Annotated in this window: 53 protein-coding genes (1 of these 53 only partly in view); 31 read left to right on the forward strand and 22 right to left on the reverse strand. The window is 71.7% G+C overall.

Features of this window, described 5'->3' with window-relative positions; translation table 11 throughout:
• From HJG45_RS13050 to HJG45_RS13065, 4 genes are all read right to left on the reverse strand, one after another.
• Window positions 1-779, reverse strand: partial view of a DUF3365 domain-containing protein gene (locus tag HJG45_RS13050; RefSeq protein WP_171612562.1) — the 5' portion only. 163 nt of this gene lie to the left of the window's left edge; only the first 779 of its 942 coding nucleotides appear in the window; its start codon is at window positions 777-779; its stop codon lies off the left edge, out of view.
• 107 nt (window positions 780-886) lie between these two features.
• The gene (locus HJG45_RS13055) at window positions 887-2,791 is read right to left on the reverse strand and encodes an alpha/beta hydrolase (protein WP_171612563.1); all 1,905 of its coding nucleotides are present in this window, start codon (window positions 2,789-2,791) and stop codon (window positions 887-889) included.
• A 198-nt stretch (window positions 2,792-2,989) separates the two neighbouring features.
• Window positions 2,990-3,352 (reverse strand): HPF/RaiA family ribosome-associated protein, encoded by a 363-nt coding sequence (locus HJG45_RS13060; RefSeq protein ID WP_171612564.1) that lies wholly within the window; start codon window positions 3,350-3,352, stop codon window positions 2,990-2,992.
• Between the two features lie 201 nt (window positions 3,353-3,553).
• Complete coding sequence (locus HJG45_RS13065) at window positions 3,554-5,125, reverse strand: alpha-amylase family glycosyl hydrolase (protein ID WP_171612565.1); 1,572 nt, start codon at window positions 5,123-5,125, stop codon at window positions 3,554-3,556.
• Window positions 5,126-5,408: 283 nt separating this feature from the next.
• Between HJG45_RS13065 and HJG45_RS13070 the strand changes: the two genes are divergently transcribed.
• Window positions 5,409-5,927: a DUF4142 domain-containing protein gene (locus HJG45_RS13070; protein WP_171612566.1), complete on the forward strand. Its 519-nt coding sequence runs from the start codon at window positions 5,409-5,411 to the stop codon at window positions 5,925-5,927.
• A gap of 110 nt (window positions 5,928-6,037) precedes the next feature.
• Here the strand turns inward: HJG45_RS13070 and gmk are convergent, their stop codons facing one another.
• Together gmk and HJG45_RS13080 are read right to left on the reverse strand one after the other, a co-directional pair.
• Window positions 6,038-6,694 (reverse strand): guanylate kinase, encoded by a 657-nt coding sequence (gene gmk / locus HJG45_RS13075; RefSeq protein ID WP_171612567.1) that lies wholly within the window; start codon window positions 6,692-6,694, stop codon window positions 6,038-6,040.
• Between the two features lie 48 nt (window positions 6,695-6,742).
• The gene (locus tag HJG45_RS13080) at window positions 6,743-7,624 is read right to left on the reverse strand and encodes a YicC/YloC family endoribonuclease (protein WP_171612568.1); all 882 of its coding nucleotides are present in this window, start codon (window positions 7,622-7,624) and stop codon (window positions 6,743-6,745) included.
• A 57-nt stretch (window positions 7,625-7,681) separates the two neighbouring features.
• On the opposite strand from HJG45_RS13080, the gene HJG45_RS13085 reads away from it, so the two are divergent.
• The 3 genes from HJG45_RS13085 (at window position 7,682) to HJG45_RS29215 (ending at window position 9,203) form a co-directional block, all read left to right on the forward strand.
• On the forward strand, window positions 7,682-8,509 hold the full coding sequence (locus HJG45_RS13085) for an SDR family oxidoreductase (protein ID WP_171612569.1): 828 nt from the start codon (window positions 7,682-7,684) through the stop codon (window positions 8,507-8,509).
• A gap of 181 nt (window positions 8,510-8,690) precedes the next feature.
• Complete coding sequence (locus HJG45_RS13090; RefSeq protein WP_171612570.1) at window positions 8,691-9,053, forward strand: hypothetical protein; 363 nt, start codon at window positions 8,691-8,693, stop codon at window positions 9,051-9,053.
• Window positions 9,054-9,080: 27 nt separating this feature from the next.
• Window positions 9,081-9,203, forward strand: coding sequence for a hypothetical protein (locus HJG45_RS29215; protein ID WP_302479753.1), 123 nt, complete (start codon window positions 9,081-9,083; stop codon window positions 9,201-9,203).
• A gap of 245 nt (window positions 9,204-9,448) precedes the next feature.
• Here HJG45_RS29215 and HJG45_RS13095 read toward each other — a convergent pair whose 3' ends face one another.
• Window positions 9,449-10,231: a TerC family protein gene (locus HJG45_RS13095; RefSeq protein WP_171612571.1), complete on the reverse strand. Its 783-nt coding sequence runs from the start codon at window positions 10,229-10,231 to the stop codon at window positions 9,449-9,451.
• 283 nt (window positions 10,232-10,514) lie between these two features.
• Between HJG45_RS13095 and HJG45_RS13100 the strand changes: the two genes are divergently transcribed.
• The 5 genes from HJG45_RS13100 (at window position 10,515) to HJG45_RS13120 (ending at window position 17,068) form a co-directional block, all read left to right on the forward strand.
• A complete protein-coding gene (locus tag HJG45_RS13100; protein WP_171612572.1) occupies window positions 10,515-13,088 on the forward strand; it encodes an ABC transporter permease in 2,574 nt (857 codons plus the stop codon).
• Between the two features lie 182 nt (window positions 13,089-13,270).
• Window positions 13,271-14,065 carry a Bax inhibitor-1/YccA family protein gene (locus HJG45_RS13105; protein ID WP_171612573.1) on the forward strand — a complete coding sequence of 265 codons (795 nt, stop codon included), beginning with the start codon at window positions 13,271-13,273 and terminating at the stop codon, window positions 14,063-14,065.
• A 134-nt stretch (window positions 14,066-14,199) separates the two neighbouring features.
• A complete protein-coding gene (locus HJG45_RS13110) occupies window positions 14,200-15,225 on the forward strand; it encodes a cation diffusion facilitator family transporter (RefSeq protein ID WP_254452498.1) in 1,026 nt (341 codons plus the stop codon).
• A 95-nt stretch (window positions 15,226-15,320) separates the two neighbouring features.
• Complete coding sequence (locus HJG45_RS13115; RefSeq protein WP_171612574.1) at window positions 15,321-16,490, forward strand: zinc-dependent alcohol dehydrogenase; 1,170 nt, start codon at window positions 15,321-15,323, stop codon at window positions 16,488-16,490.
• A complete protein-coding gene (locus tag HJG45_RS13120) occupies window positions 16,487-17,068 on the forward strand; it encodes a cyclase dehydrase (protein ID WP_171612575.1) in 582 nt (193 codons plus the stop codon). Before HJG45_RS13115 ends, HJG45_RS13120 begins: the two co-directional genes overlap by 4 nt.
• 13 nt (window positions 17,069-17,081) lie before the next feature.
• On the opposite strand, the gene HJG45_RS13125 is transcribed toward HJG45_RS13120, so the two are convergent.
• The 5 genes from HJG45_RS13125 to HJG45_RS13145 all read right to left on the reverse strand — a co-directional run bounded on the left by HJG45_RS13125 (window position 17,082) and on the right by HJG45_RS13145 (window position 22,540).
• On the reverse strand, window positions 17,082-17,498 hold the full coding sequence (locus HJG45_RS13125; RefSeq protein WP_171612576.1) for a tellurite resistance TerB family protein: 417 nt from the start codon (window positions 17,496-17,498) through the stop codon (window positions 17,082-17,084).
• Window positions 17,499-17,599: 101 nt separating this feature from the next.
• Window positions 17,600-20,476, reverse strand: a complete 2,877-nt coding sequence (locus HJG45_RS13130; RefSeq protein ID WP_171612577.1) for an ATP-dependent DNA helicase — start codon at window positions 20,474-20,476, stop codon at window positions 17,600-17,602.
• A gap of 87 nt (window positions 20,477-20,563) precedes the next feature.
• Complete coding sequence (locus HJG45_RS13135; protein WP_171612578.1) at window positions 20,564-21,148, reverse strand: hypothetical protein; 585 nt, start codon at window positions 21,146-21,148, stop codon at window positions 20,564-20,566.
• Complete coding sequence (locus HJG45_RS13140) at window positions 21,145-21,663, reverse strand: hypothetical protein (protein ID WP_171612579.1); 519 nt, start codon at window positions 21,661-21,663, stop codon at window positions 21,145-21,147. Before HJG45_RS13140 ends, HJG45_RS13135 begins: the two co-directional genes overlap by 4 nt.
• Window positions 21,664-21,724: 61 nt before the next feature.
• The gene (locus HJG45_RS13145; protein ID WP_171612580.1) at window positions 21,725-22,540 is read right to left on the reverse strand and encodes a DsbA family protein; all 816 of its coding nucleotides are present in this window, start codon (window positions 22,538-22,540) and stop codon (window positions 21,725-21,727) included.
• 278 nt (window positions 22,541-22,818) lie between these two features.
• Between HJG45_RS13145 and HJG45_RS13150 the strand changes: the two genes are divergently transcribed.
• A complete protein-coding gene (locus HJG45_RS13150) occupies window positions 22,819-23,817 on the forward strand; it encodes a hypothetical protein (RefSeq protein WP_171612581.1) in 999 nt (332 codons plus the stop codon).
• Between the two features lie 19 nt (window positions 23,818-23,836).
• Here the strand turns inward: HJG45_RS13150 and HJG45_RS13155 are convergent, their stop codons facing one another.
• Entirely contained in the window at window positions 23,837-25,336 is a 1,500-nt protein-coding gene (locus HJG45_RS13155; protein ID WP_171612582.1) for an NAD(P)/FAD-dependent oxidoreductase, read from the reverse strand.
• 147 nt (window positions 25,337-25,483) lie between these two features.
• Between HJG45_RS13155 and HJG45_RS13160 the strand changes: the two genes are divergently transcribed.
• Window positions 25,484-26,233 carry a YbaY family lipoprotein gene (locus HJG45_RS13160; RefSeq protein ID WP_171612583.1) on the forward strand — a complete coding sequence of 250 codons (750 nt, stop codon included), beginning with the start codon at window positions 25,484-25,486 and terminating at the stop codon, window positions 26,231-26,233.
• A gap of 32 nt (window positions 26,234-26,265) precedes the next feature.
• Here HJG45_RS13160 and HJG45_RS13165 read toward each other — a convergent pair whose 3' ends face one another.
• Together HJG45_RS13165 and HJG45_RS13170 are read right to left on the reverse strand one after the other, a co-directional pair.
• Window positions 26,266-27,294 carry a D-cysteine desulfhydrase gene (locus tag HJG45_RS13165; protein ID WP_171612584.1) on the reverse strand — a complete coding sequence of 343 codons (1,029 nt, stop codon included), beginning with the start codon at window positions 27,292-27,294 and terminating at the stop codon, window positions 26,266-26,268.
• Window positions 27,295-27,467: 173 nt separating this feature from the next.
• Window positions 27,468-28,466, reverse strand: coding sequence for an aspartate-semialdehyde dehydrogenase (locus HJG45_RS13170; protein WP_171612585.1), 999 nt, complete (start codon window positions 28,464-28,466; stop codon window positions 27,468-27,470).
• A 194-nt stretch (window positions 28,467-28,660) separates the two neighbouring features.
• Here HJG45_RS13170 and HJG45_RS13175 point away from each other — a divergent pair, with 194 nt between their 5' ends.
• Both HJG45_RS13175 and HJG45_RS13180 read left to right on the forward strand, forming a co-directional pair.
• Window positions 28,661-30,256 (forward strand): lysine--tRNA ligase, encoded by a 1,596-nt coding sequence (locus HJG45_RS13175; protein ID WP_171612586.1) that lies wholly within the window; start codon window positions 28,661-28,663, stop codon window positions 30,254-30,256.
• Between the two features lie 46 nt (window positions 30,257-30,302).
• Window positions 30,303-32,282, forward strand: a complete 1,980-nt coding sequence (locus HJG45_RS13180; protein ID WP_171612587.1) for a lysylphosphatidylglycerol synthase domain-containing protein — start codon at window positions 30,303-30,305, stop codon at window positions 32,280-32,282.
• Between the two features lie 135 nt (window positions 32,283-32,417).
• Here HJG45_RS13180 and HJG45_RS13185 read toward each other — a convergent pair whose 3' ends face one another.
• Window positions 32,418-33,062: a helix-turn-helix transcriptional regulator gene (locus tag HJG45_RS13185; protein ID WP_171612588.1), complete on the reverse strand. Its 645-nt coding sequence runs from the start codon at window positions 33,060-33,062 to the stop codon at window positions 32,418-32,420.
• A 174-nt stretch (window positions 33,063-33,236) separates the two neighbouring features.
• Here HJG45_RS13185 and HJG45_RS13190 point away from each other — a divergent pair, with 174 nt between their 5' ends.
• The 3 genes from HJG45_RS13190 to HJG45_RS13200 are packed head-to-tail and all read left to right on the forward strand — an operon-like array spanning window position 33,237 to window position 34,511.
• Window positions 33,237-33,695, forward strand: coding sequence for a hypothetical protein (locus HJG45_RS13190; protein ID WP_171612589.1), 459 nt, complete (start codon window positions 33,237-33,239; stop codon window positions 33,693-33,695).
• 8 nt (window positions 33,696-33,703) lie between these two features.
• On the forward strand, window positions 33,704-34,210 hold the full coding sequence (locus tag HJG45_RS13195; protein ID WP_174890464.1) for a hypothetical protein: 507 nt from the start codon (window positions 33,704-33,706) through the stop codon (window positions 34,208-34,210).
• Window positions 34,203-34,511, forward strand: coding sequence for a hypothetical protein (locus HJG45_RS13200; RefSeq protein WP_171612590.1), 309 nt, complete (start codon window positions 34,203-34,205; stop codon window positions 34,509-34,511). Before HJG45_RS13195 ends, HJG45_RS13200 begins: the two co-directional genes overlap by 8 nt.
• Here HJG45_RS13200 and HJG45_RS13205 read toward each other — a convergent pair.
• Window positions 34,474-35,097: a hypothetical protein gene (locus HJG45_RS13205; protein WP_171612591.1), complete on the reverse strand. Its 624-nt coding sequence runs from the start codon at window positions 35,095-35,097 to the stop codon at window positions 34,474-34,476. The genes HJG45_RS13200 and HJG45_RS13205 overlap by 38 nt on opposite strands.
• A gap of 285 nt (window positions 35,098-35,382) precedes the next feature.
• The gene (locus HJG45_RS13210) at window positions 35,383-35,811 is read right to left on the reverse strand and encodes a hypothetical protein (RefSeq protein WP_171612592.1); all 429 of its coding nucleotides are present in this window, start codon (window positions 35,809-35,811) and stop codon (window positions 35,383-35,385) included.
• A 157-nt stretch (window positions 35,812-35,968) separates the two neighbouring features.
• Here HJG45_RS13210 and HJG45_RS29450 point away from each other — a divergent pair, with 157 nt between their 5' ends.
• The gene (locus HJG45_RS29450; RefSeq protein ID WP_368040593.1) at window positions 35,969-36,607 is read left to right on the forward strand and encodes an MT-A70 family methyltransferase; all 639 of its coding nucleotides are present in this window, start codon (window positions 35,969-35,971) and stop codon (window positions 36,605-36,607) included.
• A 323-nt stretch (window positions 36,608-36,930) separates the two neighbouring features.
• On the opposite strand, the gene HJG45_RS13220 is transcribed toward HJG45_RS29450, so the two are convergent.
• A complete protein-coding gene (locus HJG45_RS13220; protein WP_171612594.1) occupies window positions 36,931-37,893 on the reverse strand; it encodes an IS1595 family transposase in 963 nt (320 codons plus the stop codon).
• A 237-nt stretch (window positions 37,894-38,130) separates the two neighbouring features.
• On the opposite strand from HJG45_RS13220, the gene HJG45_RS13225 reads away from it, so the two are divergent.
• The 10 genes from HJG45_RS13225 (at window position 38,131) to terL (ending at window position 48,820) form a co-directional block, all read left to right on the forward strand.
• Entirely contained in the window at window positions 38,131-38,352 is a 222-nt protein-coding gene (locus HJG45_RS13225; RefSeq protein ID WP_171612595.1) for a hypothetical protein, read from the forward strand.
• Window positions 38,353-38,357: 5 nt separating this feature from the next.
• Window positions 38,358-39,785 (forward strand): portal protein, encoded by a 1,428-nt coding sequence (locus HJG45_RS13230; protein WP_254452499.1) that lies wholly within the window; start codon window positions 38,358-38,360, stop codon window positions 39,783-39,785.
• Window positions 39,786-39,790: 5 nt separating this feature from the next.
• Entirely contained in the window at window positions 39,791-40,540 is a 750-nt protein-coding gene (locus HJG45_RS13235) for a capsid assembly protein (protein ID WP_171612597.1), read from the forward strand.
• Between the two features lie 258 nt (window positions 40,541-40,798).
• Window positions 40,799-41,632, forward strand: a complete 834-nt coding sequence (locus HJG45_RS13240; protein ID WP_171612598.1) for a phage capsid protein — start codon at window positions 40,799-40,801, stop codon at window positions 41,630-41,632.
• A gap of 71 nt (window positions 41,633-41,703) precedes the next feature.
• Complete coding sequence (locus HJG45_RS13245; protein ID WP_171612599.1) at window positions 41,704-42,273, forward strand: hypothetical protein; 570 nt, start codon at window positions 41,704-41,706, stop codon at window positions 42,271-42,273.
• Window positions 42,274-42,276: 3 nt separating this feature from the next.
• On the forward strand, window positions 42,277-44,157 hold the full coding sequence (locus HJG45_RS13250; protein ID WP_171612600.1) for a hypothetical protein: 1,881 nt from the start codon (window positions 42,277-42,279) through the stop codon (window positions 44,155-44,157).
• Window positions 44,157-44,597: a hypothetical protein gene (locus HJG45_RS13255; protein WP_171612601.1), complete on the forward strand. Its 441-nt coding sequence runs from the start codon at window positions 44,157-44,159 to the stop codon at window positions 44,595-44,597. Before HJG45_RS13250 ends, HJG45_RS13255 begins: the two co-directional genes overlap by 1 nt.
• A gap of 155 nt (window positions 44,598-44,752) precedes the next feature.
• Complete coding sequence (locus HJG45_RS13260; protein ID WP_171612602.1) at window positions 44,753-47,077, forward strand: hydrolase; 2,325 nt, start codon at window positions 44,753-44,755, stop codon at window positions 47,075-47,077.
• Between the two features lie 5 nt (window positions 47,078-47,082).
• Complete coding sequence (locus tag HJG45_RS13265; protein ID WP_171612603.1) at window positions 47,083-47,403, forward strand: hypothetical protein; 321 nt, start codon at window positions 47,083-47,085, stop codon at window positions 47,401-47,403.
• On the forward strand, window positions 47,378-48,820 hold the full coding sequence (gene terL, locus HJG45_RS13270) for a phage terminase large subunit (RefSeq protein ID WP_171612604.1): 1,443 nt from the start codon (window positions 47,378-47,380) through the stop codon (window positions 48,818-48,820). The genes HJG45_RS13265 and terL overlap by 26 nt, the downstream gene beginning before the upstream one ends.
• Window positions 48,821-48,833: 13 nt before the next feature.
• On the opposite strand, the gene HJG45_RS13275 is transcribed toward terL, so the two are convergent.
• Entirely contained in the window at window positions 48,834-49,058 is a 225-nt protein-coding gene (locus tag HJG45_RS13275) for a hypothetical protein (protein ID WP_254452538.1), read from the reverse strand.
• Window positions 49,059-49,128: 70 nt separating this feature from the next.
• On the opposite strand from HJG45_RS13275, the gene HJG45_RS28775 reads away from it, so the two are divergent.
• From HJG45_RS28775 to HJG45_RS13285, 3 genes are all read left to right on the forward strand, one after another.
• Window positions 49,129-49,461, forward strand: coding sequence for a hypothetical protein (locus HJG45_RS28775; RefSeq protein WP_254452539.1), 333 nt, complete (start codon window positions 49,129-49,131; stop codon window positions 49,459-49,461).
• On the forward strand, window positions 49,458-49,931 hold the full coding sequence (locus HJG45_RS28780; protein WP_368040580.1) for a cell wall hydrolase: 474 nt from the start codon (window positions 49,458-49,460) through the stop codon (window positions 49,929-49,931). The genes HJG45_RS28775 and HJG45_RS28780 overlap by 4 nt, the downstream gene beginning before the upstream one ends.
• Window positions 49,932-50,116: 185 nt before the next feature.
• Window positions 50,117-50,470, forward strand: coding sequence for a DUF952 domain-containing protein (locus HJG45_RS13285; protein WP_171612606.1), 354 nt, complete (start codon window positions 50,117-50,119; stop codon window positions 50,468-50,470).
• 52 nt (window positions 50,471-50,522) lie between these two features.
• Here the strand turns inward: HJG45_RS13285 and HJG45_RS13290 are convergent, their stop codons facing one another.
• On the reverse strand, window positions 50,523-52,787 hold the full coding sequence (locus HJG45_RS13290; protein ID WP_171612607.1) for a bifunctional diguanylate cyclase/phosphodiesterase: 2,265 nt from the start codon (window positions 52,785-52,787) through the stop codon (window positions 50,523-50,525).
• A gap of 110 nt (window positions 52,788-52,897) precedes the next feature.
• On the reverse strand, window positions 52,898-53,791 hold the full coding sequence (locus HJG45_RS13295; RefSeq protein WP_368040581.1) for a DMT family transporter: 894 nt from the start codon (window positions 53,789-53,791) through the stop codon (window positions 52,898-52,900).
• Between the two features lie 140 nt (window positions 53,792-53,931).
• On the opposite strand from HJG45_RS13295, the gene HJG45_RS13300 reads away from it, so the two are divergent.
• Window positions 53,932-54,987 carry a quinone-dependent dihydroorotate dehydrogenase gene (locus HJG45_RS13300; protein WP_171612608.1) on the forward strand — a complete coding sequence of 352 codons (1,056 nt, stop codon included), beginning with the start codon at window positions 53,932-53,934 and terminating at the stop codon, window positions 54,985-54,987.
• Window positions 54,988-55,069: the final 82 nt, after the last annotated feature.

Consider the following 55,069-nt stretch of genomic DNA (forward strand, 5'->3'; position numbering starts at 1 on the left):
GCGCGCGGCAAGGGCTGCCTCAGGTCGCCGCCATGGCTCGCCGCCGCCGCGGCGCGGGCCAGCGCCTGCAGCGGCCGCACCACCATGCCGTCCAGCGACAGGGCGAGCGCCAGATAGGCGGCGGCGAAAACCAGGGCTAGGCCGAGGCCGAGGATGCCGACCAGTTCCAGCGAGCCCTTCATCGCCTCGGTCACCGGCACGGTCAGCACCTGCGCGCCCACCACCTCGTCGAGCTGCCAGCCGAAGCCGGCGGTCGGCCCGTAGCGTGCGACCATGGCCGGCGGCGCGCGCTCGGGCGTGCTGTGGCAGGCGAGACAGCCTTCCTTGGTGATGCGGATCGGGCGGGCGAGGTAGAAGAGCCGGTCGGCCTCGGCGGCGCGCACGCCGCTCAGCTCCTCGAGCCCGCGATCGGCGCGGAAGCGCTGGATCAGCTCCACCTCGAAGGGCGTGGCGCGATCGGCCGGCGCGGTCGGGTTCAGCGCCGGCTCGCGGTAGGTATAGGCGTGGTAGCTGCGGGCGACGGTGCGGAAGACCGTCTGCGCCGCGAAGGAGGGCACGGTCTCCTCGTGGAACTCGCCGGCCGGCAGGCGGGAGAGCTTGGGAAAGATGTTCTCGGCGGTGTAGCCGCGGATCGCCAGGGCCGAGGTCAGCAGGATCCGCGCCTCGGCGGCCGCCTGACGCAGGGCGCGGTCCTGCAGGAGGAGGTAGAAGCCGCCGACGCCGGCGACCAGGGAGACGAGGAAGACCGAGAGAAGAATGCGGCGGACCGTCCGCCTCACGCCGGGGACCTGCAAGGCGGCCGAGCTCCGAAAGTCCAGTCGGCCGCATTCTCGGCGATCGGCCAGTCCTTGCGCAAGCCCAAGGACCAGCCCGCGAGACCCGCCGCCTACTTCTCCAGCACGTAGGTGCCGGGCGCATCGGCCAGCGGCGGATGCGCCGCATTGCCGAGCGATGGCGGCTTCACCTTGCGCCCCGAGCGCTGCGCCAGCCAGGCCGCCCAGTCGCCCCACCAGCTGCCGTCATGCCTGGTGGCGCCGCGGCGCCAGTTCTCGGCGGTCTTCGCCTCCTCCTCCGAGGTCCAGTAGCTGCCCTTGCCGCCGGGCGGGTTGATGATGCCGGCGATATGGCCGGAGGAGCCGAGGATGTAGCGCACCTTGCCGCCGAACAGCCGGGTCGCCTGCCAGGCGGCGTCCCAGGGCACGATGTGGTCCTTCTCGGCGCCGACGGCGTAGATGTCCTGCCTGATGGCGCCGAGGTCGAGCGGCCTGCCCTTCAGCACCACGCGGCCCGGCGTGATCAGGTTGTTGTCGACATAGGTGTTGCGCAGGTACCAGGCATGCGCGGCGCGGCACATGCGGGTGCCGTCGCTGTTCCAGTAGAGCAGGTCGAAGGCCGGCGGCTTCTCGCCGAGCAGGTAGTTGTTCACCACGTTCGCCCAGATCAGGTCGTTCGAGCGCAGCAGGTTGAACATGTTCGACATCTCGCGGCTGTCGAGATAGCCGCGCTGCATCATCTGCGCCTCGATGGAATCGATCGCCCCCTCGCCGAGGAACACCGCCGTGTCGCCGACGCGGGAGAAATCCTGCAGCGAGACCATGAAGGTCGCCGAGGTGAAGCGCTTGTCGCCCTCGGCCGCGAGCCAGGCCAGCACCATCGCCAGCAGCGTGCCGCCAATGCAGTAGCCCATGACGTTCAGCGTGTCGCTGCCGGTGATGTCGCGCACCACGTCGCTGGTCTCGAGCACGCCGAGATCCATGTAGTCCTCGATGCTGGTCTCCTCCATCGAGGCGTCCGGGTTCTTCCAGGACACGACGAAGACGGTGAAGCCCTGCTTCACCAGGAAGCCGATGAGGCTGTTCTTCGGCTGCATGTCCATGATGTAGAACTTGTTGATCCAGGGCGGCAGGATCAGCAGCGGGCGGGCATGCACCGTCTCGGTCTGCGGCGCGTACTGGATCAGCTCGACCAGCTTGTTCCGGTGCACCACCTTGCCCGGCGTCATCGCCAGGTTGCGCCCCGGCGCGAAGGCCTTGGCATCGACCATGGACAGGCGGCCGGCCTGCACGTCCTCGAGCAGGTTGCGCGCGCCGCTGGCGAGGCTGGCGCCGCCTGTCTCCATCGCCCGCTTCAGCGCCACGGGGTTGCTCGCCAGCAGCAGGGTCGGGCTCATCGCATCGACGAATTGCCGCAGGTGGAATTCCAGCCGCTGCCGCTCCGCCGGATCGAGGCCGGCGCTCGCCTTGCCCCGCTGCAGCAGCCATTCCGAGGCCTGCAGATAGGCCTCCTTCAGCGTGCGGAAGATCGGGTTGGCCTGCCATTCCGGCGCGGCGAAGCGCTTGTCGGCACCGGCGCGGCCCTCGGCCGGCTTGCCATCCTGCGCGACGTCGCCGAGCCAGCGCTGCCCGGCCTCGGTCCAGGCATCGAGCGCGGCGCGCCAGACATTGGCGCCGAGCGCGGTGGCCGAGGTGAAGGTCGAGGCCGGGTCGGAGAGCGACTGCATCCAGACGAGGCGCAGCGCCCGCGCCACCTCGCCCCAATCGACCGGGATCACCTCCCGCAATGGGTTGGCGTTCCACATGGAATCGACCGAGCGCAGCAGCGGGTCGCGGTCGACCAGCGCCTTGGCCTGGCGCAGCCCCTCGGCGAGGGTGGCGTCGCTCAACGCCCCCGCGGCCGCGGCCTGCGGCATGGCGGCGGTCCAGGAGGCGAGCGAGGCCAGCATCGCCTCCGCCCCCGGGATCGTCCCGAACCCCGCCGCGCTCTTGCTCCCGCCGGTTTCCTGGTCGGCCATGGCTTCGTCCTCCCTGCCCCGCATCCGCCCTGTCGCGTCACCGCGTCTCGTTATTGGCCGCTTCGTCGCGCCGCCCTGGCGCGGGCCGCCACGGCATGGTGCCCGGACGCCATCGGGCCGGAAACCCATATCCGTGTCCCCCGACGCGCCCAGCGGCAGCGCCGCGTCCCAGCGCCCTGCCGCGGCTTCGTCGGGCGTTCAGAGCACCCCGTCCCGGGTCGGGTTCACCGGCTTGTCCTCGCGCAGCTCCCGCTTGCGGCGGCGGAGCTGCTTCGCCACCCGCTCCAGCGCCAGGGCGAAGGCGGCCGGTGCCGCCTCGTGCTCGGCCTCGCCCTCGAAATGCAGGCCCTTGCCGCTCTGCATTCGGATGGCGCAGCCGAAGCCGCCCTTGCCGGTGCGGGAGAAGGTACAGGCGATGCCCTCCGCATGGCCGAAATACTTGCGGGACAGCTCATCGAGCGCCTCCGTCGCATGGTCGCGCAGCGCCTCGCCGACAGCGACCTGATGACCGGAGACGATGATGCGGGACGCGGTGTCATCGGCGTCCTGGCGAGGTTCCATGCGGCATCTCTCCCCGGTGGCCCGGCCGTGCGGCCCGTGGGACCGCGATGCCGGCGCCACCATCCTTCCTGTGCGGTGGTCAGCGGATCCCGGCCTCCGCGCGCAAGGCCCGCGGAACCAGGCCCGGGACCTCGACGGTCCCTGGCCTCGAACGCGCCCCCGCCAGTGCCGTTGCAGCCGGAACGGGCCGGCGCCGCGGGATCAGCCCGCCTCGATGGCGAGGACAAGCCCCTCATGCGGCCGCAGCCGGCCCGCGACGGGCGGCGCGCCATGGGTCGAGAGCAGCGGCGTGCCGCACCGGTCCAGCCCCTGCTCCGCGCCGCCGAGGTTGAGCAGGACCAGCAGGCGCCGGCCGGTCGCCGCATCCAGCCGCTCGTAGCGCAGCACCTCGCCCTCGGCCGCGACCGCGGCGATGGTGCCGAGGGCGAGGGCCGGCTCCCGCCGCCGCAGCGCCAGCAGGGCGCGGTAGAGCGCGAGCATCGAGCCGGGATCGCCCGCTTGCGCCGCGACGCTGGCGGCGCGGTGGTCCTGGCCGAGCGGCAGCCAGGGCGTGCCGGTGGTGAAGCCGCCCTCCGGCCCGGCCTCCCAGGGCATCGGCGTGCGCACCGGGTCGCGGCCGAGGCCGAGGCCGGGCACGCGCTTCTCCCAGGGGTCCTGCACCCGGTCGGGCGGGATCGGCACGTCGGTGAGGCCGAGTTCCTCGCCCTGGTAGATCGTTGGCGTGCCGCGCAGGGTCAGCAGCAGCATGGCGGCGGTGCGCGCCTGCGCCGCGCCGATGCGGCTGGCGACGCGGCTGCGGTCGTGGTTGCCGAGCACCCAGTTCGGCCAGGCGCCCTCCGGCAGCGCCGCCTCGTAGCGGCGGATCAGCGCCGCGATCGGCTCCGCCTGCCAGGGCGTCGAGAGCAGGTGGAAGTTGAAGGGCAGGTGGAAGCCGCCCAGCGCCTCGCCGTAATAGGCCATGAGCCGGTCGATCGGCAGATAGGCCTCGCCGATCAGCAGCCGCTGGCCGGGATAGGCATTGCTGACGCGGCGCATGGCGGCGATCGCCGATTGCACCTCGGGCTGGTCCATGGTGCGGGTGCGCAGCAGCCGGCGCGCCGGCGACTGGCCCGGCACCCAATCCGGATTGGGCGGGTTGTCGCGCAGGCAGGCATCCTCGACCAGGTGGTGGATGGCATCCACCCGGAAGCCGTCCACGCCGCGGTCGAGCCAGAAGCGCAGCACCGCCAGCATGGCGTCCTGCACCTCCGGGTTGCGCCAATTGAGGTCGGGCTGCTGCGGCAGGTAGGCGTGGTAGAAATACTGGCCGGTGACGGGATCGAAGGTCCAGGCGGGACCGCCGAACTCGCTGAGCCAGTTGGTCGGCGGCCCGCCATCCGGGGCGGGATCGCGCCAGACATACCAGTCGCGCTTCGGCCCGCTGCGCGAGGCGCGGCTGGCCTGGAACCAGGGATGCGTGTCGGCGGTGTGGTTCGGCACATAGTCGAGGATCACCCGCAGCTCGCGCGCATGCGCCGCGGCGATCAGCGCATCGAAATCCGCGAGGCGGCCGAAGACCGGGTCGACATCGCAGTGATCGGCGACGTCATAGCCGAAATCCGCCATCGGCGAAGGGTAGAAGGGCGAGATCCAGACCGCGTCGACGCCGAGCGCGACGAGGTGGTCGAGACGCGCAACGATGCCCGGCAGGTCGCCCACCCCGTCGCCGTCGCTGTCCTGGAAGGAGCGCGGATAAACCTGGTAGATCACCGCGCCCTGCCACCATGGCGGCATGCCGTTCAGGCCTGGCCCGAGGGCGATGCGGCGCGGCGCGCGGGGCCTCGTGCGGCCCTTGATGACAAGAAGAACCTCGTCACGGATCAACCTCCGGCAGCAGGCAGGCGCAACCTTCCAGCTTTGCGCGGGTTCCCACAATGGTTTTCCACCAACCCCCGCCGCGCCGCCGAACCGGGGCCCTGCCCGGCCGTTCTGGCCGCCAGCGGCGGCGTGACACGCGAGCCCCGTCCCGGAACGCCGCGTCCCGGAACGCCGCCCTCCCTGGAGAAGGACCTGCCTCATGATGGATCGACGCGTCATCCTGCTCGGCTCCGCCGGCCTCGCCGCCCTCTCGCTCACGCCGCACCTCGCCGCGGCGCAGGTCGCCACCGTGCCGCGCGTCTCGCCGAGCGAGTATCTGAGCCGCACGCTGATGGGCGGCACGCTCTCGAAACAGACCAGCGAGCTCGCGCTGCAACGCGCGCAGCACCGGCAGGTGAAGCAGTTCGCCGGCTTCGAGGTCGCCGAGCAGACCGTGCTGGCGCAGGTGCTGACGAATTCCGACAATCCGCCGCCGGTGAAGCTCGACGCCGATCATGAGGCGGTGCTGAAGACGTTGCAGGCGCAGCAGGGCGCCGCCTTCGACCGCGCCTACGTGCTCGGCCAGATCCAGCAGCACCAGGCGCTGCTCCTGGTGCAGCAGGGCTATCTGGAGAACACCAACCGCAGCGAGGACACGCAGCACATCGCCGCCCTCGCCCGCGTCTCCATCCAGCAGCATCTCGTCATGCTGCAGGACCTGACGCAGATGCTCGGCTGATAGCAACGGCCGTTGATGGCCCCCATCAACGGCCGCCATTCAGCGCCCCCTTGGCGCCGGGCGCAAACCTCCGGTTCGCCTGGGCCTTCGCCGCACGCGCGGCGGCGCGCTCATCCCCGCAGCAGGCCGCCGACGAAGTCGGCCAGCCAGGGCTGGCGGGTGCGGTGGCTGCGCGCGGCGTGCAGCACCGCGCGGACCGCGGCGACGGTCGCCAGGAAGTCGTCGTTCACCAGCACGTGGTCGAACTCGTCCCAGTGCTCCATCTCGGTGCGCGCCGCCTGCATGCGCCGGGCGATCTCCTCCTCGGCGTCCTGGCCACGGCCGCGCATGCGGCGCTCCAGCTCGGCGAGGCTCGGCGGCAGCAGGAAGACGCCGACGACATCCGCCGGCATCGCGGCCTTGAGCTGGCGGTGTCCCTGCCACTCGATGTCGAAGAGCACGTCGCGCCCGGCCGCCAGCGCCCGCTCCACCGGCGCGCGCGGCGTGCCGTAGGAGCGGCCGAGGAAGCTCGCATACTCGAGGAACTCGCCGGCTGCGACGCCGGCGGCGAAATGCTCGGGCGTGCGGAAGTAGTAGTGCGTCCCCTCCTGCTCGCCCGGCCGCGGGGCCCGCGTGGTGGCGCTGACCGAGAGCGAAAGCTCCGGCTCGGTCTCGAGCAGGGCGCGCGAGACGCTGGTCTTGCCGCCGCCCGGCGCGGCGGCGAGCACGAGGCACAGGCCCCGGCGCGACGGCGCGCGCCCCCCACCGGCCTCTGCATCGGTCCCCATATTGGGCGGCGTCACGCGGCGCGGCCCCGGGCTGTGATCGCCTCGCCGCTATTCCACATTCGCCGCCTGCTCCCGCAGCCGCTCGATGGCCGCCTTGAGGTCGAGGCCGATGCGCGTCAGCGGCACCGTCGCGGATTTGGAGCAGAGGGTATTGGCCTCGCGCACGAATTCCTGCGTCAGGAAATCGAGCTTGCGCCCCGCCCCCTCGCCCGCCGCGAGCAGCGCCCGCGCCGCCTCGATATGCGCGGCGAGGCGGTCCAGTTCCTCCCGCACGTCGGATTTCTGCGCCAGCAGCGCCACCTCCTGCGCCAGGCGCTCCGGCGGCATGCGGGCGATCCCGCCCTCGCCGAGCAGCGCCGCAACCTGCTCCACCAGCCGGGCGCGCTGCGCCTCGGGCTGGCCGGCCGCCTCGGTCGCCGCAGCCTCGCGCAGCGCGGCGATCTCGTCCAGCAGGCCGGCGAGGATGGCGCGCAGCTTGCCGCCCTCGGCCTCGCGGGCGGCGAGGAGGCCGGCCAGCGCCGCCTCGTAGCCGGCGGCCAGGATGCCGCGCCGCGCGCCTTCCTGCGCCTCGTCGGGCTCCGCCTGCTCGCTGCGCAGCACGCCGGGCAGGGCCAGCAGCGCCTCCGGCCGCGGCGGCGCGGCGCCGGGGATGCGGGCGGCGAGGTCGAGGGCGATCCGCAGCGCCTGGTCGAGCGCCGCCGGATCGACCGCCAGCCGCGGCCGCTCCTCCCGCTTCAGGGTGAGGGTCGCCGAGACATTGCCGCGCTTCAGGCGGCGGGTGGTCGCCTCGCGCAGCGCCGGCTCCAGCGCGTCCTGGCCGCCCGGCAGGCGCAGGCGAAGATCGAGGCCGCGGCCGTTCACGCTGCGGATCTCCCAGGCGAAGGCGGTGCCGTCCGGAAGCTGCCCGCTCTCGCGCGCGAAGCCGGTCATGCTCATAAGGGTTCCCATTGGGCGGTTTCTCCCGCCTCGGGGGATCGGATGCAAGCGATGCGGCAGCAGCAGGCGACGGGCGGGGCGACGCGGCCGGACCACCCCTGGCGGCACGTGCTGCTGACCGGCGCCTCCTCCGGCATCGGCCAGGCCCTGGCGCTCGCCTGCGCCAGGCCGGGCGCGGTGCTGCATCTCGGCGGCCGGGACGCGGCGCGGCTCGAGGCGACCGCCGAGGCCTGCCGCGCCGCCGGCGCCACCGCCCTGCCGCAGGCCGTCGACGTGCGCGACGCCGCGGCGATGCGGGGCTGGGTGGCCGCGGCGGGGCGGCTCGACCTCGTCATCGCCAATGCCGGCATCTCCGCCGGCACCGGCGGCGCGACCGAGCCGCCGGAACAGGCGCGGGCGATCTTCGAGACCAACCTGACCGGGGCGCTGAACACCGCGCTGCCGGCGCTCGAGGCCATGGCCGCCCAGGCGCTGGGGCCGGGCGGGCTGCGCGGGCGGGTCGCCGTCATCGCCTCCATCGCCGCCTTCATCGCGGTGCCCGGGGCGCCGGCCTATTGCGCCAGCAAGGCGGCGGTGCAGCGCTGGGCGGAGGCGCTGGACGCCACCGAGCGCCGGCGCGGCATCCGGCTGCACGCCGTCTGCCCCGGCTATATCCGCACCCCGATGACGGCGGCCAACCGCTTCCCCATGCCGCTGCTGATGGAGCCGGAGGAGGCGGCGCGGCGGGCGCTGGCCGGCATCGCCGCCGGTCGGCTGCGGATCGCCTTCCCCTGGCCGGTCTACCTCGCGGCGCGGCTGGGCGGGGCGCTGCCGCCCGGGCTGCGCGCCGCGCTCTTCGCCATGGCGCCGGCCAAGGGGATGCTGCCGGGGGTGGGGTGACGGCGCGTGGAACCGGGGAAGTGCGCGGACCGGGCAAAGGCGCCCGGAGGGGTGACGATGTCCCGAAGGGTTTATGACCTGCCTCAGGTTGCGCTTATGCAATCACGGCTTGGCCCGTGCCGACTTCACAACCATTCCTCCATGTTCTTCCGTGATCCTTTACCCGGCAGGTGAGGGACCCATGATCGGATCGACACAGAGCAGCCAGGCTGCCGATATCACCAGCCTCGCCGTCAGGGTCGGCAATCTGAAGGCCGGCATCCAGGCGTCGGCGGGCATGGCCGGGACCAACGAGACGAAGCGGGACCGCGACGATGCCGTCCTCGTCAGCGAGAGAACGGGCCAACTCGCGGAAGCCGTCGCGCAGCAGCAGAACGCCAGCGATACGGCTGACGACAGCGGCACGTCAGGCGGGCAACGGACCCGCTCGGCGGCGCGTCAGGAGATGCTTGCTTCGGCTTCCACACATTACTCTGGAATGGTCCTAAATCGTTCCTTTCTGCATGACGCCATGCGCCTGTATTCGGAAACAGGAAAAGTATAAAGCGCACAGCCCAACGGAAACTATAAGGTGAGCGCGCAAACGCTGGAGGCATGGGGCGGTGCCGGAGGCTATATGGCATCCCTGCAAAAAGATGCTGATAATATTATGAAATTTCTTGAAGACACAGAAACCTTGATCGCGGAGCTGTAGAGAACGCCCCCGACACGCCATCCATACTGCCCGTTGCGCCGAACTGAAGCGACCGCACACCGTACGGCCCGCCGTTGCGGGCCAGTGCATCCCGACCCTCATCGGGGCACGGGCGAGGCCTCGATGCTTTTCCAGGGCACGGCCCGGGCGTGGCGGTGCCGACGCCCGCCGTGGCGAGACGCAACACCTCCGGCACCCGTGCAGACCTCCGCCTTCGGCCGAGCGCCGGAGCTGCGCAGGCGCCCCTATCGCGGCGCCTCGCCCGGCGTGGCTTCCGCCACCACCGTCTTCGCCGGCGCCTTGGGGGGCTCACCGGCGCGCCGGCCGCGCCCGGCCCGCTTGGCCAGCAGGTTCAGCCCCTCCACCGCCGCGGCGAAGGCCATGGCGACGTAGACGAAGCCCTTCGGCACGTGGAAGCCGAGCCCCTCCGCCACCAGCACCATGCCGATCATCACCAGGAAGGCCAGCGCCAGCATCACCACCGTTGGGTTGCGCTCCATGAAGCGCGAGAGCGCGTCCATCGAGAGCAGCATGGCCAGCACCGAGACGACGATGGCGGTCGCGATCACCCAGTACTCGCGGGTCAGCGCCACCGCGGCGAGGATGGAATCGACCGAGAAGACCATGTCGAGCAGCAGGATCTGGAAGACGGTGGGCCAGAACAGCGCGACCGCCGCATTCGCCACCGTCGTCGCCTCCTGGCTGGCGGGATCGACCCGGTGGTGGATCTCGATGGTCGCCTTGCCGATCAGGAACAGCCCGCCGGACAGCAGGATGAGGTCCTTGCCCGAGATCGCCATGCCGGAGACCTCGAAGAGCGGCCGGGTCAGGCTCAGCAGCCAACCGGTGCCGGCAAGCATGGCGAAGCGCATCAGCACGGCGAGGCCGAGGCCGATGCGCCGCGCCTTGACCCGCTGGTGCTCGGGCAGGCGGTTCGAGAGGATGGCGATGAAGACGAGGTTGTCGATGCCCAGCACCACCTCCATGCCGATCAGGGCGATGAGGGCAACGACGATCTCACTGTCCATTCTGCTTGTGTCCCAGATTACAGCCGCGTAACGCGACTCGGGCGCCTGTGTTGCCGACCTTGGATCATCGGGCAAGAGACTTATACTGTTAGCCCGCATGTGGGCCCCTCGGACGCCGGGCGCAAACCTCCCCTTCGCCTGGCTTCGCCGCCTGTGCGGCGGGCCCTGTTCGGAGCCTCGGACCGGTCAAGGGACTGAGCCGTTGGTGCTCAAGTGGGTACGCAATCGCCTCGCCGGGCAACGGCCCACCGGCCTCCCTCCCCGCCCTATGGAGTGACCCCGCTTGGGCCCCCTCGGCCAGCTTCGCCTCGCTCTCCGCCTCGCCCGCCGCGAATTGCGCGGCGGCATCCGCTCGCTGCGGATCGTCCTCGCCTGCCTCGCCCTCGGCGTCGCGGCCATCGCCGCCGTCGGCACCCTGCACGCCGCCATCGAGGCCGGGCTGGCGGCGGATGGCGCCCGGCTGCTCGGCGGCGATGTCGAGCTGCGCAGCGGCAGCCGCCCCGCCCCGCCCGAGGCCCGCGCCTGGATCGAGGCGCGCGGCGGCCGGGTCTCCGAGGCGGTGACGCTCCGCTCCATGCTCGTCGCCCCCTCGGGCGAGCGCCTGCTGGTCGAGCTGAAGGCGGTGGATGCCGCCTATCCGCTCTATGGCGACCTGGTGCTGGACCCACCCGGCCCCCTCGCCTCGGCGCAGGAGTTGAACGCCGTGCCGATCCTGCAGGGCGGGCCGGAGGCGGAGGCCGCGATGAACGCCCCGCGCGTCGCCCTCGACCCGCTGGTGGCGGAGCGGCTCGGCCTCGCGCCCGGCGACAGGGTGCAGATCGGCGAGGCCGCCTTCCGCTTCGCCGCCCGCATTCGCGCCGAGCCCGACAAGGCGACCAGCCCGGCGCTGTTCGGGCCGCGCGCCCTGATCACCACGGCGATGCTGGAGCGGACCCGGCTGCTGCAGCCGGGCGCGCTGGTGCAGCACGACCTGCGCATCCGCCTGCCCGAGGGCGCCTCCCGCGCCCGCTTCGCCGCCGCGCTGCGCGCCGCCTTCCCCGGCGAGGGCTGGCGCATCCGCACCGCCGACCAGGCCGAGCCGGGGGTGAACCGCTTCCTCGACCGTTCGGCCGCCTTCCTGACCCTGGCCGGCCTCACCGCGCTGCTGGTGGGCGGCATCGGCGTCGCCACCGGCGTGCAGGGCTGGCTGCAGGCGCGGGCGCGCTCCATCGCCACGCTGCGCTGCCTCGGCGCCTCCGCCCCGCTCGTCTTCCTCACCTATCTGATCCAGGTGCTGGCGCTGGCCGGCATCGGCATCCTGATCGGGCTGCTGGCCGGCTACGGGCTGACCTGGGCGGCGGCGACGGCGCTGGCGGGGAGCCTGCCGGTGCCGCCGCGCCTCGCCCCCTATCCGGCGCCGCTCGCCCTCGCCGCCCTCTACGGCCTGCTGACCGCGCTGGCCTTCGCCCTCTGGCCGCTCGGCCGGGCCGCCCGCATCCCCGGCGCCGCGCTGTTCCGCGACCTGGTACAGCCGGCCGGGGCCTGGCCCGGGCGCGGCGTGCTGGCGCTGAGCCTCGCCGCCGGCGCGGCGCTGGTCGGGCTGGTCGTCCTCACCGCCGAGGATCGGCCCTTCGCCCTCGGCTTCTGTGCCGCGGCGCTCGCCGCGCTGGCGCTGTTCCGCGCCGGCGCCTGGGGGCTGGCGGCGCTGGCCCGGCGGCTCGGCCATCTGCGCCGGCCGGCCTGGCGGCTCGGCCTCGCCAACCTGCACCGGCCGGGGGCGCCGACGGCGCTGCTGGTCGTCTCGCTCGGCATCGGGCTGACGACGCTCGCCGCCATCGCCCAGATCGAGGGCAATCTCCGCCGCCAGCTCGCCGCCGAGATGCCGGCGCGGGCGCCGAATTTCTTCTTCATCGACATCCAGCCCGACCAGGCCGCGCGCTTCGCCGAGCTGGCGCAGGGCCTGCCGGGCGTGACGGAGGTGCGGCAGGTGCCGAGCCTTCGCGCCCGCATCGTGGCCCTGAAGGGCGTGCCGGTGGAGCGCGCCCAGGTCTCCGAGGAGACCGCCTGGGCGCTGCGCGGCGATCGCGGCCTCACCTATGCCGCGACCCCGCCCGAGGGCACGCGGCTGGTGGAGGGCCAATGGTGGGCGCCGGACTACCGCGGGCCGCCGCTGCTCTCGCTCGATGCCGGGCTCGCCCGCGGCTGGGGGGTGGGGATCGGCGACAGCGTCACGGTGAATGTGCTCGGGCGGGACATCCCGCTGCAGGTGGCCAATCTCCGCGCTGTCGACTGGCGCGGGCTCGGCATGAATTTCACCCTGGTCGGCTCGCCCGGGCTGCTGGAGGCGGCGCCGCACACGAACATCGCCACGCTGCGCGGCGACCCCGCGCGGGATGCGGCGGTGCTGCGGGCGCTGACGGATGCCTTCCCCAACATCTCCGGCATCCGGGTGCGGGATGCGCTGGAGGCCGTGGCGGCGCTGGTGGCGCGGATCGGCACGGCGCTCTCGGCGACCGGCGGCGTCACCCTGCTGGCCGGGGCGCTGGTGCTGGCCGGGGCCGTCGCCGCGGGGCAGCGGCAGCGGGTGCGGGATGCGGTGGTGCTGAAGACGCTCGGCGCGACGCGGGCGCAGATCCGCGCCGCCTGGCTGGTGGAATATGCGCTGATCGGGCTGGTAGCCGGGCTGCTCGCGGCGCTGGCCGGCAGCGCCGCCGCCTGGGCGGTGGTGACGCAGGTGATGCGCGCGGACTGGGTGCTGCTGCCCGGCACGCTGGCGGCGACGGTGCTGGGCTGCGCCCTGCTCACCCTGGCCTGTGGGCAGATCGGCACGATCCTCGCCTTGCGCGCGAAGCCGGGCCCGCTGTTACGGAACGAATAGAGAATCTTCACGCTTTGCGACATACAGGATGCCGGTGGTGTGCCTACACTGAATGGGCCGGCGGCCCGCAGGCCGGCTCCGGGGAGTGGCGATGGATCACGCCGAATCCCATTGAAACGGGTTACAACCTCTCCATAATATAAGCTCTGCGGGAAACCCCCCTTGGGAGGCTTGATACACCTATGGCCCTTCAACCCGACTATCGATACCAGACGGGTGCGCCTGGCTGGGGTCGCATGGCGACCGCCGACGCGGCCGCCGTCGATGCCGGGCTCCGGGCGTACATGCTCCGGGTCTACAATTGGATGGCCTCGGGGCTGCTGCTCACCGGAATCGTCGCCCTCGCGGTGGTGAGCGTCCCGGCGATCCAGGAGCTGTTCTACACCATCGGCCGGACGCCCTCCGGACGGCTCGTGGTGCAGCCGACGCTGCTCTTCTGGGTTGCCGCCCTCTCGCCGCTCGCCTTCACGCTGGTCCTGAGCTTCGGCTACAACCGGCTGAGCAAGACCACGGCGCAGGCCCTGTTCTGGGCCTTCTGCGTCTGCATGGGCGCGAGCCTGAGCAACCTCGCCTGGCGCTACACCGGCGCCTCCATCGCCAGCACCTTCTTCATCGCGGCGGCGATGTACGCGGCGGTGAGCCTCTACGGCTACACCACCAAGGCCGACCTGACGAAGATGGGCAGCCTCATGCTCATGGGCCTGGTCGGCATCATCATTGCCGGGCTGGTCAACATGTTCATGCAGAGCTCGGCGCTGCAATTCGCCATCAGCGTGATCGGCGTGGTCGTGTTCCTCGGCCTCACCGCCTATGACACGCAGCGGATCAAGGCCGATTACATCGAACACTCCTACGCCGCTGGCACGGAGGAGGCGGGCAAGCGCAGCGTGATGGACGCGCTCGGCCTGTACCTGAACTTCATCAACCTCTTCACGATGCTGCTGCAGCTCGTGGGCGTGCGGCAGAGCGACAGCTGACGCGTCCGCGCCTCTGCGACGCATGGCCCCGGGGGGAAACCTCCGGGGCTTTTCTTTTGCGGGCTTTGCGTTGAAGCATGCCCAGGCCGGCGGCGCGGCGGGCCGACGGCTCCTCCCCGGGCGGAAGCCGGACCATGAGAGCCAATCCGAGGCAGGCGATGGGCCAGGATCACCCACAGCACGACCATGCCGGACACGACCATTCGGGGCATGGCCATTCGGGGCATGACCACGCCCACCACGGCCATGGGCACGGCGCCGGGCATGCCCATCAGCACGGGCCGCGGCCGGAGGAGCGGGGCTTCGCCCTCGCCGTCTCGCTCAATCTCGGCTTCGTGCTGCTGGAGGCCGCGGCCGGCCTCTTCGCCGGCTCCATGGCGCTGCTCGCCGATGCCGGGCACAACCTTTCCGACGTGCTCGGCCTGGTGCTCGCCTGGATCGCGGCGCGGCTGACCCGGCGCCTGCCGAGCCAGCGGCGGACCTATGGCTTCCATCGCGGCACCATCCTGGCCGCGCTCGCCAATGCCATGCTGCTGCTGGTCGCGGTCGGGGCGATCGCCCTCGAATCCGTCCAGCGCCTGCTGCAGCCGGAGCCGCTGGCGACCGGCTTCATGCTCTGGGTCGCCGCCGCCGGGATCCTGGTGAATGCCGGCACGGCGCTGCTCTTCGCCCGCGGCCGGGAGGCGGATCTCAACCGCCGCGGCGCCTATCTGCACATGGTGGCGGATGCCGGCGTCTCCGCCGGGGTGGTGCTCGGCGCCCTGGTGATCCGCGCCACGGGCTGGTTCTGGGTCGATCCCCTGCTCGGCCTCGCCATCGCCGGGGTCATCCTCTGGGGGAGCTGGGGGCTGCTGCGGGAATCCGTCGACCTCGCCATGGATGCGGTGCCGGCCGGGATCGATCCCGAAGCGGTCGGCGCCTTCCTGCGGACGCAGCCCGGCGTGCGCGAGGTGCACGACCTGCATATCTGGGCGCTCTCGACCACCGAGACGGCGCTGACCGCGCATCTCGTCCGCCCTGGCCTGGCGGTGGACGATGCCTTCCTCGCCGGGCTGGGCGCGGCGCTGAAGGCGCGCTTCGGCATCGGCCACGCCACGCTGCAGGTGGAGACGGGCGACCCGGCGCATCCCTGCATCCTGGCGCCGGCGGAGACACTGTGATTCGTTGCGCCGCTGCCGTTTAACCCGCCCGCCTCAGCCGCGTTCGGCACGGAACGCCCGGGGCGCGGCTCGCGGGCCGGCAGGAGAGAATGACGATGCGGGCACTGGTCTGGCACGGCAAGCACGATATCCGATGCGACAGCGTCCCCGATCCGCGGATCGAGCAGCCGCGGGACGCCATCATCCGCGTCACAAGCTGTGCCATCTGCGGTTCCGACCTGCATCTCTACGACAACGTCATCCCCGGCATGGAACGGGGCGACATCATGGGCCACGAGACCATGGGCGTGGTCGAGGAGGTGGGGCCGGAGTGTCATGGGCTGAAGCGGGGCGACCGGGTGGTGATCCCCTTCACTATCACCTGCGGCGAGTGCGAGCAGTGCCGGCGCGGCAATTTCAGCGTCTGCGAGCGCAGCAACCGCAACAAGAGCCTCGCCGACAAGGCCTTCGGCCACACCACCGCCGGCCTGTTCGGCTACACCCATCTGACCGGCGGCTATCCCGGCGGCCAGGCGGAGTATCTCCGCGTGCCCTTCGCCGACCGCACCCATATCAAGGTGCCGGAGAGCCTGACCGACGAGCAGGTGCTGTTCCTCTCCGACATCTTCCCGACCGGCTGGCAGGCCGCGGTGCAATGCGACATCCAGCCGGAGGACACGGTGGCGATCTGGGGTTGCGGCCCGGTCGGCCAGATGGCGATCCGCAGCGCCGTGCTGCTCGGCGCGCGGCAGGTCATCGCCATCGACCGCATGCCGGAGCGGCTCTCCATGGCCCAGGCCGGCGGCGCCATCCCGATCGACTTCTCGGCCGAGAGCGTGGTCGAGCGGCTGAACGAGCTGACCCATGGCAAGGGGCCGGAGAAGTGCATCGACGCCGTCGGCATGGAGGCGCATGCGACGGCGACGCTCGATTCGATCTATGACGCGGTGAAGCAGACGGCGATGCTGGAGACCGACCGGCCGCATGTGCTGCGGGAGATGATGTATGTCTGCCGCCCGGCCGGCGTGCTCTCGGTGCCCGGCGTCTATGGCGGGGTGCTGGACAAGATCCCCTTCGGCATGGCGATGAACAAGGGCCTGACCATCCGCACCGGCCAGACCCATGTGCAGCGCTGGACCGACGACCTGCTGCGGCGGATCGAGCAGGGCCAGATCGACCCCTCCTTCGTCATCACCCATCGCATCGGGCTGGAGGAGGGGCCGGGCATGTACAAGACCTTCCGCGACAAGCAGGACAGCTGCATCAAGGTGGTGATCCGGCCATGAGCGGGCGGCGGGATGCCGGCGGGCGCGACACGACGCTCGCCGTGGTGCGGGGCCTCGGCTGGTTCAGCGTCGGCCTCGGCCTGGCGGAGCTGTTGGCGCCGCATGCCTTCACCCGCAATTTCGGGTTGCGGGGCCATGAGCGGCTGATCGAGAGCTACGGCGCGCGGGAGCTCGCGGCCGGCATCGGCATCCTCGCCAGCCGCGACCCGACGCCCTGGCTCTGGGGCCGGGTCGCCGGCGATGCGCTGGATCTCGGCACCCTCGCCACTGGCCTCGCCGGCCATAACCGTCCGCGCAGCCGGATCGGCATCGCCCTCGCGGCGGTGGCCGGGGTCACGCTGCTGGACGTGCTGTGCAGCCGGGCGATGGGCGCGCGGCGGCAGCGGGCGAAGCGGCTGGCGCGGCGCGACTACAGCGATCGCCGCGGCATGCCGCGGCCGGCGGCGCAGATGCGCGGCGCGGCGCGGGATTTCGAGGTGCCGCAGGACTTCCGCATCCCGGAACCCCTGCGCCCCTGGACCAACGCGACCCAGACTGGCGCGCCCCAGACTGACGCGCCCCAGACTGGCGCGACCTGAACCGGCCGCGCCGTCAGATCACCTGGTAGCGCGCCTTGGCCGCGCGCTCGATCGCCCCGGCGATCAGCCGGTCGAGGTCGAGGGCGATGCGGAGATCCTGCAGGAATTGCAGCTCGCCCTGCGAGGCCTCGCCATCGGCGGCGGCGACCTCGCAGGCGAGCAGATAGGCGGTTTCGCGCAGCCGCGACGGCAGGGCGTCGCAAATCAGGGTCATGGCGCGGTCGAGCCCGTCCTCGCGGTTCAGCAGGCCAAGGCAGGTCTCCGTCACGCTGGCGATGTTCGAGGGATGGAAGTCGCTGAAGACCGGCAGCTCCTGCACCAGCCGGGACATCGCCCCCACCTCGGCATCGGTCATGTTCCGGTCCGAGGCCGCCATGAGCACCATGGCGCAGACCAGCGCCTCCTGCGGGTTGAAACGGGTATTGGGCATGCGACCTCCCTTTCGGGGGCGGGCCACGGCGCCAGCGGCCCACCCGCCGCTGCTCCTCGCGCGGGACGCAGGATGCGTCAACCAAAGCTCTCGTCAGGCGGTCAGGGCGAGGCCAGGAAAGCGCGCGTCTCGGCCACCGCCTCGGCGAGGCCGATGCGCCGCACCGGCACGCCCTCCGGCAGCCCGGCCAGCAGGCGGGTGGGGCAGGAGCGGTCGAGCAGGACGAAGACGCCCCGATCATCGGCGCGGCGGATCAGCCGCCCGAAGGCCTGGCGCAGCCGGTGCCGCGCCAGCGCGTCGTCATAGGCCTTGGGCTCGCCGCCGGAGAGGTGGATGCGCCTCTCCCGGTGCAGGATGGAGGGGCGCGGCCAGGGCACCCGGTCGAAGACCAGCAGCCGCAGCGAGCGCCCGGGCACGTCGACGCCGTCCCGCATGGCATCGGTCCCCAGCAGGCAGGCATCCTCCTCGGCGCGGAAGACATCGACCAGCGTCGCGTTGTCCATGGCGTCCACATGCTGGGCGTAGAGCGGGATGCCGCGCGCCTCGAGCGCCGGGGCCATGCGGTGGAAGCTCTCGCGCAGCCGGCGGATGGCGGTGAAGAGGCCGAGCGCGCCGCCACCGGCGGCCAGGAACAGCGCCTGCATCGCCGCCGCCACCTGGCCGGAGCGGGCCTTGTCGACATCGGTGACGACGAAGGCGCGGGTGCGGGCGGCATAGTCGAAGGGCGAGGGCACGGCGGCGCGGATCGCCGGCGCCGGCAGGTGGCTCGCCCCGGTGCGCGCCTCGGCCGCCGCCCAGGCCGCCTCCGGCGACTCGGCGAGGCCGGCATCGCGCAGCGTCGCCGAGGTGACGAGCATGCCATGCGCCGGCGCCGCGACGGTCAGCGCGAAGGGCATGGTGGGGTCGAGCCAGTGGCGGTGCATGCCGGCATCCACCTCCCGCCCCTCCCGCCGGGTCAGGGCCAGCCAGTCGACGAAGGTGCGGCGCTCGCCCGGGGCCGGCGGCGGCTCGCGCAGGCTGCGCAGCATGGCCTGCCAGGCGCGCAGCGGAATCAGGGCGCGGCGCTCGATGCCCCTTGCCGCGGTCTCGATGCGGATGCGGTCGCCGGTCTCGAGCTCCTCCACCTCGTCCTCGAGCCGCGCGGCGAGCCGGTCGCGCAGCAGGACCAGCGGCTCCTCGATCCGCTTCAGCGCCCGCTCCAGCGCCTCGGCCGCGCCGGGGATGTCCTCGCCGAGTGGGTGGAGGTCGCATTCGGCATCGTAGAGCCCCTCCTCCGCCGCCGCCCGCGCCAGCACCTGCCGGCGGACGGCGCGGAGGAACTGCTCGGCGGGGTTGGCCGGCCGCTCCCGCGCCAGGGCGGGCGCCGCCTCGGCCATGTCCTCCGCGGCAACCGGCGCTGGGTCGCGCGGCGCCTCGGCGAGGCGCGCGACCCAGCCGAGGCCGGGCAGCGCCCGCGCCGCCTGCAGCGCGGCCTCCATCGGCGCCGTCAGCTCGGGGATGTCGCCGGCCAGCTCCTCGATCCGCCGCCGCAGCCCGCGCGCCCGGCTGCGCCCGCCCTCGGCGCCGAGCAGCCAGCGGCGCAGCTCGGCCGTCTCGGCGCCGGTGATGGCGGCGCTGAAGGCGGCGTCCGCGGCGTCGAACAGGTGGTGCCCCTCGTCGAAGACGTAGCGCAGCGGCCGCAGGTCCTCCCCGCCCTGGCCTTGACCCTGGCCCTGACCCTGGCTCGCCTTCTGGTCGCCGCCGCCGAGCGCCGCCTGCACCATCACCAGCGCATGGTTGGCGACGACAAGGCTGGCGGTGCGGGCGCGGCGGATGGAATGCTCGACATAGCACTGCTTGTAGCGGGAGCAGGCGGAGCGGATGCACTCGCCGCGCCGGTCGGCGAGCGGCCAGATCGCCGCCGGCCCGTGCAGCTCGGTGATCCAGCCCGGGAAGTCGCCGCCCATGAGGTCGCCGTCGCGCGTCGCCAGGGCCCAGCGGGCGACCAGGCCGAGGGGCACCGCCATGTCGGGATGCGTGGCCTGGCCCAGCATCTCCTCCATGTTGAGCAGGCAGAGATAGTTCTCCCGCCCCTTCCGCACGACGACGCGGCGGCGGCGCTCCTCCGGCTCGGGATAGAGGCGGCCGAGCTCCTGGTCGATCTGGCGCTGCAGGTTGCGGGTATAGGTGGAGATCCAGACCGGGGCGCCGTTGCGCTCGGCCCAGAGGCTCGCCGGCGCGATGTAGCCGAGCGTCTTACCGGTGCCGGTGCCGGCCTCGGCCAGCACCACATGCGGCGCGCCGCGCGCCTCCCGCGGGGCGAAGGCGCCGGCGGCGGCGGAGGCGTAGTCGCCCTGGCTCGGCCGCTGCTCCGCCCCCTCGCCGAGGATGGCGCCGAGCCGGGCGCGGGCCTCGGCGGGGGTGACGTCGAAGCTCGCGGGCGGCTGCGCCGGGCCGGGATCCTCCCAGTCCGGCAGGCGGCGCCAGACCTTGTAGGGGTCGAGCGAGGGCGCCTCATCGGGCTGGCCCAGCGCCGCCAGCACCGCCTCCGCCCAGGGCCAGCCGGCGGCCTGGCGCAGATGCGCGGCGAGGATCGCCGCGTCGCGGTTCAGCGGCAGGCCGCGGCCGGCGGCGAGGCGGCGGAGCAGCAGGGTCGCCATCTCCGGCAGCAGGGCGGCGGCCGCGGCGTCGCTCGCCGGCGCCTCGAGGTCGAGGGCCAGGGCCAGGCCGCGCGCGGTCGGCGCCGCCGGGCGTGCCGGCAGGCAGAAGGCGAAGAGCTCCAGCAGGTCGAAGCTCGCATCGAAGCGCGGCAGGTCGAGGCGGCGGGCGGTGGCGGGGCCATGCACCAGCAGGGGCGGCGCCATGCCCTGCAATGCGCGCCGCAGCTCGGCCGATGGCAGTTCGAGCAGCTCGCCATCCGGCGTCAGCAGGGTGCCGCGGCCATGCGCCGCGACCAGGGCCGGGGCGTCGGGCAGGAGCAGGCGGGGCGGTTGGGGCATCCCGCCCAGATGTAGCGGAAAAGCCGCGCCGGGTCGCCGGGCTGCGCGGCCCCGGCCGCGCCGCCCGCCGACATCGGCTTCACGGCATCAGCCACACTTGTAGCACCAGACGATGCCCTGGTCGGCGGTGCAGCTATAGGTCGTGCCATCGCTGCAGGTCTCGGTCGCGGTCTGGAAGCAGACCGGCGGGTTGGTGCTGGAGCAATGGTTGGAGATGTTCGATTGCGGGCAGCCGGGATCGCCGACCGGACCGCCGGTCTCGTTGCAGCTCGGGCCGAAGCCGGGCGGCGGCTGGCTCGAGCAGCCGAGCGTCACGACGATGTTCTCCGCGCTGAGGCACCAGTTGGTGAAGGTGGCGTCGAACTTGTTCGGCGTCGTCTCGGGGAAGACGTTCTCGATGGCGGAGAAGCAGCTGTTGTCCCAGGTGAAGTCGCCCGGATAGCTGGAGCTGAGGCCCCAGAAATAGGGATGGTCGCCGGTGCAGTAATAGGCCCAGCCCTGGGTCTCCAGGATGCCGTACGGGACCGGCGCCTGCTGCTGCGGCTCGCAATCGGGGATGTTGCCGGTGGTATAGGGGCCGCAGGGGCCGGCCATGGCGCCGGCCGGCGCCAGGAGGGCGGCGAGCAGCAGCGCGCCGAGCAGGCGCCGGGCCCGCAGGAGCATGGATCTCATCGGCTGCCTCCGCTGAAGCCGGCATGGTTCGAGGGGACGCCGCTGCGCTGCTTCATGACGGCGGTGACGCGCGGCGGGCTGGCGACGCAGCCGAGGAGGAGGGTCACCCGGCCCTGCGTCTCGCCGTTGTTGGTCGCGGCGACCTCGATCCGACCGGATGTGGCGACCGGGGCATCGGGATCGGCGCCGCGCCGCGGCTTCGGCGGCAGCGCGGTGGTGACGAGATGCTCGTGCTGCTCGGTGTCCCAGCCCGCGACATAGGGGTGGCCGGCCGGGCAGCGGGCCTGGAGGATCGTGGATTCGCCCTTGGCGATGCGGGCCTGGCGGGATTCGACGGTGACGCAATCGGCCTGGCCGAGGCAGGCCGTGCCGCGCCTCTCGAGCACGCGGCCCTCGTCATAGAGCCCCTGCGGCGAGGCCAGGGCCGGCGCGGCGGCCGCCAGGACGAGGCCGAGTGGGGCGAGGCCGCGCCATCCGCGCCAGCCTCGGGTGATGTCCGATCGGGGTCGCGTCATGGCCGCCCGTCCCTCCTTCGCTGTTCTCGTCTCGATTCCTGGGGGCCGCTCCTTGGCGGCCCTATCGCTGGCCTTGCCGGGCGGCCACCGTGGCGCCCGCCGCCTCGCCCTGGCGCTGCGCGGCGATCAGCTGGCGCAGCGTCGCCGGCTCCGCCGCGCCCGGCACCAGCGTCTCGCCGATGACGAAGGAGGGGGTCCCGTTGATGCCGAGGGCCTTGGCGAGCGCCGCGTTGCGCGCCAGCGCCGCCTCGATCTCGGGCGCGGCCATGTCGCGGACCAGCCGCACCCGGTCGAGCCCGAGGCGCTCGGCGGTGGCGAGGACGACCTCGTTGGTCAGCGGTCCCGCCGCCGCCATCAGCGCCGCGTGCAGCGACAGGTAGCGGTCCTGCCGTTGCGCGGCGAGCGCCGCCCGCGCGGCGAAGACGGAGTCCGGCCCGAGGACCGGAAGCTGCTTGTGCACGAGGCGCAGCCCGCGATCCTCGGCGAGCAGCGCCTCCACCCCGGGGCTGACCTTCTTGCAGTAGGCGCAGCGGTAGTCGAAGAACTCGACCAGGGTCACGTCGCCCTGCGGGTTGCCGGCGACCGGCGCCGCCGCATCGGCGACGAGCTCCTCCCGGCGCTCGCCCAGCATGCGCCGCGCCGCGGCCTGGGCCTGGCTCCGCATCGCCGCCTGCGCCCGCTGCATCGCCTCGACCAGCGCCTCGGGATGGTCGAGGAAATAGGTCTGGATCAGCGCCTGGACCGCCTGGGTCTGCGCCGCGGTGAGCGGCGGCGGCTCGGCGGCGAGGCCGGTCGGCAGCAGGGCGAGGCCGAGCAGCAGCGCGGCGCCGCGCCCGGCCCGGCCTGTCGGGTGGTTCTGGCGGCGGGCGATGGGCATGGCGGCTTGCCTCCGGTCCTCGGGCATGGCGGCGGGACGTGGTTCTCGCGACATGGGCCCGCGGCCCGATTGAGCGCGGCCGGTCGCCTCGGGGACAAGCCGCGGCGGCTGGAATTCCAGGAGCTTCCAAGCGTGGCGGCGGGAAAGAATTCGGCGGGACGATTCCGTACTTATCGACAATACTCAGGCGTGGTAGCGTGTACTTCGCTGATTCGGCTTGATTTTATTTTCTTTATTCAACTCGCAAGCAACAGCGCAGGTATTGCTCAGGGAGAATCATGCCGAGGACTATACCTCCAGGGCCCAGGGACATCGCGGCGAAGCTGCGCCTGACCGCCGCCCTGCTCGGCCATGCCAGCCAGAAGGAGCTCTGCGCCGCCTTCCGGCGCGTGAACCCGCGCACCGCCTTCGACCTCGACCGCTCCTACAAATGGATCCAGGGCCGCTCGCTGCCGCGCAGCCCGGCGGTCTACGAGGATTGGGCGCAGCTCCTCGGCCTCGACCGCTCCGGCAGCTGGATCGCCGCCGCGCCGCTCGAGGCCTTCCTCGACCTCCTCTGCCGCGACGGGCGCGCGAACCAACCAGAGCTGCTGCGTCGCGCCGGGCTGGAGCTGCGGCCGACCGGACAGGCGGGCGGGGCGGCGACGGCGGAGCACCTGCTCTGCGCCGCCTATGCCGGCTATTCCCCGGCGCAGTCGCCCTATTACCGCGGCCGGCTGATCCGCAGCACCCTGGCGATCGAGGCCGGCCCGCCGGCGGGCGGCAGGCTGGTCGCGCGGTATTCCCAGGCGCTGCCGCATGGCCAGGGATCGGTCGCCGGGCCGGTGCTGGCGGCCGGGCAGGCGCTGGCCCTGCATCTGGCCGGGGGCCAGGCCGGGGAGCCGCCGGTCAGCTTCCACCTGCACCGGCCAGCGCCGCCGGCGAGCCTGCTGGCGGGCATCATGTGCAGCTGCGTGATGCTGCATCCCGGCGGGCAGCCGCCCTATGCGACCCGCGTCGCGCTGATCCGCGTGCCGCGGCCGGCGGCGCTGGTCGAGGCCTCGAACCGCTACATGGAGCCCGGGCCGATGGCCGTCGCCGGCGACCTCGCCGCGCTCGGCCTGGCGGTGGCGGAGCCGGAGGCGCTGGAAGCGCGGCTCGCGCGCTTCCTTCGCCCGGAAGGCGCGGGCTGGGCCGGCGCGGACCAGGTGCCGATGGCGGACCACATCGCCCTCGGCACCATCTGCGACCGCATCTGGCTCGACACGCTGCAGGCGAAGCCGGCGGCCGCCGAGTAGCGCCGCCGGCCAGCCAGGGTCAGTGGTAGACGAATTCCGCGCCGTCGAGGTCGATCGCCGGGAACTCGTCCTTCTCCTGCCAGTAATCCTGGGTGTGCTGCCATTCCCGCTTCTCGCCGCGCTTCGGCAGCAGGTGCATCCCCCGCATCAGGTAGCCCGGATTGAAATTCTCCGGGTCGATCCAGGGCAGGATCGCCATGTCGCGGTCCTCGGGCCGGAGTGCCACCTCGACGCGCCGGGCGCCCTTCTCCTTCATGTGCTTCAGCAGGCGGCAGACGAAGTCGCCGACCAGATCCGCCCGCAAGGTCCAGCTCGCCCGGAAATAGCCGAAGACCCAGCAGAGGTTCGGCACGCCGGTGAACATCATGCCGCGATAGGTGACGGTGTCGTGGAAGGCGAGCGGCTTGCCGTCGATGGCGAAGTCGATGTCGCCGAGGACGTTGAGGTTGAAGCCCGTGGCGGTGACGATGAGGTCCGCCTCGAGATGCCTGCCGGATTTGAGCTGGATGCCGGTCTCGTCGAAATGCTCGATCTCGTCGGTGACGACGGAGGCGTTCCCCTTGGCCACCGCCTGGAACAGGTCGGCATCCGGGACGAAGGCGATGCGCTGCCGCCAGGGCCGGTAGCTCGGGGTGAAATGGGTGTCGAGGTCGTAGTCGGGGCCGAGGATGCTGCGCAGGTTCGCCAGCATCTCCTCCTTCACCCGCTCCGGTTCGGCGAAGCAGCGATCAGTGAACTTCGCCTGCTCCAACAGGATCTTGCGACGGACGATCTCGTGGATCCAGGTCTCGTCCACCTGCAGGGCGCGCAGCTCCTCGGCGATCTCGATGGCGTTGCGGCCGGTGCGGAAATAGGTCGGCGAGCGCTGCAGCATGGTGACATGCGCCGCTTCCGGCATGTTCGGCACGATGGTCGCGGCCGTCGCGCCCGAGCCGATGACGATGACGCGCTTGCCGGCATAGTCCAGCCCCTCGGGCCAGGCCTCGGGATGGACGATGGTGCCGCGGAAGCGGTCCATGCCGGCCCATTGCGGCGTGTAGCCCTCGGAATGACGGTAGTAGCCCTGGCACATCCAGAGGAAATTGGCGCTGATGACCACCGGCGCGCCGGTATCGGTGCGCGTCGCCTCGATGGTCCAGCGGTTCTCGGCGCTCGACCAGCTCGCGCTGCTGATGCGGTGGTTGTAGCGGATGTGGCGGCCGAGGTCGTTCTCCTCGATCACCTCGCCCATGTACTTGCGGATCTCCTCGGCGGTCGCGATCGGCGTGCCGGTCCAGGGCTTGAAGCGGTAGCCGAAGGTGTGCAGGTCGCTGTCGGAGCGGATGCCGGGATATTTGTGCGTCCACCAGGTGCCGCCATAGGTGGGCTCGGCCTCGAGCACCACGAAGCTGGTCTCCGGCGATTGGGTGGCCAGGTGGTAGGCCCCACCCACCCCGGAGATGCCGGCCCCGACGATCAGCACGTCGACATGCTCGGCCTGGCCGGGGTCGGACCTGCTGAGGGTTGCTGCCTCGGACATGGATTATCGTCTCCTGGACATTCTCGTCGCGGCCGCCGGCCGCCGGCCCGGCAGTTTGCACCGTGCTGCGGCGCGACGGAATATCGGAGAGGCGGCCTGCCCCTGGGCGAAGGAGGGCCGGCGCGGCGGCAGGGGGAGGAGAGGGCGATGGAGCGGCGCGGCATCCTGATCCTGGCGGCCGGGCTGGGCCTCGCCCCTGGTCTCGCCCCTGGCGCGGGCGCGCAGACGGCGGCGCTCCGCGGCAGCGCCACCTATCTCGAGCGGATGGCGCTGCCCCCCGGGGCGGTGCTGGAGGTGGCGCTGCTCGACATCTCCCGCGCCGATGCCGCGGCCGAGGCCATCGCCACCGTGCGGATCCCGATCACCGGCTCGGTGCCGGTCGGCTTTGTCCTGCCCTATGACCCGGCCCGCATCCTGCCGCGCCACCGCTACGCGCTGCGGGCCACCATCAGCCTGGAGGGACAGACCCTGTTCCGGACCGGGGGGACCCAGGCGGTGACGCTGCCGGGCCCGGACGCGCCGGTGGAGCTGCGCCTGCGCCGGGCCGCCGGCGGCGAGGCGGCGCCCGGCCTCGTCGGCCCGGACTGGGTGGTGGCGGAGATCGAGGGCCGGCCGGTGCCGCCGCAGCCCGCTGCCCGGCTGCACTTCACCGCCGAGGGCCGGGTGGCCGGGATCGCCGGCTGCAACCGGATCGCCGGCGGCTACCGGCTGGCGGGGCAGTCGATCACCTTCGATGGCCTCGCCTCCACCATGATGGCCTGCCTGCCGCCCCTCGGTGAGCAGGAGGAGCGCTTCAAGCACGCCCTCGGCGCGGTGCGGCGCTGGCGGCCTGACCCGGCGGGGCCGCTGCTGCTGGATGCCGGGAACCGGGTGCTGATCCGCCTGGCCAGGCCATAGGGGCCGGCCCCCAAGGGCGGTCAGCGGTTCGATCAGCGCGCCGTCTCGGCCGGCAGGTTGAAGGCCTCCGGATAGCCGAAGAGGCCGGCCTGGCCGCCGGTATGGAGGAAGACGACATTCTCCTCCTTGCCGAACCGCCCCTTGCGGATCAGGTCGATCAGCCCGGCCATGCCCTTCCCGGAATAGACCGGGTCGAGCAGGATGCCCTCCTGCTCGGCGACCAGCCGCAGCGCCGCGACCATGCCCTCGGTCGGGATGCCGTAGCCCTGGCCGACATAGTCGCAATTGGCGACCACATGCTCCGGCCGCAGCAGCGCCGGCAGGCCGAGATGCGCCAGGGTCCGCTCGGCGAGCGCCAGGACATTCGCCTCCTGCTTCGCCTTCGGGGCGCGGACGCCGATGCCGAGCACCGGGATGCCGCTGTTCAGCGCCACGAGGCCGGCCACCAGCCCGGCCTGGGTGCCGGCGCTGCCGGTGGCATGCACCACATGGTCGATCCGCAGCCCCATGTCGGAGGCCTGGGTCACCAGCTCCTGCGCCGCGTTGACATAGCCGAGGGCGCCGATGGGGTTGGAGCCGCCGCCCGGGATGACATAGGGGCGGCGCCCCTCGGCCCGCATCGCCTCGGCCACCGCCTCCATCTCCGCCTGCATGTCGGCGCCGCCGGGGCGGCGGGAGACGCTGGCGCCGTGCAGCTTGTCCATCAGCACGTTGCCGGAGGCGCTGTAGGCGGCATCGGCATAGCCGGTGCGGTCCTCGAGCAGGATGTGGCAGGCGAGGCCGAGCCTGGCCGCCGCCGCCGCCGTCTGCCGGGCGTGGTTCGACTGCGTCGCGCCCTGGGTGATGACGGTGTCGGCGCCCTGGGCGAGCGCGTCGGCCATCAGGAATTCCAGCTTGCGGGTCTTGTTGCCGCCGGTGGAGAGGCCGGTGCAGTCGTCCCGCTTGATCCAGAGCCTGGGTCCGCCCTTGGGTCCGCCGAGATGGCGCGAGAGGCGCTCCATGGGCTCGAGCGGCGTCGGCAGGTGGCCGAGGCGGATGCGCGGGAAGCGGGCGAGGTTCATGGCGGCGTGGTCCCCCGTGGCCGTTGGACGGCGGCGGAGGCTACAGCGGATCCCGCCCAGGGGAAATCACCCCCTTCGGGCGAAGTTGCTCTGAAAACAACAGGCTATCAGCCAGGCACGCGGCCGGCCGGGCTCCCCGCGAAGACACGGCGCCTCTCCGCGGAGAGGCGGAATCAGCCGATCTTCATCCGCTCGGCGATCTGCACGGCGTTCAGCGCCGCGCCCTTCAGCAGCTGGTCGCCGCAGAGGAAGAGGTCGAGGCCATGGTCGCCGAAGACCGGGTTGGCGCGGATGCGGCCGGCCTCGACATCGTCCTGGCCGGTCGCGGTCAGCGGCATCGGGTAGCGCTGCTGCGCCGGGTCGTCCACGACCTTCACGCCGGCGGCCCGGGCCAGCACCGCGCGCGCCGCCTCCGACGTCACCGGCCGCTCGGTCTCGATCGTCACCGCCTCGGCATGCACCCGGAAGGTCGGGATGCGGACCGCGGTGCAGGAGACGGGAAGATCGGGCAGGCCCATGATCTTCCGGCTCTCCCAGGCGACCTTCATCTCCTCGCGCGTGTAGCCATTGGGCTGGAAGCTGTCGATCTGCGGGATGACGTTGAAGGGCAGCGGATGGGCGAAGACCGCGTGGCCCGGCTTGCCGCCCTCGAGCAGCACGCGGCGGCTCTCCTGCTCCAGCTCGGCCATGCCCTCGGCGCCGGCGCCGCTCGCCGCCTGGTAGGTGGAGACGATCACCCGCTTCAGGCCGAAGGCCTGGCGCAGCGGCTCCAGCGCGACGACCAGGATGGCCGTGGTGCAGTTCGGGTTGGCGATCAGCTTGTGGCCGCCGATCGCCGCCGCGTTCACCTCCGGCACCACCAGGGGCACGTCGGGCTCGAGCCGGAGGGCGGAGGAGTTGTCCACCACCGCCACGCCCTCGGCGGCGAGCGCCCGGGCATGCGCCTTGGCGAAGTCGCCCGAGACGGCGAGCAAAGCGAGGTCCAGCCCCTTCGCCGCGGCCGGGGTGAATTCCTCGATCGCCACCTCGCCCCAGGGGGTCTGCTGCCTGGTGCCGGCGCTGCGGGCGGAAGCGAACAGCTTCAGGGTGGTGACCGGGAAGCGCCGCTTGCCCAGAACCTCCACCAGTTCCTTCCCGACCGCGCCCGTGGCACCGATCACGCCGACCCGCATGGCACCCTTTCCTTCATGGGGGAGCAGGGCGTGTAGCGCGATGCGGCCCTCCCCGCCACCGCCGCGATGCGATGGCTGCCCCGACCTGGCGGTTGGCCTGCCCTGGCCGGAACGGCGTCGCCGGCGGCCGGCGGCGCGACCAACCGGACGCAACCGCGTTGACCCCGCCGCCTGCCCCTGCCATCTGCCCCGGCATGACCGCCGATCCATCCCTCCGCAGCGTCAAGGCCTGGCCCTTCGAGGAGGCCGCCAAGGTTGCCGACCGCCTGGCCGCCTCGCCCAAGGCCGGGGGAGACCAGGGGGGCGCCCAAGGGGGTGCGCTGTTCGAGACCGGCTATGGCCCCTCGGGCCTGCCGCATATCGGCACCTTCGGCGAGGTGGCGCGCACCACCTGGGTGCGCCGCGCCTTCGAGCGGATGACCGGCCTGCCCTCGCGGCTGATCGCCTTCTCGGACGACATGGACGGGCTGCGGAAGGTCCCGGACAACGTGCCGAACAAGGCGATGCTGGCGCAGCACCTGGGCAAGCCGCTCACCGCCGTCCCCGATCCCTTCGGGACGCATGACAGCTTCGGCGCCCACAACAACGCAAGGTTGCAGGCCTTCCTCGACACCTTCGGGTTCGAGTATGAATTCGCCTCCTCCACCGATTATTATCGGGACGGCCGCTTCGATGCGGCGCTGCTGCGCATGGCGGAGCGGCACGAGGCGGTGCGGAAGGTGATCCTGCCGACCCTCGGCCCGGAACGCCGGGCCACCTACTCGCCTTTCCTGCCCATCCATCCGGAGACGGGCGTGGTCATGCAGGTGCCGATGGAAGAGGTGCGGCCGGCGGAGGACCTGCTGGTCTGGACCGATCCGGCCACGGGGCGGCGGCACGGCACGCGCATCACCGGCGGCCATTGCAAGGCGCAGTGGAAGGCCGACTGGGCGCTGCGCTGGACCGCGCTCGGCGTCGATTACGAGATGTCGGGCAAGGACCTGATCGATTCCGTCCGGCTCTCCGGCCAGATCTGCCGCATCCTCGGCGGCACCCCGCCGGTCGGCTTCACCTACGAGCTCTTCCTCGACGAGCACGGGCAGAAGATCAGCAAGTCCAAGGGCAACGGGCTGACCATCGAGGAATGGCTGCGCTACGCCCCACCCGAGAGCCTGGCGCAGTTCATGTACCAGGCGCCGCAGCGGGCGAAGCGGCTGTTCTTCGACGTCATCCCCCGCGCCGTCGACGAGTACCTGGCGAATCTCGAGAAGCTGCGGGCGCAGCCCGAGCCGACCAACCCGGCCTTCCACATCCACAACGGCAGCAGCAACGATCCCGGCTCGCCCATCTCCTTCGCCATGCTGCTCAACCTCGCCAGCGTGGTGAATGCCGAGGGACCGGAGATCCTCTGGGGCTTCATCCGCCGCTACGCCCCGGGGGTGACGCCGGAGAGCCACCCGATGCTGGCGCGCATGGCGGAATATGCCGTCGCCTATTACCGCGATTTCGTCGCCCCGGCGAAGACCTTCCGCGCCCCGAGTGAGACCGAGCGGGCGGCGCTTGAGGACCTGCTGCAGGTGCTGCGCAGCCTGCCCGCCGACAGCGATGCCGAGGCGATCCAGGCGCTGCTCTACGAGGTCGGCAAGCGGCATCCCTTCGCCAGCCTGCGCGACTGGTTCTCCTGCCTCTACCAGCTGCTGCTCGGGCAGCAGGAGGGGCCGCGCTTCGGCGGCTTCGTCGCGCTCTACGGCATCCCCGGCACCGTCGGGCTGATCGAAAGCGCGCTGGGCCGCGAGGCCTCGGCGGCGTGAGCCTCCTACGGACAGCCATGGCCGCCCGGCGCGGCGCGGGCAGGGCATGAGCCCGCGCCTCGCCTGGCTGCGGCGCAACGGCCCCGCCGTCTTCGGCGTGCTGCTGCTGATCGGCGCCATCTATGTCGTGCAGCGTGAGTTCCGCACGCTCTCGGTCGCCGATATCCGCCAGGCCATGGCGGCCATCCCGCCGATCACGCTGTGGAAGGCGGCGGGCTGGACGGTGCTCGCCTATCTCGTGCTGGCCGTCTACGACAAGCTCGGCTCGCTCTATGCCGGGCGGCCGGTCTCCTGGCCGAAGAGCTTCCTCGCCTCCTTCTGCGGCTACAGCCTGGCGCACAATCTCGGCTTCGCCGCCGTCTCCGGCGCCGCAGTGCGCTACCGGCTGTATTCCGCCTGGGGGCTGACGCCGCTCGAGATCGCCAAGGTGGTCGGCTTCACCAGCCTCACCTTCGGCCTCGGCGGCATGGCGCTCGGCGGGCTGGTGCTGGTGCTGGAGCCGGAGGTGGTGCCCTGGCTCGGCAGCCACATGCCGCGCTGGGCGCTGCAGGCCATCGCCGTGCCGCTCTGGCTCATCGTCGGCACCTATGTCGTGCTGAGCCGCTTCAAGCAGCATATCCGCCTCTTCGGGCACCAGCTCGACCTGCCGGGCCCGCGCATGGCGCTGATGCAGACGGCGCTCGCCACCGTCGATGTCGCGGTGACGGCGGCGATCTTCTACACGCTGCTGCCGGCGGCGGAGGGGCTGACCTTCCTCCGCTTCGTCGGCATCTACCTCGCCGCCTACGCCGCCGGCATCGCCGCGCATGTGCCGGGCGGGCTCGGCGTCTTCGACGGCGCCATCCTGATCGGGCTGCAGCCCTATATGCCGGCGCCCGAGGTGATCGGCGCGCTGCTGGTCTTCCGGCTCTACTACTACATCATCCCGCTCTTCATCTCCGGCACGCTCTTCGTCGGCTTCGAGTTCGGCCAGCGGCGGGCGGTGCTGGACCGGGTGACGGCGCTCGGCCGCGGCAGCGAGACGCTGGAGGTGCCGGCCATCGCCTCCCTCGTCGCCCTGGCCGGGGCGCTGCTGATCTTCCTCGGGGCGCTGCCGACCAAGGGCACGATCATCGAGGAATGGGCCGGGCATGCGGCGGCGCTGGCCTCGCATTTCGCCGCCTCGGTGGTCGGCTCGCTGCTGCTGGTGATGGCCTATGGGCTGCTGCGGCGGCTGACCATCGCCTGGGGCTTCACCCTCTTCCTGCTGGCGAACGGCGCGGCCATCGCCTGGGTGCGGGGCGAGGCCTGGTGGCTCTGGGGCGCCTTCCTGCTGCTCGGGGTGCTGGTCGCCAGCCTGCGCGCCGCCTTCTACCGCGACAGCCGGCTGGTGCGGGAGCCGCTCTCCTCCGAGGCGCTGGTGCCGCTCATGGCGGTCGCGGCCTGCGGCATCACCCTGGCGCTGGTCGCCTATGGCGGGCGGGTCTCCGAAGCCTCCTGGTGGGGGGTGGTGTTCAGCGAGCTGGCGCCGGACAGCCTGCGCTTCACCGTCGGCCTCACCGGCGTGCTGCTGCTGGTCGGCATGGTGCGGCTGCTGCGGCCGGCGCGGCTGCAGCCCCTGCCCTGGGACGCGGCGATCCGGGCCCGGCTGACGGCGCTGGGCGCCCTGGCGCCGAGCGAGGCGGATGGCGCCATCCTCGGCGAGAATGAGCGAGCCGGCTTCGCCTTCCTCCGGCGCGAGGGCGTCTGGCTGGCGCTCGGCGACCCGGGCGGGGAGCGGCGGGACGCCATCTCGGCCATCTGGCGCTTCCGCGACATGTGCGAGCGCGCCGGGGTCGATCCGGCCTTCTGGCGGGTGGGGCGGGAGTACCTGCGCGTCTATGCCGATATCGGCCTGCATGCGGTGCCGCTGCAGCCGCGCGAGGGCGAGGCCGCCTGCTACCTGGCGTTGCGGGCGGAGCGGGATCTCGAGAGCTTGCGGCCGCTGCTGCCGCCGGAGATGCGGCGGGCGACGGAGGCGGAGCTGGCGCGCAGCCGGGCGGCCTGAGCTTTCCCCACGACGTCGCTGCGCGCCGCCGTGGGGGCCCCGGGATTCGCCTCGGGCCCAAGATGCGTCACAGCCTGCCGCGGCAAAGCCGCGACAGGGCAACGGGCAGCGCCAGCGGCGCCGAGCAGTCCTCCGCTACTGCGTCGCCCAGACGATCCGGTGCATCCAGGCGAGCTCGGACAGCTCGAAGCTGTAATCCGGATGCGCCGGGTTCAGGCTGCGCAGCTCGATGCGCCGGGCCGATTGCCGCTTGAGCTCCTTGGCCATCACCTCGCCCTTCAGCGTCCGCACCACCACGCGGTCGCCACGGCGCACCGGCGCGGCGGGGGAGACGATGACGACATCGCCGTCGCGGAAGACCGGCTCCATGCTCTCGCCCGAGATCTCGAGCGCATAGGCGTTGGGATCGCCGACCTCGGGCACCGAGATCTCGTCCCAGCCGCCGCCGACCGGATAGCCGCCGTCGTCGAAATAGCCGTCGCCGCCGGCCTGGGCGAGGCCGATGAGCGGGATGCGCCGGCCCATGCTCCGGCCGCTGCGCGGCAGGGCGGCGGCGCCGGTCACCAGCGCCGCGAAGTCCGAGAAGCCGGCGCCGGTCGCGGCCAGGACCTTGGCGACGCTCTCGGTCGAGGGCCAACGCGCCCGGCCATCCGAGCCGATGCGTTTTGACGGGTTGAAGGCGGTGGCGTCCAGCCCGGCCTTGCGCGCCAGGCCGGAGGCGGACAGGCCGTTCTCCGCTGCCAGCGCATCGAGCGCCCGCCAGATATCGTCATGCGTCACGGCATGGCCCCAAGGGCTTGAGCCCGCTCACAGGCAGATCGCTTCATGGGCATAACATCCTAGGGATGGAGTCGGAGATCAATAGGCGAATTTTCCTTTATTTTCCCTTGCGGACGCACGGCTTCGTGAATACGTTTTCGTTATGTTCCAGTTTAGCGATGAAGGAAGAAGCCGATGACCAACGCTCCCCGCCCCGGCCAGGTCCCCGCCCCGCGCCTGCACTCCCAGACGCAGCCTTTCCGCACCGTGGAGGAGGCCTGGTTCTGGACCATGGCAGCCCTCGTCGCCCGCCGCGACGGCGCCCGCATCGTCTCCGGCGCCGGCCTCGTCTCCCGCCCCTGCGAGCCGGACGACGTGGTGAAATGCCTCGACCGCCTTTACCGCCAGCGGCGGATCGAGCTGCTGCACGTCCGCATCCTGCGCATCTGGGGCGAGCGGCAGCAGGTGCCGGACCCGCGCTACCCGCGCGAGAAGGCGGATTGGCGGCTGTGGCGCGAGGCGATGTCGCGGCTCGACTGGCCGCTGCGGCTGAAGGGCATCGTCGACGGCCCGGCGCTGCCGACCCCCGAGGGCGCCGAGATCCTGGCCTTCCCGGGCGCCATCCCGGGCGGCCTGCCGGAGCAGCCGCGATGATGGCCACGATGAGCGCCACGGGGCGCGCCACTGGGCGCGCCCGGCCGCGCCCGGCGCATCGCCGCGCCGCGCAGGCCGGCCAGCGCGCCTTCATCGTCTTCGGCGGGACGGCGGACCAGCCCTGGCTCCGCCTGCTGCGCCCGGGCTACCGCCACTGCTTCGCCGCCATTGCCGATGCCAGCGGCTGGACGGTGCTCGACCCACTCTCCGGCCGGCTGGTGATGGCGCGGCTCGACCTCTCCCCCGCCTTCGACCTGCCCGGCTTCTATCGTCGCGCCGGCTTCGCCGTCGCCGGCCCCTTCGCCCCGGGGCCGGCGCGCTGGCGCCTGCTACCGCCGCTCTCGCCCTTCACCTGCGTCGCGCTCTGCCGGGCCGTTCTCGGCGCCGACGCGCCTTTCGCGCTGACGCCCTGGGGCCTGTTCCGGAAACTTGCGGGACATAGGAAAAATGTCCTAATTATCCGGTTGACGCCACAAGATCAAAATCTAGTCGCCAGAGGGCTCGGGCATGACTGACCTTGAGCCTCAGATGATGAAAGCGATCGCCGAGACCATGGCACGTCTTGTGACGCGCAATGATGATGTTGATCAGATTGAAGCAAGCGCCTTCCGCGATCTCGTTACAAAAGTGGCGACATCAATCGTCATGCCTCCAGATACGGTTCGCATCGCAACCGAGGTTGATTGGATAGATGATTATCGATTTGAGTTTGGGGTTAGCGAGGAAAGATTTGCCGTCGAGCTAAAGGAATTGCTTGTTGCTTTATTGATATCCGCTTTCAAGTCGCCCGCGACAAGTGCTCGGAAAACTGAATAATCCACCTCTCAATGTATTCCTGAAGCTCGGTCGCATTTGGACCAAGACCGGGATCGTGAGTGATAGGATGTCGTGTTTTTGTGCGTTTGATTTTTATGACGACGCCTCGTCCATCTTTATTAGTGACATGCGCCGACCATAGCAATTCTTGTTTATATCGTTCTGGATGAATTATTAGGTGGTTTCTTACGTGGTTAAAATTCTTTGGCTCTACTATTTGCAAGTTTGCATTGCACTTAGTTTGCAAGATTCTTGTTATATCAAACAGTCTAAACCCAAAAAGATAAAATGCCTCGGCAGCGTCGGTAGCGTCATCAATTGCTTGTTGAAGAGTAGGTTTTGACGAGGAAAATTTTTCCCTGTCTGCTTCTGCCAATTGTTGAACAGCAACGGCACGATTAACGCACATCCAAGCTTCCGAGTAAAACCTATCAAGTTGTCTCAGCCGGCGCACACCCTCCGACACCAAGCCGAGAAGCAGGCCATCCGGGTCATCGGGCAATGAGCATCCGAGCAGATAAAGCGGGTCCTCGTATCGCCGGAACATACCTCTATCGGTGTCAATACCGAACAGCGGGTTGCTCATGATGTCTGCCGTGCCTCAGCGTGGTAGTGGCGTTGCCCGCTGCATATGTGCTAGCGCAACCGAACTGGTCGCGAGGCGCGTATGCAACCACCGAGCAACAAACCGGCTAAGGCGGATGGTGCCCCGGCCGAGGACACTTGCGACGACGAGGCCACGCAACGCCGCTTTGAGAAGCTGGTGCAGACGGCGCTCAACACACCGCCTAAGCCGATGAAGGACAAGCCGCGACCGAAGCGTAAGTTGAAGCCAACTCAGCCAATAGAGCGTTGAAGATCTCGATCTGCTTTATGCCTTTGGCTTTCGCGGACGCTTTTGTGGCGGTGGAGCAGGTTCCCGCCCGGCTTCAGCTGCCCTGATCTCATCCCGTTTTCGGTCAGTCACCTTGAAGCCGATATTTTCGAGCAGGCTTAGGCCGGCCACGTTCATTGCGAGCGAGCCCTGATTTTGCTTTTCGGGATGCGGGATGTAGTCCGCGAGGCCCAGGTGGACGATGTTGTTGCCCTTAGTGCGGTTAGAGACAAGGTTGCGGACCTTCTGGGAAAAACGGGTCTGCCCGTCAACGACTTCAGCATCTTTGCCCGTCACATTGAACATCCGCTCTAATCGCTCTCTGATCTCCGCTGTTCGCATCTGAAAATTGGGGGCGGCAACAAGCAACATCAGAGCCGGAACAATTAGAGCCTGTTCCGGAACCCTCCCTTCTTCGTTCGACATGGTCGCTCATCGATTGAACGTGAAGCGTTACAGCCTCTACGCATGCCTGACGATTGGCCAACCAAAACAATGTCACCACTTACCCCTAGACAGTTTTGAATTCGTTCAATTAAATGCCGATTCGCGGCCGTGGGTCGCGGCGAGGGGGACCGATCGAATGGACGGGCATCTGCCAACTGCGGCGACTGGATCATGGGCGGCATTAGAGGCATCGGGACCGTTCGATGTAGTGGTTGCGGATCCGCCCTGGAACCACTGGGGCTCGCCGGACAAATGGGCTGCTGCAGGCAAGTTCTACGATCTCATGACAGATGGGGAGCTAGCGGCACTTCCAGTGCGGCGCATCCTTGCGCGCAAAGCGGTTGTGTTCATGTGGTGCACCTCATCGTCTCTGGCGCGCGCGGTGGACCTTCTCCGTGTTTGGGGTCTGCACTATCGGGGTGTCGCGTTCGTCTGGTGTAAGACATCGCAGAGCGGCCGCCCCATAGGCGCGCAAGGCGTTCGCCCAAGCATCACGAAGCCTCTTACAGAGTTTGTAATCGCAGGCTCAACCCAACCACGTGGGCGCCCGCTCCCGCTGGCTAGCGAGGCGATCAAACAGACTGTGTTCGCGCCCCGAGGCCGCCATAGCGAAAAGCCTGATGACGTGCAGGACGCCATTGACCAAATGTATCCTGGTCTATCCAAAGCCGAGTTGTTCGCACGGCGATGCAGGAAGGGTTGGATTTGTTGGGGCAATGAAGCGCCTGATCTGACCAGCGCGGCGGCTGCGGAGCAGTCGGAAAGCCGGCTATAACGTCATCAAAGACGATTGCCCTTACAATGCGGGCAATCGTCCACTGCACCAGCGAGTGCGTCTCGGATTTCCTGCAATAAGCGCATTGGGTCACCGCCGGCGGCTTCTACAAGCTCGACCGCCATCGTTCTCGCTCGCCAAACAGCAAGCGTCGTGCCCTGGATGAGCAAAACGTCATAGTGGTTCGGGCACCGGTCAACAGCTCCCGTTTCAAGCAAAATGTCCTCAGCTTCCGATCTTAGCTCTAGGTTAGTTTGCCGCTTTTTTTCTGACACTTTCGCAGCCATCGCAGGAAGCGTTTCAGAGCGAAGCTGTAATCTGGCTCAGTGAGGTTGCCGGTAGGTCAGCCGCTTGCCTTCCGCACCCTTCACGGCCATGCGCGTCCGGGCAAGATCATCAAAGCCAAGCTTCACGCGATGATTGTACCGGAAGTCATATTCGGCCAGATAGCGATGCAGGTGCTTCTCCTTGCAGTGCTGATAGATGCCCTTCATCCCGCGCTTGAAGATCGAGAAGAAGCCCTCGGCTGAGTTGGTGTGGATGCGGACAGTCCCGCCGGGGCGGCGGTCGTACCGCACATACTCATCCGCGCTGTGCTTGACCCGCTCGTGAGACGCGACGTGCGAGACAGCGCCGCCATAGAGCCGGCTTTCGTCAGTATGTAATTCGGCTTCGCGCGACACATTCTCGGTGACGATCTTCTGCACGGTCGCCTTGTCGGCCACTGCGACATGGAATGAACGGACGGAACCGCCGCGCTCCACTAGGGAGACGATGGCGCGCTTGCCGGCAGGGCCTGACTTGCCGCCCTTGGTTGGCGGGCCGAGGCGCTTGCGGCGCGGGCGCTGTACCTCGACCTTGCCGTAGTAAGTCTCGTCAGCCTCAACGATCCCGCCCTCGCCACCCATCGGGGGCAGGAGACCGCCTTCGCGCATGGCTTCCCGGATGCGATGAGCCATGAACCACGCGGCCTCATAGCCAATCTCTAGCGTCCGGTGGAGCTGGTGCGCCGAGACGCCTTTCTTGCTCGACGCCATGAGGTAGAAGCCGGTCAGCCACTTATGCAACGGGATATGGCTCCGCTCCATGACGGTGCCGACCATGACCGTGAAGTCCTTCCGGCACTTCGCCTCGGCGCAGCGGTACACGCCGGGCTTCTTGGTCGCGTAGGAGCGCCCGACCGTGCCGCAGCGGGGGCAAACCCGACCCTCAGGCCAACGCTGCGCCTCAAACCACTCGCGGGCGGCTTCGGCGTTCTGGAAATGCGGCTCGGAGAGCTTGCTCATGCCCTCATTCTAAATCTTGATCTTGTGGTGTCAACCTGATAATTAGGAAAAATGTCTTGACTGATCGTTGCGATATCGGTAAATCTCTCCTTGCCAACGGGCGAACTGCGCCCTGAGGCATCCTCCCGATCCTCCCCCCCGACCTGCCGCAGGCCCGCCTCCCTCACCGGGGGCGGGCCCGCGGGCTTTTCGGGGCCGGATCGGCTGCCGCTTCCCGAACCTGACGAGGTGACGCGCATGGGTGGCCTGTTCAGCGCCCCGAAGCCGGTCGTCGTGCAGACGCAGCCCGCGACCGAGGCGGTCACGACCTCCGCCTCGCCCGAGCAGCAGGGCGATACGGCGCGCGCCGCTGCCCGGACCCGCGCCCGCCGCGGCCTCGAGGGCACCATCGCCACCTCGGCGCGCGGCGTCCTCGACGCGCTGCCGAGCCTGCCCCGCAAATCCCTGCTCGGGGAATGAGCCGCATGCAGCCCGACGACATCCTGGCCCGCTTCGGCCGCGCGCTGGAGCAGCGGCGGCCGCTCGAGCCGCTCTGGCAGGCCTGCTACGACCATGTCCTGCCGGCCGCGACCGGCGGTCCGGCGCTGTTCGACGCGACCGCCGCCGATGCCGCCGAGCAGCTCGCCGCCTCGCTGCTGGCCGAGCTGACGCCGCCCTGGTCCCGCTGGTTCGGCCTCGCCCCGGCGAAGCCGGTCGAGGACCGCGCGGCGGCCGAGGCGCTCGAGGATGCCGCGACGGTGCTGCAGGGGCATTTCGACCGTTCGAATTTCGCCGTCGAGATGCACCAGGCCTTCCTCGACCTGGTCGTCGCCGGCACCGCGCTGCTGCTGGTCGAGGAAGCGCCGCTCGGCGAGGCCTCGGCCTTCCGCTTCACCGCCGTCCCGGCCCGGGCCGCGGTGCTGGAGGAGGGGCCGGATGGCCGCCTCTCCACCGTCTACCGCCAGGCACGCCTGACCGCGGCCGCGCTTCACGCCCGCTTCCCGGATGCGGCCTTGCCGCCGGAGCTGCTGCGTGCCGCGGCTGCGGCGGACCCGACGCAGCACCCGGTGCTGGAGGTGGTCTGGCCGGAGCGCGGCGGCGCCCGCTATGCCGCGCTGCTCGCCGACCCGACGCGCCCCCTGCCGCTCGCCGAGGGCCGCTTCGCCGAGAGCCCGGCCATCGCCTTCCGCTGGCTGAAGGCGCCGGGCGAGACCTATGGCCGCAGCCCGGTGATGAAGGCGCTGCCGGATATCCGCACCGCCAACAAGGTGGTGGAGCTGGTCCTGAAGAACGCCTCCATCGCCGTCACCGGCATCTGGCAGGCCGAGGATGACGGCGTGCTGAACCCGGATACGGTGAAGCTTATCCCCGGCGCCATCATCCCGAAGGCGCCGGGCAGCGCCGGCCTCACGCCGCTCGCGGCGCCCGGCAATTTCGACGTCTCGCAGCTCGTGTTGCAGGACCTGCGGAGCCGCATCCGCGGCGCCCTCCTCGCCGACCGCATCGGCCCGCTGCAGGGCGCGGCGATGACCGCGACCGAGGTGCTGGAGCGCTCGGCCCAGGCGGCGCGGCTGCTCGGCGCCACCTATGGCCGGCTGCAGGCGGAGCTGCTGACGCCGCTCGTCACCCGCTGCCTCGCCATCCTGCGCCGGCGCGGCGAGATCCCGGCGATCCTGCTCGACGGCCGCGAGGTCGCGCTGCGCTACGAGAGCCCGCTGGCGCGGCTGCAGGGCCGCGCCGATGCGGCGAACACGCTGCTCTTCCTGCAGGCGGTCGGCGCGCTCGGCGGCAGCGCCGCGGCGCAGCTCGATGCCGTGGCGGCGACGCGCTGGCTGGCGCGGACACTGGGCGCGCCGGCCGAGGTGCTGGTGCCCGCCGGCGCCGCGCCCCTTCCAACCCCCATCCGGGAGTGATCCGCATGCCCGAGGATTTGCTGCAGCCGCCGGCCGAGACCGCGACGCCGGAGGCCGCCACGCCAGCCACCCGCCCGCCCGAGGTGCCGGAGAAATTCTGGGATGCCGCGAGCGGCACGCTCCGCACCGAGGCGCTGCTGAAATCCTATCTCGAGCTCGAGCGCCGCATGTCGCAGCGCACCGGCCGGCCGGGCCCGGACGCCGCGCCGGAGGAACTGCAGCGCTTCCGCCAGGCCATGGGCATCCCGGAGACGCCCGAGGACTACAGCATCACGGCGCCGCACGACCTCTGCTGCGCCGATCCGGAGGTGAACGGCAAGCTGCACGCGGCGCATTTCAGCCATGAGCAGGCGCAGCTCGTCTACGACCTCGCAGCGCAGAAGCTGCTGCCGCTGATCGCCGAGGCGGCGGCGGAATACGAGGCCGACCGGCAGCGTGCCGCGCTCGTCGCGCATTTCGGCGGCGAGGAGGCCTATCGCCGCATCGCCGGCCAGCTCGCGGCCTGGGGCCGGGCGAAGCTGCCGCCGACCGTCTATGCCGCGCTCGCCTCGACCGCCGAGGGCGTGATGGCGCTCGAGCAGATGATGCGCGGGCAGGAGCCCGGCCTCGCCCGCGAGAGCGCCCCGCCCGGCGCCGAGAGCGAGAGCGAGCTGCGCGCCCTGATGCGCGACCCGCGCTACTGGCGCAGCCGCGACCCGCAGTTCATCCAGCGCGTGACCGACGGCTTCCGCCGCCTGGTCGGCAATGCGGGGTGATACCGGGCGCCGCGCCTCCGCGCGGCTCGGCATGAACTAGGCGGGGCTCGAGCCTTCCGTCGCGGAGGCTCGCCCCGTCCTCCGGGGGCGGGCGAGGCGATCGGCCATGGGCCGCGATCGCCTCCCCGCCCCTTCCCCCGACACGGCCGCGCCCAACCCGCCCCGGCGGGCGCGCGGCCCTGCGCGCCGCGATGGCCCGGCTCCGCCGGCCAACCGGATCGGCGTGTTCCACTCCGCCACCAACAGAAGGACGGCACCATGTCCGCGTCCATCGATCAGGCCTTCATCAAGCAGTACGAGGCCGAGGTGCAGGAGGCCTATCAGCGCCAGGGCTCCAAGCTGCGCCCGACCGTGCGCAGCAAGACCGAGGTGCGCGGCGCCTCCACCGTCTTCCACAAGGTCGGCACCGGCACCGCGGCCGCCAAGGCGCGCAACGGCGTCGTCCCGGTCATGAACATCGACCACACCACGGTCGAGTGCTTCCTGCAGGACTACTATGCGGGCGACTGGGTGGACCGTCTCGACGAGCTGAAGACCAATATCGACGAGCGCGCCGTCGCGGCGAATGCCGGCGCCTACGCGCTCGGCCGTAAGACCGACGAGCTGATCATCGCGGCGATGGACAGCAGCACGCGCGAGGCGATCGGCACCGGCTCGGGCGAGACCGACACCGATGGCCTGACCCGGGCCAAGGTGCTGCTCGCCTTCCAGATGCTCGGCAATGCCGACGTGCCGGATGACGGCCAGCGCTACGCGGTGGTCGGCTGGAAGCAGTGGAGCGAGCTGCTCACCATCCAGGAATTCGCCAATGCCCAGTATGTCGGCGATGGCGACCTGCCCTGGAAGGGCACGCAGGCGAAGCGCTGGCTCGGCGCCACCTGGATCCCGCATAGCGGCCTGAGCAAGAATGGCGCGCTGCGCTACTGCTACTTCTACCACAAGACGGCGATCGGCCATGCCGCCGGCATGGAGATCACCACCGACATCACCTGGCACGGCGACCGCGCCGCGCATTTCGTCAACACCATGATGAGCCAGGGCGCGGTGCTGGTGAACGAGACCGGCGTCGTCCGGATGCGCTGCAAGGAATAGCCCCTGCCGCACGGCCCCACCCCGCCGCGGGTGGGGCCATCCCGCTTCCCGTCCTGCCGGAGTTCCTCTCGATGGCCCTCTCCGCCCTCGCGCTCTGCGCGCGCGCGCTGCTGAAGATCGGCGCGCAGCCCATCGCCTCGCTCGACGAAGGCACCGCCGAGGCCGAGGTCGCGGCCAACCTCTATCCCGGCCTGCGCGACGCGCTGCTGGCCGCGCATCCCTGGAGCTTCGCCACCGGCCAGGAGACGCTGCCGCGCCTGGCGGCGCAGCCGCAGGCGGATTTCCTGCACGCCTTCCAACTGCCCGCCGGCTTCCTGCGCGCGCTTTCCGCCGGCATGCCGAATCGCGGCCGCGGCCTCGCCTATCGCATCCTCGAGAACCGGCTGCACTGCAATGCGGAGCAGGTGGTGCTGTCCTACATCTTCCGCCCCGAGGAGAGCGCCTTCCCGCCGCATTTCGCCGCCGCCCTCGTTGCACGCCTCGCCGCCGAGTTCTGCATCCCGCTGACCGAGAACACCAGCCGGGCGCAGCTCCTCGCCTCCCAGGCCGAGGCGGAGTTCCGCGCCGCGCGCCGCGCCGACAGCCAGCAGGCGACGCCGCGCGCCATCGAGGACTTCCCGCTGGTCAGCGTGCGGGGCTGAGCCATGGTGCAAGCCCGCAGCCTGAAGACGAATTTCACCGCCGGCGAGCTGGCCTCGGCCCTGCTTGGCCGCCCCGACCTGCGCGCCTATGCCAATGGCGCGCGGCGGCTGCGCAACGTCTTCATCCAGCCGACCGGCGGCGTGACGCGCCGGCCCGGCCTGCGCCATGTGGCGATGCTGCCCGGTGCCGCCAGGCTCATCGCCTTCGAGTTCAACACCGAGCAGACCTACCTGTTGGTGCTGACCGAGGGGGCGCTGCAGGTCTTCATCGGCGATGCGCCGGTCGCGACCGTCGCCGGCCCCTGGACGGCGGCGATGCTGCCGCAGCTCGCCTACACGCAGAATGCCGATACGCTGCTGCTCTGCCATCCGGAGATGGTGCCGCAGCGCATCACCCGGACCAGCCACACGGTCTGGACCGTCACGCCCTGGAGTTTCCTGAGCGAGCCCTTCTTCCGCTTCGCCGATCCGGCGATCACCCTCGCCGCCTCGGCGACCACCGGTTCGGTGACGCTGACCGCCTCGGCCGCGGCCTTCCAGCCCGGCCATGTCGGCACGCGCCTGCGCATTGCCGGCTGCCGCCTGCTGGTCACGGCGGTGGCGAGCGGCACCGCGGCGAGCGCGGTGGTGGAGGAGACGCTCGCCGGCACCGATGCCACGGCCGATTGGGAGGAGGCCGCCTTCTCCCCGGCGCGCGGCTGGCCGGCGACGCTGTGCTTCCACCAGGACCGCTTGGTGATCGGCGGTTCGCGCGACCTGCCGAACCGGCTCTGGCTGTCGCGGACCGGCGACCTGTTCAATTTCGACCTCGGCACCGGCCTCGACGACCAGGCGATCGAGTTCGGCCTGGTCTCCGACCAGGTGAACGCCATCCGCGCCGTCTTCTCGGGCCAGCACCTGCAGGTCTTCACCTCGGGCGCCGAGTGGATGGTCAGCGGCACGCCGCTGACGCCCGGCAACATCCAGCTCGACCGGCAGACGCGGGTCGGCTCGCCGGTGGCGCGGCTGGTGCAGCCGGTCGATGTCGATGGCTCGACCCTCTTCGCCGCCCGCAGCGGCAAGGGGATCTACGAGTTCACCTATACCGATGTACAGCAGCTCTACCAGGCAAACGACCTCGCCCTGGTCTCGCAGCACCTGGTGCAGGACCCGGTCGCCATGGCCTATGACCAGCGCCGCCGACTGCTGCATGTCGCCATGGCCGATGGCGGCCTGGCGACGCTCACCCTCTACCGCGCCGAGCAGGTGACCGCCTGGTGCGCGCAGGAGACGGACGGCGCCGTGCGCTCCCTCGCCGAGATCGAGGGCACGGTCTGGGCGGTGGTGGAGCGCGCCGGCACGCAGCGGCTGGAGCGCTTCGACGACGCGCTGGCACTGGATGCCGCGCTCACCGGCAGCAGCGCGGCCGAGCAGGACCGCTGGAGCGGCCTCGGCCATCTGGAGGGCCGCACCGTCGGCGTCGTCGCCGATGGCGCGCCCTGTGGCGAGGCGCGCGTCACGGGCGGCGCGGTCATGCTCGATCCGCCGGCGCGGGAGGTGCAGGTCGGCCTGCCCTTCACGCATGTGGTCGAACCGCTGCCGCCCGATCTCAGCGCCGGCGGCGGCACCGGCGCGGCGCCGCTGCGCCTCGTCGCGGTGACCTTCCGGTTGCTCGAGACCCGGGCGCTCGCCGTCGATCTCGGCCGTGGGCCGCAGCCGGTGCCCTTCCGCCGGCTCGACGCGACCACCCTCGGCTCGGCGCCGCCGAGCTTCACCGGCGATGTCCGGCTGCGGGCCCTGGGCTGGCGGCGCGACGCGCTGGCGCCGCTCTGGCGCATCGCCGACGACACGCCGCTGCCCATGACGCTGCTCTCCGTCACCACGGATACGAGGATCTCGGACTGATGGCCGCACTCGCCTCCATCGCCACCCTGGTCGGGACCGGCGCCTCCGTCTACGGCAACATCCGGCAGGCGCAGCAGCAGACCGCGCTCAACAAGGCGCAGGTGCAGATCGCGCAGCAGCAGGAATCGGCGCGGCAGCAGGCGCTGCTGGCGCAGCAATCCGCCGATGCCCAGGCGCGGCAGCTCACCCTGGCGAAGACCATAGCCACCACGCGGGCGCGGCTGGCAGCCTCGGGCCTCGCCGCGGATGGCGGCTCGGGCGCGGCGCTGACCGCCGGCCTCGCCCAGGAAGCGGCGGCCGAGCAGAATGCCGATGCCGCCACGCTGAGCGCGCGTCTCGCCCAGGGCCGCGTCAGCCTGCTGAACCCGGACGGCACCTTCAACGCCATGCTGCAGAGCGGCCGCACCTTCGGCTTCGCGGCGAAGAGCCTGCTCGATTAGCCCGTTGTTTGGTCGCGGACTCACGCCTTCGGTGGGTCCACCTCAGGCGATCACGCTCAGCCCCACAAGGTCATCCGCCGCCGCGCCCTGCCGCGGGCACGGCCGAAGGGGGGACCGGTTCCCCCCACACCCCCTTCCAGGAGCCAGTTCGCCCGATGGACGAGCACATCAGGATCGGCGACGTCTCGCCGCGCGTGCAGTATCTGGCCGATGGCCACCAGGCCAGCTTCACCTACCCCTTCCCGATCTTCCATGCCGACGACATCGAGGTCCGGGTCGATGGCCTCGTGCTCGCGGGCGGCTATCAGGTCGCCGGTGCCGGGGCGTCGGAGGGTGGCGTCGTGGCCTTCGACACGCCGCCGGCCGCCGGCCGCCGCGTCACCATCCGCCGCAACCTCCCCGTCGCTCGGACCAGCGACTTCCAGGCCAACGGGATCCTGCGCGCCCGCGTCCTGAATGACGAGCTGGACTACCAGGTCGCCGTGCTGCAGGAGGTCAAGGACGGCCTTTCCGGCGCGCTCCGCCTCGACCTCTCGGAGCCGGGCACCGGCACGGTGCTGCCGCTGCGCGAGGCCCGCGCCAACCGCCTGCTGGGCTTCGACAGCACGGGCGCCGTCACGGTGGTCGATCGCGGCGAGGGCACGATGACCGTGCCCTTCCCGGGCGGCGTGCCGCGCACGGTCGAGGACAAGCTGGCCGAGACCCTGTCGGCCCGCGACTTCGGCGCGGTCGGCGACGGCGAGGCGGATGACGGCCCGGCGCTGCAATCGGCGATGTACGCCGCCGCGGCCAGCGGCAAGGTGCTCGAGGTCGGCGAGGGGCTGTTCCGCACCAGCATGCCGCTGCTGCTGCCGGGCGCGGCCGCCGGCCTGTCCATGCGGGGGACCCTCCTCTATGCCGGCTCGCCCGGCCAGGCGGCGCTGACCCTCGGCGATGGCGGCGCCGTCAACAACCAGCGCAAGGCCTATCTCGGCCTCGGCGTGCTGCGCGCCATCCAGAGCGACTGGATCGACGAGGCCGATGTCGGCATCCGCATCTTCAACATCGATGCCAGCCGCGTCGAGATCCGCCGGGCCGAGCGCTTCACCATCGGCGTGCAGCTCGTCGGCGACGGCCGCGGCTGCGAGGACAGCGACATCCATTACGGCCGCATCGCCGACAACCGCATCGGCCTCGACCTGCGGACCTTGACGGCCAACGGTTGGATGAACTCGCTGCGCCACCATGGCGGGCATTTCGCCTGCGCCTCGGCGACCAATCCGGGCATCGGCCGCTTCGGCATCCGGCTCTCGGCAGCGCCCGGCGCCTACCGGCTGCACAATGCGCATCTCTTCCTCGGGCCGGGCTTCGAGCTGCAGCGCCAGGGCACGCCCGGCACGGTGGATGCCATTCCCTTCCTCGTCGAGGTCGATGGCCGCGGGCTGATCGCCGAGGGCGTGCGAATGGAGGCCTGCTCGCCCTATGTCGCCCGCCATACCGGCGGCTTCAGCGATGCGCTCTACCGCGTCGCCTATGTCGGGACCTACGGCTTCACCGGCTGCGGGGTGCAGTATTCCGGCGCCACCCGTGCCGGCGGCACGGTGCTGCCGCTGCACCAGGCGGCGGCGGCGCAGGGCACGCCGCGGCTGGTGGCCGAGGCCGGCAATGTCCGCGCCCGCGCCTTCCGCTGGGATGCGAGCGCAATCGGCTTCGAGGGGATGGCGGCGCTCTCCGGCAATCCCTCCGGCCCGCCCTCGACGCTGAACGGCTTCTGCTTCGCCGGCCTCGACTCCTTCGGCCTGAACGCCGAGACGGTGACGCTGCCGACCAGCCGGGCGCTCGCCTTCGTCGTCGACTGCAGCACCTGCAAGGAGTTCTTCCTCGCCGCCGAGGGCAGCGGATTGCGGCCCATGGCGATGCAGTTCACCGCCGCCGAGGCGGTGATGGACGGCAGCGCGCCGGTGCTGTGGTCGAACATGAACGCCGTCTGGCAGGGCGCGCCCTCCTACTGGTGGGAGGGCAATGCCGATCTCGACAGCCTGGTCGGCGGCCTGGCGCTGAACCGTCTGCAACGGGTGACGCTGGCGCCGAACGCCGCCTTCGCGGTGATCGGCGTGCGCGGCGGCAATGCCAATGCGCTGCTGAAGTCGCTCCGGCTCTTCGCGCCGGCGACGGAGGCGCCGCAGGTGCTGGCCGGCGCCGGCCGGGCCTGGGGCACGCGGGAGCTCACCGCCTCGCTGGCCTATACGCTGCCGAGCCTTGCCGGCAACGCCTCGACCTTCCAGCCGGTGCCGCTGCTCAATGTGCAGTCGGGCGATTACGTCCAGGCGAGCTTCGGCGGCCAGGCCTCTGCCTATCTCGAATGGACGGCGGCGGTGGCCCAGACCGGCGCGCAGGGATCGGTCGCCGCGCGCGTGACCAACCGGCACGCCTCGACCCCGATCCCCACGGCCAGCACGACCGGCACGCTCTTCTTGCGCGCCGTCAAGCCGAGGCTCTGACGGCCATGGCCCTGAAGCGCAGGCTGCCGGTCGAGATCGACGTCGCCGCCGTGGCGCGGCTCGTCCTCGACAGCTATGTCGACTTCCTCGGCCGGCCGATGCCCGAGGCCGAGCGCGGCGACAGCAAGGCCTTCGCCGCCCGCCATGCCGCGGCCCGCTCGGCGCTCGCGCATCTCGACCATCTCGAGAAGCTCACCGAGGGCGAGGGCGACACGGCGCAGCAGGACGCGCTGGGCAGCATCCTGGCCGAGGCCCGCCGGCAGCTCGCCGCCACCCCACAGGACGCGATGGAGGAGGCCGATGACGACGCGGGGGGAGACGCCTGACTTCCTCGAATTCGTCCTGATCTGGAATATCCTCCAGTCGCAGCCGACGCCGCTGCCGCATCGCCGCATCGCGCACTGGATGCAGGCGCGGCGCGATGCCGGCGACCAGCGGCTGGTGCTGATGGCCTTCCGTGGCTGCGGCAAGTCCACCCTGGTAGGGCTGTTCTGCGCCTGGCGGCTGCTCTGCGCGCCGGACACCCGCATCCTGGTGCTCGCCGCCGACCAGTCGCTGGCGGTGAAGATGGTCGCCCAGGTGCGCCGCATCCTGGAACGCCACCCGCTCTGCCGGCCGCTGCTGCCCGCCGGGCCGGGCGACTGGGCGATGGACCGCTTCACCGTCGCCCGGCAGGCGGTGCTGCGCGATCCCTCGATGCTGGCGCAGGGGCTCGGCGGCAACATCACCGGCACCCGGGCGGAGCTGATCATCTGCGACGATGTCGAGGTCGCCGGCAATTGCGACACGCCCGCGAAGCGGGAGGAGCTGCGCACGCGGCTGGCGGAATGCGAGTTCATCCTGGTGCCCGGCGGCACGCTGCTCTTCGTCGGCACACCGCATTGCGCCGAGACGATCTACGCGCCGCCGACGACGGAGGGCGCCTTCCTGCGCGGCTACCGGAGGATGACGCTGCCGCTGCTCGACGGCGCCGGCCGCAGCGCCTGGCCGGAGCGCTTCACGCCGGAGGGGATCGCGGCGCTGCGCAGCCGGGTCGGGCCGCTCGCCTTCGCCCGGCAGATGCTGCTGCAGCCGGTGGCGGAAGCGGCGCTGCGGCTCGATCCGGCGCTGATCATCCGCTACGCGGAGGAGCCGGATTACCGCGAGGCCGGGGGCCGGGCGCAGCTCTCGCTGCTCGGCCGGCGGCTGCTCTCGGGCGGCGCCTTCTGGGACCCGGCCTATGGGAAGCCAGGCCAGGGCGATGCCAGCGTCCTCGCCGCCACCTATGTCGATGGCGAGGCGAACCACTACCTGCACCGCCTCGCCTACATCACGCACGACCCGGACGGTCCGCTCGACGCGGCGACGCAGCAATGCCGCGCCGTCGCGGGCATCGCGCGCGAGCTGCTGCTGCCGGCGGTGCGGGTCGAGACCAATGGCCTCGGCCGCTTCCTGCCGTCGCTGCTGCGGCGCGAGCTGGCCCGCGCCGGAGCGCCCTGCGCCGTCATCGAGCACAACAGCCGCCGCGCTAAGGCGGAGCGCATCCTCGCGGCCTTCGACCCGGCCCTCGCCGGGCGGCGGCTGCATGCGCATGAGGCCGTCTTCCGCACGCCCTTTCCGGCGGAGATGGCGGCCTGGCGCCCGGATGCCGCGGCGGCGCGCGACGATGCGCTGGATGCGGTCGCGGGCTGCCTGCTGACCGAGCCGGTGCGGCTGCCGCAGGTCACGCCGGCGGCGCGCGGCCCGTCCTGGCGCGGCGGTTGAGGCCACACCGCCCTCAGGCGCGCCGCTTCAGCACCTCGCGCGCATGCCGCGCGAGCCCCTCCGCCGTCGCCTCGTAGCGCCCGTCCTCGCGCTGCCGGGCCAGGCCCATCCCGCGCAGCCGCGCGAGGCACGGGCCGTCCTTCAGCCCGTCCGGGCGGCCATGCCCCCCCACCAGCGTCAGCCGGTGCAGGGCGGAGCGGCAGCAGGTCTCGAGATAGGGCTCGTTCCACTGTGTCACGGAGTTCGTCAATCCCGTCGCGTCCGCCGCAGGGTGGCCGCGACGGCCCCATGCTTCAAGGAGAGCCGCCATGCAGATCGAGCCGACCTGGTGGATCACCGCCGTGGAGGCGCCCATCGTCGTCGCCCTCTTCACCATGCTCCACGGCCTGCGCCGCGACCTGCAGGACCGCATCGAGCGCGGCGACCAGCGGGAGAGCGACGTCGTCACCCGCACCCGCGACGACCTCGCGGCCTTCAAGCTCGAGGTGGCGCGCGCCTATGTGCCGCTCTCGCTCATCCGCGACGTCGACCGGCGGCTGTCGCAGCACCTGCTCCGCATCGAGGAGAAGCTGGAGGAAGTGAAGCGCTGCAGCGCCCCGGCCGGGCGCTCGCGCGGCGTGGTCGGGGAGGACGTGTCGTGACGGCGCCGGAGCTCCTCGCCCTCACCCTCCGCGCCGAGGCCGGCCATCGGCCGGTGCGGGCGATCGAGGCGCTGGCCGCGCTGGTGGTGAACCGGGCGCGGCTCGCCATGGCCGGGCCAACGGAGCGGGAGCGCTTCGCCCCCGGCGCGGCGCCCGGCCTCGCCTGGCCGGCGCTGCTGGCCCGGGCGCTGCGGGCGCCCTTCCTCTTCGGCTGCTGGATGCCGCGGCAGCCGCGCTGGGCGGCGCTGCTGGAGGCGGCGGACCGGCAGGACCCGGCGCTCGCCATCTGCCGCCGCATCGCGGCGCGGGCCGCGGCCGGAGCCCTGCCCGACCCGACCGGCGGCGCGACGCACTGGCACGCGGCGGAGGTGCTGCCGGGCTGGGCGCTCGGCCAGGTGCCGGTGGCCGAGATCGGCGGGCTGGTCTTCTATCGCCTCGCCACCGCCACGGCGCCCGCCCGCGCCGCCTGATGCCCAGCGCACGAAGGTTCCACCTTCGTGCCCCTCAGGCCCCGGGCGCGAACCTCCGGTTCGCTTGGCTTCGCCGCACTCGCGGCGGCGCCCATCCGGGCGGTCGGCCCGCGGGCCGCGGCTCGGAACCTCGTGAGCCCAGCGCGAGAGTCGAGGATCAGGCCCGGCCGCGCTACATCCTGGGCATGGAGAGCATCATCTACACCATGGTCCGGGAGGCCGACTGGCGCGAGGCGGAGCGCCTCGGCGCCTATCGCGGCAGCGTCGACGACCGCCGCGACGGCTTCCTGCATTTCTCGACCGCGGCGCAGCTCCGCGCCAGCGCGGCGAAGCATCGCGCCGGCGAGGCGGGGCTGCTGCTGGTCGCGGTCGAGGCGGCGGCGCTCGGCGCGGCCCTGGCCTGGGAGCCGGCGCGGAGCGGCCGGCCGGGTCTCTTCCCGCATCTCCACGCCGCGCTGCCCCTCGCCGCGGTGCGCGGCGTGACGCCGCTGTCGCTCGGCCCGGACGGGCTGCACCGCTTCCCGCCGGACATTCCCTGACCCATCCCCGCGCCGGGCGCGGGCCGCCGCGTCGCCGGCGGGCGGGGCGCCCTCAGCCGTAGAGGAAGCGCCCGAGCTCCGAGAGTCGCGCCGGCCGGCCGAGATGGTAGCCCTGCGCCTCGGCGCAGCCGGCGCCGCGCACCATGGCCAGATGCTCGGCGCCTTCCACGCCCTCTGCGGTCGCGGTCATGCCGAGCTCGGCCGCGAGGCCCGCCACCGAGCGGACGATCGCCAGGCAATCCGGCCGCCGCACCGCATCCCGCACGAAGGACTGGTCGATCTTGATCTTGTCGAAGCGGAAGACGCGCAGATAGGTCAAGGACGCATAGCCGGTGCCGAAATCGTCGAGCGCCAGCCGCACGCCCATGGCCCGCAGCTCGCGCAGCGTCGCCAGCACCGTCTCGCTGTGCTGCAGCAGCACGGATTCCGTGATCTCGAGCTCCAGCCGCTCGGGCGGCAGCCCGGCCGCGGCCAGGGCCTCGCGCACGAGACGCGGCACCTCGCCGCCGATCACCTGCACCGGCGAGAGGTTGACCGCCACCTTCATCCCCGCCGGCCAGGTCGCCGCATCGGCGCAGGCGCGCCGCAGCACCCATTCGCCGAGCGGCAGGATCAGCCCGGATTCCTCGGCCACCGGCACGAATTCGGCCGGCGGGATGGGACCGCGATAGGGGTGGTTCCAGCGCAGCAGCGCCTCGAAACCGGTCGCCCGGTTGCTCCGCAGGTCGATGATCGGCTGGTAGGCCACCGCCACCCCGTCGCCGCTCAGCGCCTCGCGCAGATCGGCCTGCAACAGCAGGCGGTTCTCCCGCTCCGTCGCCATCGGCGGGGTGAAGCAGCGGATGCCGCCGCGCTCCTCCGCCCGGGCGCGGAACAGCGCCAGATCGGCATGGCGCAGCAGCGCCTCGGTCTGCGGCGCCGGCCCCTCGCCGAGGGCGATGCCGATCGTCACCCCGATGCTGGCACGATACTCGCCGAGGGCGAAGGGCGCAGTCAGCGCCGCGCGGATCCGCCGGGCCAGCGCCATCGCCCGCGCCTGCACCGCCTCGCCGGTCAGCAGCAGGGCGAACTCATCCCCATCCAGGCGCGCCGCCATGTCGACCGGGTCGAGGCAGCGGGTGATCCGCGCCGCCGCCTCGCGCAGCAGCAGGTCGCCGACCGCGTGGCCGAGCGCATCGTTGACGCCGCGGAAGCCATCGAGGTCGAGGGCCAGCACCGCCACCGGCGCCTCCCCCCGGCCCGCCTGCAGCAGCCGGTCCTGGAAGGCGGCGCGGTTCGGCAGGCCGGTCAGCGGGTCGTGCAGCGCCAGGAAGCGGATGCGCGCCTCGGCCTCGCGTCGCTCGGTGATGTCCTCGAAGGCGACGGCCAGGCCATCGCCGAGCCGGGTGGCGTGGATGCGCAGCCAGACCATGTCGCGGCCGCGCCTATGGCATTCCTCGGCGCGCAGCGCCTCGCCACGGGCGAGGACATCGGCGAAGGCCCGGATCAGCGCCTCGCCGCGCGGATGCGGGGCCAGCAGCCGCTCCAGCGGCCCTCCCTGGATCGCGTCACGCCGCGCCGCGAAGAGCGCCGCCGCCGCCGGGTTCAGGTAGTCGATGGTGAAGCCAGGCTTCGCCCCGGCCTCTCCCCCGGCTTCTCCCTCGGCCTCTCCCCTGGCCCCATCGGGACGCAACACCATGAACCCGTCCGGCGAGGCGTCCTGCGCCGCGCGGAACTGCGCCTCCACCGTGGCGCGCGCCGCCTCCGCGGCATGCAGGCCGGAGAGGTCGACCATGACGGTCACCGCCCCCACCACCTGCCCCGCCAGGTCGCGCAGCAGGCTCGGGAAGGCGGCGAAGGGAATCCGGCTGCCATCCGGGCGCTCGGCATAGGCCCAGGCGCCGGGCGGCGGCGGTTGGCCACGGAGGCAGAGCGCCGCCGCCGACTGCTCCGGCGGCAGGGGCATGCCGTCCGGGGCGAGGAGCCGCCAGGCGCCGCACCAGTGCCGCTCCAGCAGCGGCGGCGACCATCCCCAGAGCCCGGCCGCGGCGGCGTTGTAGAAGGTGAGGCGGCCGTCGGCATCGACGGTGCAGACCGCGATGCCGAGCGCCTCGATCAGCACCCGCTCGCGCCAGCGCAGCAGGTCGCAGGCCTCGCCGGGGCAGGGCAGGCCGCTGGCCTCGATCGCCGCGAGCAGCGCCGCGGGCAGCGCCGAGCCGGGCGGGACCGTGCCCGCCGCTGCGGCGGCAGGCGCTTGCGGCGCGCTGCCGCCCTCCGGGGATGGGTCGGCGGCCCGGCCGCGGGAGAGCGTCAGGCCAGGTCCGGGGGGTCGACGCATGGCAGGGCATTAATCACTGATGGGATATGTAATGCAATCGAATCTGAATGGGGGCCGGTCATAGGTGGGACACCCTTGCCAGGCCCGGGAGGTTAGCGAATGGCTGCGCCTCAGGGCGGCGTCGCCAGCGGCGCGCCGGCCCGCCGCGCCAGCCCGGCCTGGCGTGCCCGCTCGCTCATCACGCAGGCGAAGACCACGACCGCCCCGCCGGCCAGCATCGCCGGATCCGGCCAGAGCCCCCAGACGGCAAGGTCGAGCGCCACCGAGACCGGCAGCGCGACGAAGCCATAGGGGCCGAGCCGGGCCGCATCGGCATGGCGATAGGCGGCGGCGGTCAGCACCACGGCGCCGCCGGCGATCACCCCGTTGAGGCCGAGCCGCAGCCAATCGGCCGCCGAGGGCGCCACCCAGTCCCGCGCCGCCAGCGCCCCGAACAGCGCCAGCCCGGCGAGGCCCGGCCAGAGCAGCACGCCCGCCAGCCCAGGCTCGTCCCGCAGCCGCCGGTTCACCGTCTGGGTGACGGCGAAGGCCAGGGTGCCGATGCCGACCGCCAGATAGCCGGCGAGCGGCGCCGCCTCCGTCCCGGCGAGGCGCGGCGCGATGGCGAGCAGCACCCCGGCGAAGCCCAGGCCGCACCAGGCCCAGGCGCGCCGCGGCACCGGCTCGCGCAGCAGCAGCGCCGCCAGGGCCAGGGTGAGGAGCGGCGCGGTGAAGAAGACCAGGTAGCCCACGGCCAGCGGCAATTGCCGGAAGGCGAGGAAGAAGCTGGCGGCCGAGAGCAGCATCGCCGCCACCCGCACCGCATGCAGGCCCGGCCGGCGCGTGCGGAGCGGGCCGCCGAAGCCGGGCCAGAGGGCGCGGGCCAGCAGGAAGGCCGGGACCAGCACGGCGTGGCGCAGAAAGATCACCTGCCCGACGCCGTACTGGCCGGAGAGCAACTTGCTGTTCGCATCCAGCAGGCTGAACAGCACGATGCCGGCCAGCAGCAGCGCCGGCCCCTTCACAGCCGCCCCTTCACGGCATGCCCTTCCCCGTTCCCGCATCGCTTCTCGGCGCCGGCAGGCCGATGGTCAACCGCCCGCCCTCCCGCCTGGCGCCGGCGCGGGCTTCCCTTGGCGGCACGGCTCGGGCATTCACCCCGGCGATGACCCCGCGCCTCGCTTCCGCCCTGCTGCCGCTGCTGCGGCGCCTCGATGCCGAGACGGCGCATGGCCTGGCGCTGCGCGCCCTCGGCGCCGGCCTCGCCGGGCGGGATGCCGCGGCGGATGATCCGCGCCTCGCCACCGAGGCCTTCGGGCTGCGCTTCCGCAACCCGATCGGCCTCGCCGCCGGCTTCGACAAGAATGCCGAGGCGGTGCTGCCGCTGATGCGCCTCGGCTTCGGCTTCGTCGAGGCGGGCACCGTCACGCCGCGGCCGCAGCCGGGCAATCCGCGGCCGCGGCTGTTCCGGCTGGAGGAGGACCGGGCGGTCATCAACCGCATGGGCTTCAACAATGCCGGGATCGAGGCGTATCGCGCCCGCCTCGCCGTGCTGGCGCGGCCGCTGCCCGCGGTGCTCGGCGGCAATATCGGCGTCAACAAGGAGGGCGCCGAGCCGCGGCGCGACTATCCGGCGCTCTATGCCGCCCTCGCGCCGCTGACCGATTACGTCACGGTCAACGTCTCCTCGCCCAACACGCCCGGCCTGCGGGACCTGCAGGGCGAGGAGCGGCTGGCGGAGATCCTCGACGCCATCGCCGCGGTGCGGCGGCCGGGCGACCCGCCCCTGCTGGTGAAGATCGCGCCCGACCTGGCCGAGGCGGCGCTGCCGCCGATCGTCGCCGCCTGCGCCGCGCGCGGCGTCGCGGGGCTGATCGTCTCCAACACCACCATCGCGCGGCCCGACAGCCTGCGCTCAGCGTTCAAGGGCGAGGCGGGGGGCCTCTCCGGCGCGCCGCTCTTCGCCCGCTCGACGGAGATGCTGCGCGCCTGCCACCGCGCCGCCCGCGGCACCGGCCTCGCCCTGATCGGCGTCGGCGGCATCGCCTCGGGTGCCGAGGCCTATGCGAAGATCCGCGCCGGCGCGGCGCTGGTGCAGCTCTATACCGGCTTCGCCCTGGCCGGGCCGGCGCTGCTGCCGCGGATCAAGCGCGAGCTGGCGGCGCTGCTGGCGCGCGACGGCTTCGCGCAGGTCGGCGAGGCGGTCGGCCGGGATGCCTGATGTCCCCATGAAGCCGCTGCGCGTCTTCGCGGGGCCCCATGGAGTCCCCTCCTGCCCAAAAGACGTCACGGCCTTCCGAGGC

Origin of the sequence: Roseicella sp. DB1501 (genome assembly GCF_013112485.1) — a bacterium.
GTDB lineage: Bacteria > Pseudomonadota > Alphaproteobacteria > Acetobacterales > Acetobacteraceae > Paracraurococcus.

Coding starts and splice junctions, on each gene's coding strand:
- HJG45_RS13115 (WP_171612574.1), top strand. CDS start 15,321: ATGCGGGCACTGGTCTGGCACGGCAAGCACGATATCCGATGCGACAGC.
- HJG45_RS13135 (WP_171612578.1), bottom strand. CDS start 21,148: ATGAGATCCATGCTCCTGCGGGCCCGGCGCCTGCTCGGCGCGCTGCTG.
- HJG45_RS13260 (WP_171612602.1), top strand. CDS start 44,753: ATGGACGAGCACATCAGGATCGGCGACGTCTCGCCGCGCGTGCAGTAT.
- HJG45_RS29450 (WP_368040593.1), top strand. CDS start 35,969: ATGGACGGGCATCTGCCAACTGCGGCGACTGGATCATGGGCGGCATTA.
- HJG45_RS13090 (WP_171612570.1), top strand. CDS start 8,691: ATGATCGGATCGACACAGAGCAGCCAGGCTGCCGATATCACCAGCCTC.
- HJG45_RS13265 (WP_171612603.1), top strand. CDS start 47,083: ATGGCCCTGAAGCGCAGGCTGCCGGTCGAGATCGACGTCGCCGCCGTG.
- terL (WP_171612604.1), top strand. CDS start 47,378: ATGACGACGCGGGGGGAGACGCCTGACTTCCTCGAATTCGTCCTGATC.
- HJG45_RS13105 (WP_171612573.1), top strand. CDS start 13,271: ATGGCCCTTCAACCCGACTATCGATACCAGACGGGTGCGCCTGGCTGG.
- HJG45_RS13190 (WP_171612589.1), top strand. CDS start 33,237: ATGACCAACGCTCCCCGCCCCGGCCAGGTCCCCGCCCCGCGCCTGCAC.
- HJG45_RS13070 (WP_171612566.1), top strand. CDS start 5,409: ATGATGGATCGACGCGTCATCCTGCTCGGCTCCGCCGGCCTCGCCGCC.
- HJG45_RS13160 (WP_171612583.1), top strand. CDS start 25,484: ATGGAGCGGCGCGGCATCCTGATCCTGGCGGCCGGGCTGGGCCTCGCC.
- HJG45_RS13230 (WP_254452499.1), top strand. CDS start 38,358: ATGCAGCCCGACGACATCCTGGCCCGCTTCGGCCGCGCGCTGGAGCAG.
- HJG45_RS13165 (WP_171612584.1), bottom strand. CDS start 27,294: ATGAACCTCGCCCGCTTCCCGCGCATCCGCCTCGGCCACCTGCCGACG.
- HJG45_RS13285 (WP_171612606.1), top strand. CDS start 50,117: ATGGAGAGCATCATCTACACCATGGTCCGGGAGGCCGACTGGCGCGAG.
- HJG45_RS13225 (WP_171612595.1), top strand. CDS start 38,131: ATGGGTGGCCTGTTCAGCGCCCCGAAGCCGGTCGTCGTGCAGACGCAG.
- HJG45_RS13145 (WP_171612580.1), bottom strand. CDS start 22,540: ATGCCCATCGCCCGCCGCCAGAACCACCCGACAGGCCGGGCCGGGCGC.
- HJG45_RS13300 (WP_171612608.1), top strand. CDS start 53,932: ATGACCCCGCGCCTCGCTTCCGCCCTGCTGCCGCTGCTGCGGCGCCTC.
- HJG45_RS13095 (WP_171612571.1), bottom strand. CDS start 10,231: ATGGACAGTGAGATCGTCGTTGCCCTCATCGCCCTGATCGGCATGGAG.
- HJG45_RS13180 (WP_171612587.1), top strand. CDS start 30,303: ATGAGCCCGCGCCTCGCCTGGCTGCGGCGCAACGGCCCCGCCGTCTTC.
- HJG45_RS13065 (WP_171612565.1), bottom strand. CDS start 5,125: ATGCCGCCATGGTGGCAGGGCGCGGTGATCTACCAGGTTTATCCGCGC.
- HJG45_RS13060 (WP_171612564.1), bottom strand. CDS start 3,352: ATGGAACCTCGCCAGGACGCCGATGACACCGCGTCCCGCATCATCGTC.
- HJG45_RS13205 (WP_171612591.1), bottom strand. CDS start 35,097: ATGAGCAACCCGCTGTTCGGTATTGACACCGATAGAGGTATGTTCCGG.
- HJG45_RS13250 (WP_171612600.1), top strand. CDS start 42,277: ATGGTGCAAGCCCGCAGCCTGAAGACGAATTTCACCGCCGGCGAGCTG.
- HJG45_RS13110 (WP_254452498.1), top strand. CDS start 14,200: ATGAGAGCCAATCCGAGGCAGGCGATGGGCCAGGATCACCCACAGCAC.
- HJG45_RS28775 (WP_254452539.1), top strand. CDS start 49,129: ATGCAGATCGAGCCGACCTGGTGGATCACCGCCGTGGAGGCGCCCATC.
- HJG45_RS13120 (WP_171612575.1), top strand. CDS start 16,487: ATGAGCGGGCGGCGGGATGCCGGCGGGCGCGACACGACGCTCGCCGTG.
- HJG45_RS13240 (WP_171612598.1), top strand. CDS start 40,799: ATGTCCGCGTCCATCGATCAGGCCTTCATCAAGCAGTACGAGGCCGAG.
- HJG45_RS13220 (WP_171612594.1), bottom strand. CDS start 37,893: ATGAGCAAGCTCTCCGAGCCGCATTTCCAGAACGCCGAAGCCGCCCGC.
- HJG45_RS13255 (WP_171612601.1), top strand. CDS start 44,157: ATGGCCGCACTCGCCTCCATCGCCACCCTGGTCGGGACCGGCGCCTCC.
- HJG45_RS13055 (WP_171612563.1), bottom strand. CDS start 2,791: ATGGCCGACCAGGAAACCGGCGGGAGCAAGAGCGCGGCGGGGTTCGGG.
- HJG45_RS13085 (WP_171612569.1), top strand. CDS start 7,682: ATGCGGCAGCAGCAGGCGACGGGCGGGGCGACGCGGCCGGACCACCCC.
- HJG45_RS13170 (WP_171612585.1), bottom strand. CDS start 28,466: ATGCGGGTCGGCGTGATCGGTGCCACGGGCGCGGTCGGGAAGGAACTG.
- HJG45_RS13140 (WP_171612579.1), bottom strand. CDS start 21,663: ATGACGCGACCCCGATCGGACATCACCCGAGGCTGGCGCGGATGGCGC.
- gmk (WP_171612567.1), bottom strand. CDS start 6,694: ATGGGGACCGATGCAGAGGCCGGTGGGGGGCGCGCGCCGTCGCGCCGG.
- HJG45_RS13175 (WP_171612586.1), top strand. CDS start 28,661: ATGACCGCCGATCCATCCCTCCGCAGCGTCAAGGCCTGGCCCTTCGAG.
- HJG45_RS13125 (WP_171612576.1), bottom strand. CDS start 17,498: ATGCCCAATACCCGTTTCAACCCGCAGGAGGCGCTGGTCTGCGCCATG.
- HJG45_RS13130 (WP_171612577.1), bottom strand. CDS start 20,476: ATGCCCCAACCGCCCCGCCTGCTCCTGCCCGACGCCCCGGCCCTGGTC.
- HJG45_RS13210 (WP_171612592.1), bottom strand. CDS start 35,811: ATGTCGAACGAAGAAGGGAGGGTTCCGGAACAGGCTCTAATTGTTCCG.
- HJG45_RS13245 (WP_171612599.1), top strand. CDS start 41,704: ATGGCCCTCTCCGCCCTCGCGCTCTGCGCGCGCGCGCTGCTGAAGATC.
- HJG45_RS13195 (WP_174890464.1), top strand. CDS start 33,704: ATGAGCGCCACGGGGCGCGCCACTGGGCGCGCCCGGCCGCGCCCGGCG.
- HJG45_RS13155 (WP_171612582.1), bottom strand. CDS start 25,336: ATGTCCGAGGCAGCAACCCTCAGCAGGTCCGACCCCGGCCAGGCCGAG.
- HJG45_RS13235 (WP_171612597.1), top strand. CDS start 39,791: ATGCCCGAGGATTTGCTGCAGCCGCCGGCCGAGACCGCGACGCCGGAG.
- HJG45_RS13150 (WP_171612581.1), top strand. CDS start 22,819: ATGCCGAGGACTATACCTCCAGGGCCCAGGGACATCGCGGCGAAGCTG.
- HJG45_RS13290 (WP_171612607.1), bottom strand. CDS start 52,787: ATGCGTCGACCCCCCGGACCTGGCCTGACGCTCTCCCGCGGCCGGGCC.
- HJG45_RS13200 (WP_171612590.1), top strand. CDS start 34,203: ATGACTGACCTTGAGCCTCAGATGATGAAAGCGATCGCCGAGACCATG.
- HJG45_RS13080 (WP_171612568.1), bottom strand. CDS start 7,624: ATGACCGGCTTCGCGCGCGAGAGCGGGCAGCTTCCGGACGGCACCGCC.